This is a genomic window from Acinetobacter sp. HZNU-JH01 (assembly GCF_037996845.1).
Classification (GTDB): Bacteria; Pseudomonadota; Gammaproteobacteria; order Pseudomonadales; family Moraxellaceae; genus Acinetobacter; species Acinetobacter haemolyticus.
The window spans coordinates 2,710,557-2,768,227 of record NZ_JBBMZX010000001.1; the positions used below are offsets into that span (position 1 = coordinate 2,710,557).

Consider the following 57,671-nt stretch of genomic DNA (forward strand, 5'->3'; position numbering starts at 1 on the left):
GCTTGAGCACCAGACTCACGTTCTTCGAGAGATAAGCCTGTCCATTCATAATCGAAACCTTGTAAGCCCATAGATGGAAGTTTCGCAATAATTTCTTCCATGGCTTTCATCGAGTCACCAGAACTTGTTCCTGGTGCTGGTGTACCTTGAATGTTCACCGATGACACGCCGTTATAACGTTCAAGACGAGGAGAACCATAGGTCCATTTACCTGTTGCAAACGCAGAGAACGGAACCATTTCACCTACATTATTACGCACATACCATTTGTTTAAGTCTTCAGGCATCATACGGCTATCCGCTTCACCTTGAACATAAACTTTCTTCACACGACCACGATCGATGAAGTCATTAATATATGAACCACCCCACGCCATGCTCATGGTGCTGTTGATGTCAGCAATGCTAACACCCATTGCACCCGCTTGTGCTTGGTCGATCATAATTTGATATTGCGGTGTATCTTCTTGACCATTTGGACGCACGCCAACTAGTCGTTTGTCTTGAGATGCTAAACCTAAAATTGTATTACGTGCAGCAATCAGTTTTTCGTGACCTTGACCCGCTGAGTCTTTCAACTGTAGGTTGAAACCAGCAGTGACACCCAATTCAGGCATCGCTGGAAGCTGTAATGGCATGATGTATGATGCGTCTTTGACGATCATATTGAGTGCCATACCACGTTGAATCAGTGCACCAATTTGCGTTTCTGCAGTGGTACGATCCTTCCAGTCTTTTAGCTTAATAAAGCCGATACCTGCATTTTGACCAATCCCTGTAAATGAGAAGCCCGATACAGTAAAGATTGATTCAACTGTATCTTCTTCCTTCATAAAGAAGTTGGTCATGGTATCAATAACTTTATCGGTACGATCAAGCGTTGCATTTGGTGGTAGTTGTACTAATGTCATGACAACACCCTGATCTTCTTCTGGTAGGAATGAAGAAGGGAGTTTTTGGAACATGAACACCAATAAGCCAATCACAACGGCATAGAGCACACCTGAAAAGATTTTGGCTTTTAACATACGACTTACGCCGTTCTGATAGCCATGCGATACGCGGTCAAAGCTATGGTTAAACCATCTAAAGAAGCGAGCAAAAATACTGTTACTCGGTGCTTTATTTGGATCATGCTGTTTTAACAATGTTGCACAAAGAGCAGGGGTAAAGGTGAGTGCAACGATCAATGATAGAACCATTGCCGTAACGAGCGTGATCGAGAACTGACGATAAATTACCCCAGTCGTACCACTAAAAAATGCCATCGGTACGAATACCGCACTTAATACACTGGTGATACCAATTAGTGCACCAGAGATTTGTTTCATGGATTTTTCAGTTGATGTGACAGGATCAGTATGCTCTTCAGTCATTACACGTTCGACGTTCTCAACCACTACAATCGCGTCATCGACTAGTAGACCAATCGCCAGCACCATTGCAAACATGGTTAAAGTATTGATCGAGAATCCAAAAATGTTAATCACTGCAAATGTACCGAGTACAACCACAGGGATCGCCAAAGTTGGAATAATTGTCGCACGCCAGTTCTGTAAGAACAGGAACATCACGATGAATACCAAAATCACTGCTTCAATCAGTGTGTGTACAACACTTTCGATTGAGAGCTTGATAAATGGTGTGGTGTCATATGCCAGTTTGTCTTCAAGACCTGCTGGGTAATTCTTACGTAATTCAGTTAAACGCTCTTCAACAGCAGCAGCGGTATCAAGTGCATTGGAACCTGTTGCCATCTTGATCGCAAGACCACCAGCAGGTTTACCATTAAACATAGAGTTAAATGCATAAGTATCTGAACCCAGCTCTACTCGAGCAACGTCCTTTAAGCGAACTTCAGCACCAGAAGCTGTGTTTTTTAAGAAGATATTTTTAAACTGTTCAGGCGTTTGCAATAAGCTTTGCGCATTCACCGTAGCATTGATCACTTGATCTTTTACCGCAGGTGCACCACCGAGCTGACCAACAGCAACTTGAGAGTTTTGAGCTTGTAATGCACGAGCAACATCACTTGGTGTAAGTTGATAGTTGGTCAGTTTTGCTGGATCAAGCCAAATACGCATCGCATAAGAACCACCAAAGACTTGGACTTCACCAACACCAGCAACACGACTAATCGGTTCTTTGATTGATGAGTTTACATAGTCTTTAATGTCAGAGTCAGACATGCTGTTATCTGGTGAATAAAATGCAAGAACTTGTAAGAAACTTGCACCAGATTTAGTAACAGTTACACCTTGACGTTGTACATCTTCAGGCAAAAGCGCTGTTGCGGATTGCAATTTATTTTGTACTTGAACTTGTGCAATATCAGGATCGATACCTTGCTCAAAGTTAAGCTCGATCGATGCTTGACCATTACCAGAACTGTTTGATGAAATATAACGTAAACCATCTAGACCATTCATCTGTTGTTCAATGATCTGGGTTACGGTGTTTTCAACAGTTTCAGCTGATGCACCCGGATAAGTTGCAGAAATCGTAACGGTTGGCGGAGCAATCGTTGGATACTGGGCAATAGGCATCTTTGACAAGGTTAATATCCCTGCCAACATGATGACTAATGCGATCACCCACGCAAATATGGGGCGATGGATAAAAAATTGAGCCATTCAATGTGCCCCTTATGCTTTTACAGTTGCTTTTTGCTCTGCTTGAGCAGGTTGCGCAGCATTCTTTTCATTTGCTGGTTGGGCCTGATAAGGTTTTGCTGAAACTTCTTGGCCATCTTTGACTTTAGCAACGCCTTCAACAATCACCTTGTCACCAGCCTTAAGACCATTGGTAACAATCCAGTTTTGGCCTTGAACACCTGCTGTATCAATAGGGCGAGTTTCAACAGCGCCTTTGTCATTGACGATCATGACTGTCGCTTGTCCTGTTGGTAAGCGCGCTACAGCCGCTTGAGGAATTAGATAAGCGTTAGGTACAAGACCTTGCACAATTTGTGCTGTTGTATACATACCAGGAAGCAGCAAATGATTTGGATTTGAGAACACAGCACGTAAAGTAACTGTACCTGTATCTTGGTTTACAGACGCATCTGAGAAGGTTAATTGACCTTCAATCGGATAGGTTGAACCATCTTCAAGTTTTAACTTTACCTTGGTGTTATTGCTGTTGCTTAAACTGCCTTTGCTCAATTGTTGACGTAAGCGCAAAAGTTCCGCACTGGATTGATTAATATCAACGTAGATTGGATCAAGTTGTTGAATCGTGACCAATGGTGCAGTTTGATTGGCAGTCACCAACGCACCAGCCGTTACGGATGAACGACCAGATTGTCCAGAAATCGGTGAGCGGATGGTTGAATAACCAAAATCAACTTCTGCATTTTTCACTTGTGCTTGGGCAGCAGCAACTTGCGCTTCGGAAACACGTACTTGACCAAGTAAGTCATCGTATTCTTGTTTAGAGACTGCGTTGCTAGAAACAAGTTGTTGATAACGATTTAATTTGGTACGTAATGAGCTTAGGTTTGCTTGTTGTTGCAAAAGTGCAGCTTTGGCATTGTCTAAAGCTGCGCGATTTGCACGTGAATCAAGCTCATAAAGCGCTTGACCTTCAGAGACATAACTGCCTTCGGTAAACAAGCGTTTTAAGATCACACCACTGGTTTGTGGGCGAACTTCTGAAATTTGATAAGCAGATGTTCGACCTGAAAGTTCAACGTTTTGTTCAATACTTTGCGGTTGAGCTACAATAACACCAACCTCAGCAGGTGGCATTTTTTGTGCAGCAGCAGCTTGCTGTGCATCATTTGTATCTTTGCTACAACCAACAAGCGCGATACTTGTTGCTAATGCGCAAGCAGTTAGGGCAGGAGCCCAAAGCTTAGCCGACATCATTGTTCCACCTCAATTTAGATTTTGATCTAAAAAACAAATTGTTGTTGAAGTTGCTTTGGTACAGCCATAACCAAAGCAACGAAGTCCAAATTAATCCAATTCCCCAGCCTGAGAGCACATCTGTTGGGTAATGTACTCCTAAGTAGACTCTTGATATACCCATCACCATAATCCATAACGTTGCGATTAAAATGACAAATAGGCGATATCGATGTTGTTGACACAATAACAACGCTAAGCTCGCTAGGGTTGCCGCGTAAAGGCTATGACCGCTTGGGAATGAGGCGCCATAGCTTTGGACCAAATGATAAAACTCTAAAGGTCTAGGTCGATCAATCCCCCATTTTAGGAGCCAACCAATAGCAATACTTCCGATTACACTCAATGCGATAAAAACTAAACTTTTATAATTTTTCATCCAAGTTTGATATATGCACAAAAATGTAATTAAAACGATTAAAAAGGGCATTCCGCCCAATTGAGAAAGTAGGATCGCCACATGATCAAGCACGGAAAAACGGTGTTCAAATAGCATTTGAACACTCAAAAGATCTAAGTTTGATGTAGAGGGGTGAATCAGCCCAATCACACCTAAAACTAAAAAAATGCAACCAATACAAAGTAGTAGGTACGGCATGCGAACCTCAGTTTTTTTGCTTAACCATTTTAAGGGTTGTAGAGTGTTTTGAAGTGTACTCAAGAGTACACTTTTGGTCAAGCATTGAAATTTTATGATAATTTCATTTTCAAGTTTTTTTAAGGTTTAGTAAAAAAACATAACAAAATTTGATTGATATCTCATTTTTTCTCGGTGGTCGTTTTTTCCTGTACTTCAACGGGTTGTTTAGGTGGCCAAAAGAAGTCACTTGGTCTTGTAAGGAAATGAGTCATCACCAAATGTGCCAGTGGTTTCCATTGTGAAAAACGGACTCGACGTGCACGTAAAGCTACAATAATCGTTAAAGTAAAACTGACGAATAAGTTGGTTAAACCGATCAATAACACGCCTAGGAATGACACAATAATCAATGCAATGTCAGGAGAACCAATGGTCATCAAACCTTGAATAAAGTTTGCTGATGCGAAGGCAATATGACGAATATCTAAAGGTAATCCTAGGATAAAACCAATGGTTCCCATGCTCCCAAGCATAATACCGAAGAGAAAGTTACCACCTAAAGCACCTAAATTGGTTTCAATATAGTTGGCAAATTTGTCTAAACGTTCTTGTCCCATCCAGCGTTTCAAGCGACGATGTTGTTTGAGTCGAGGACCAACTTTTCGATAGACAGCTAAATTATCAAAGTAACCAGCAATTAAACCTGAAAGGAACAAACATACACCTGCGATTGCAGCATGCGGTACAGCAAGCGAGGTGAATGGATTGAGACTATGTAATAGCGCTGCTGATTTAGCATGATTTAATAGTGGCTCATCTAAATAAAACTGCCATGAAAATGTGATCAGCGCAGCGACAGGAATCGCAATCGAAATATTACCTAAAATGGCAATAAACTGTGTTCGAATGATATTAATAATTAGCGCAGCTAACTCTGCAATTTGAGCGGTTCGGCTACCTTTTTGCTGTTGTACAGTAGACGCTAGCGCAGCCGCAGTCATGGCGGGTTGTTTGGTTGCAACAGTAAAATGCAACACATGGATCAACATGAAACCGAGTGAATAGTTCATGCTATATAAAAAAGCATGGGTAAACGGTGCTAACACCAAACGTGCAGTCAGAATTTTTAAGGTTGCCATGGTGGCAATAATTGCACCTGCACCAGCTGCTGCTTTGTACATGCCAAAGAAGCCAGCTTTGTCGGTACTTACGTAATGTTCGCCGGTTTTACTCGCGTTTTCTGTTACCTGTAAGGCGATTAATTCACTGGTAGAGGATAGGAGATGACGAACGCTTCGACTATCGTAATGCGCTTTAGTTAGATCTGTTATTAATTCACCCAGAGCAAGATATTTTACTTCATCTTTACTTGCTAATAGGCTGAGTAATAATTCAATACGATCTAAGGCTTGTTCTAATAATGACAATAAATATGTCAAACTAATACTGACACCGATCCGCTTCGTTGCACGACGAATTTTCATCACCACATCACGACACTGATCAAGCATCACGAAAGCTTGCGATGCATCCAGCGGTGGGAGAACTGCAACAGCATCTTGCTGATCAACTTGTTTTTTATATTTTTCTATAAAATCAACTATTTCTCGGTTTTGTACCAAGAATGGTGATTCGTATTCGGTAATATCGGGTTGGGCATTAATAAACTCAGGATATAACCCAATACCACTAATTCGATAGGATAAAACCGTAATGGCTTTGATCAACTCATTGCTTGAAACTTGTTTTTCAGCACTACTATTTGAGCTTTCACAAATCAAATTAAACAATGTAGACCAATCTTGTTTGTCGATGAGATCTAGCCATTCACTGTCTGTTTCTTGGTGAAAGACTTTGCCTACAAGCGTTGTGAGTTGTTGCCCATCTTCAACTAATGGAAGAAAGTGCGCACCTAAACGTTGTCCAAGCTGATTCCAAAAACCATCAAGAGAGAGGATTCCACTATCTGCATATAAGCTAATCTGCTTATATTGGCTCATCAGCTTCAACAAAAAATGCTGAAGTAAATTGGCAGATGTAGGTGTCAGTAACAATGTTTTGATGAGATGATGAATTCTTTGTTTTACTTCATCTGCATCATTTGGGTTTTTTGGTCGTAAGCGATTAACCAATTCAATGAGGAGATTTTCATCAAGAACAGTTTGAGGGTGCTCAAGCTGTTCCTGCATTTTTAAAAATAAATCAGATAAATTTAAATGCATAAGCAGTCAGACATTATTGTAGTCGATGTAAAGCCATCAAGGTTAAATTCATCAGTGCTTGACGATATTCATTGTCAGGCAGTGCTTTCAGTGCCTCTAAAGCCGCGTCAGTTTCTTGTTGAGCACGCTTTTGGCAATAATCTAAACCACCTGAGTGATGAACGATTTCAATCACTTTATCCAAATGTTCGATACCACCAGTTGCGATACTGCGACGAATAATCGCATGATCTTCACCTGTTGAGTGCGCTAGTGCAGAAATTAAAGGTAAAGTTGGTTTACCTTCCATCAAATCATCACCAATATTTTTACCTAATGTTTCTGCATCCGAGGTGTAATCCAAAATATCATCAATGATTTGGAATGCATTGCCAAAATGCCCAGCGAAGCGACGTAATGGTTCACGATATTCTTCAGTACCTGCCAATATTGCTGCACCTTCGGTCGCAAGCTCAAACAAACGTGAAGTTTTACCATGGATAATATTTAAATAGATTTCTTCTGTGGTGTCTGGTTGATGTTGAGATTGGAGTTGTAAAACTTCACCTTCAGCAATCTCACATGTCCCCGTTGAGAAATCTTTTAATAGTGTCATGTTGTTTAAATCGACCAGTAGGTCAAATGCACGTGCAATCAAAAAATCACCGACCAAAACCGCAGTTTGATTATTCCACGTTGCATTGGCTGTCGGGCGGCCTCGTCGTAAATTGGATTCATCGACGACATCATCATGCACCAGTGTCGCGGTATGCAACATTTCAATGACAGCGGCTAAGTGTTGAGCTTGCTGCATATTGGTTAACCCACATGCACGTGCAGCAAGTAGACACATAATCGGGCGCATACGTTTGCCGCCAGCTTCAACTACATGCTTGCTCACGGACATTACTAAGCCGACTTTAGAACTGATTCCTTCATTGATGAGGTGATCCATCGCAGCAAAATCTGTCGCAACAGGGGAGAGAATGTCTTGCTTGAAATCGATGACCATATGAAGAAGAACCTCGTATAGATGAGTGAGTGCGTTAAGTGTATCAACTAATCTGTTGCTAAACATTGATACACATATGGTTATTTGCCGTTTAGAACAGGGTAAGGTGTTTTTTTGGTCTTATTTTAGGCAGAAAAATTGACTTCCTGACCGAGACAAAGACGGTTTCTAGATTTTGTTAAAACACAGTTTGTTATTGCCAAATGGGTTGGTTAAAAATGTATTGCAAATCACAAAAAGAATCAATCAAAACAATGTATGGTTAATCTATTTGATTTTATTGGGAAAATAAAATAATGCATACGGATCTATGCATTTATGCAAAATCACTTGTTGTTTGATCAATTTTCACTTAAAATTTGTCCCCTTGTATAACCCCAGTGGCGTTCGTTTTAAGTTCGGTATATCCCTTTATCGACACGACGACACGGGCATGTTGGAGTACATTATGTACGCAGTAATCCAAAGCGGTGGTAAACAGCACCGTGTTGTTGAGGGTGAAACCCTTAAAGTTGAATTGTTGAAAGCTGAAACTGGTGCAACTATTACGTTTGATGACGTATTAATGCTTGTAAACGGTGATAGCATTCAAATCGGTGCTCCAGTTGTAGCTGGCGCAAAAGTAACTGCAGAAGTAGTTGGCCATGGTCGTCACGACAAAATCCGCATCATCAAAATGCGTCGTCGTAAACATTACCGTAAACAACAAGGTCACCGTCAATGGTTTACCGAGTTGAAAATTACTGGTATCGCAGGCTAACACGAGGAGTAAATAGACATGGCAACTAAAAAAGCCGGTGGATCGACTAAAAACGGTCGTGATTCGAATCCTAAGATGTTAGGTGTTAAAGTTTACGGTGGTCAAACTGTAACTGCTGGTAACATCATCGTTCGTCAACGTGGTACTGAGTTCCACGCTGGTGCAAATGTTGGTATGGGCCGTGACCATACTTTATTTGCTACTGCTGACGGCGTAGTAAAATTTGAAGTGAAAGGTCAATTTGGCCGTCGCTACGTAACTGTTGAAGCTTAAGCTTTTATGGTTCAAAAAAAGCCCGCGTTAAGCGGGTTTTTTTATGGATATATTTTAAAAGATTTTTAGTTTGAATAGTGGCCGAATTTTCCAGTTTTAATATCATCATAGGCTTCAAGAATTTCATCATAAGTATTCATTACAAAGGGGCCATGTCCATTGATCGGTTCATTTAAAGGTTGGGCGGATAAAAATAACAAATCACAATCCTCAATCGCTGTTATTTCAACATCGCTACCTAAACTCGACATCACGGCTAGAGCTTGTTCTTCAAGATGATCTTCATCCGCTGCAAACATGGCTTTGCCTTTACGCAAGTAGATTAATGTTGTGGTTCCTTCTTCTGCGGGGAGGGTAATTTGCTGGTTCTTTTTTAAATGAATGTCAAAAATATTCATTGGGGTAAAGGTTTTGGCGATGCCTTGCGTAGTTCGATATTGACCAGCGACTACACGAATATAACCTGCTTGATGATCAAGTATGCATTTAGGAATTTCACTATTGGATAGGCTTTGATACCGTGGCGCTGACATTTTGTCTTTAGCGGGCAGATTCACCCACAGTTGTACCATTTCAAACTTTCCGCCTTGTTGACGAAACTCAGGACTAAATTGTTCGATATGTTGAATACCTGCAGCGGCGGTCATCCATTGCACATCGCCTGGTTGAATAATGCCACCTTGACCTGTAGAGTCCTTATGCGCTAATTCTCCTGCAAAAACAAAGGTGACGGTTTCAAAACCTCGATGTGGATGTTCATTGACACCTTTTTTATTGCTTTGTGGTTCTAATCGCCCAGGACCAAGGTGGTCGAGTAATAAAAAGGGAGAAGTGGTATTTCCAAGTTCATGATATGAAAATACTGATAAGGCAGGATAAAAATCACCAATAGCAAAACGAGTATCGTTACGATGAATAAACGCAAGACTTTTCATGGTTCGGACTTTTTGTGTCATTGGACTTAGATTATCAAACTGTAAGCTATGGTCTAGTACATTCTTTATCAATAATTTCTATCCAAAATGTCATAGCATCAAACTCATAAATTGTGGTCGAGGAATAGAATTTTTATTTATTACAATTTCTACATAAAGGCTGTAACTTCATACATAATGCTGAACTTTGCGACACGAACTACACAAAACCGCTGCTTTTCTTCATTTTTTTAATGATTAAAAACAGTAAGATGTCGTCATAACAGTAGAACTCTGATAGAAGGTTCATTTTATGAATTTTATGAAAAAAATAGCTTACGCGACAACTTTAAGTGCAATTACACTTGCGCCTGTTGTTAGTATTCAGGTGTCTGCTGCACCGGTGGCGGCATCAGCTCAACAGGCAACGACGAGTTTGGTTCAACAATTATCAAGCTTGCAACGCTTCACGGCAGACTTTGAACAAACAACGAAAGTAAGCAACAATAAGGCTGCACCAAAACGCGGGCTTACTGCTCAGCACATGAATCAAACTTTTAAAGGTGTAATGAAGGTTGAACGCCCAGGTAAATTCTATTGGGAAATTACTAGCCCAGCAAAACAAACGATTGTAACATCTGGGAAAACAGTGTGGATTTATGATCCTGATCTACAACAGGCAATTCGTCAAAACCTAGATGATCAGGTGGCAAATACCCCTGCATTATTGTTGTCGGGAAATACCAATCAAATCATGCAGTCTTATCGTGTGACACAACCCGATCGCACGAAATTGTATTATACCTTGTATCCAAAACAGGATGACAGCACGTTCCAAAGTTTAACAATCAGCTTTGGCGCGAATAGAGCACCGAATTTGATGATTTTACAAGACTCATTGGGTCAAACCACTTATGTGCGTTTCAGTAATGTGAAGGTCAATCAAGCAATTCCTGCTTCTGTATTTAATTTTGAGCCGCCAAAAGGCACTGATATTATTGATCAATAATATTTCTATAGATGTTATCTCAAAAAGCCGCAGATATTGCGGCTTTTTGTCAGATACATTTTTTAATTTCATCTGTGAGCAAGGCTTTGTATAGTGAAGAAAAACATTAGAGACTTGCATGACAATGAACAGCTCAAAATCATCAATATTAATTCCATTGATTCCTATACTGACCATTTTCGCATTAGCAGGTTGCCAACCAAAATCAGATACGACACCTAAAGTTGAGAAAACCAATATCCCATTGGTTCAGGCTCAAGTTGTGGCAGTTGAGTTACCTAAACAGAAAGTCTGTTTAGAGGATGGCTGTACCAACTATGATTTGCAAACGGTAAAAACCAATCTGCAATGGATTGATGATTATTTTGTAGCGCGTATGAAAAAAGCAGAACCAAATGCGTTTGCAAATTTGAATGATCAACAAGTAAAAGTTCCTGAGGGAGAGCCTGCACTCAGTGAAAGCAGTACTTATGTTCGCTTTGTTGGGCAAAATTACAATTTGGCGACTTTTGCGATTCAGAGCTATACCTATCCTGCGGGTGCTGCACATGGAATGTATCATCAAGAATTTGTTAATTTTGATTTAAGCAATAAAAAACATATTCGTGTAGAGGATTTAGTTAAAGATGGTATGGATCAAAAGCTGCGGGATGAGTTGTATGCTGCAAATCAAAATTGGTTAGATGAGCACAATATTAAGAAAGATCAACTACAAGTCAGCGATAATTATTATTATGGGGTCAATGGAATCGTATTCGTTTATCCACTTTATGAGCTTGCATCTTATGCTGAAGGTATGAGTGAGTTGACCTTGCCTTATTATGCAGCAAAAGAGTTTATCAAGGCAGAATACTTGCCAAGCCTACCGAAAGTCCCTAATTAATCCTAATCTAGATACAGCATCTGCAATTACGAGGTAGATGCTGTATTTTTTCAGGTTAAAGCCTTACACTATAGCCAGTTTTTTCTCTATTCATGATTGATTATGATCGACCCAAAATTACTTAGAAATAATATCGAAGTGGTAAATGCTGCTTTGGCAAAACGTGGTATTCAGCTCAATGTACAAGAATGGGCTGATTTAGAAGCTCGCCGTAAAGATTTGCAATCTAAAGCAGAAAATTTACAAGCTGAACGTAACGCAGGTGCAAAGCAAGTTGGTCAAATCAAAAAGTCGGGTGGAGATGCGTCAGAAATTATGGCGCGTATGGCTGCGATTGGTGATGAAATCAAAGCGGCTGAAGTCGCTTTGGCTGAATTGCAAACTGAACTTGAGCAGAAGTCTCTTGCGATTCCAAACCTACCAGATGAGTCTGTTCCATTTGGTAAAGATGAAAGCGATAATCTTGAAATCTTAAAATGGGGCACACCACGTCAGTTCGATTTTGAAATCAAAGATCATACTGATCTTGGCGAATGGATGGGTGGTCTTGAGTTTGAAACTGCGACTAAACTTACAGGTTCACGTTTCAGTGTATTGAAAGGTCCTTTAGCACGTTTACAACGAGCATTAACCCAATTCATGTTGGATACACATACGCTTAAAAATGGTTATACCGAAGCTTATGTTCCGTATTTGGTGAATGCGGATACCTTACGTGGTACAGGTCAATTACCAAAATTTGAAGAAGATCTATTCAAGCTGCAAGGCGAAAAAGAATACTATTTGATTCCAACAGCAGAAGTGCCAATCACGAACTTTGTACGTGATGAGATTATCGATGCGGATCGTTTGCCACTTAAATATTCAGCACATACTCCATGTTTCCGCAGTGAAGCAGGTTCTTATGGGCGTGATACGCGTGGCTTAATCCGTCAACACCAATTCGACAAGGTTGAAATGGTGCAAATCGTCAAGCCAGAGCACTCTATGCAGGCACTTGAAGAGTTAACTGCACATGCTGAGGGCATTTTGCAGGCGCTTGGTTTGCCGTATCGTAAGATTTTGCTCTGTGGTGGTGACATGGGCTTTGGTGCAGTTAAAACATATGACCTCGAAGTTTGGGTACCGAGTCAAAATACGTATCGTGAGATTTCAAGTTGCTCAAATATGGGTGATTTCCAAGCTCGCCGTATGAAAGCACGTTACCGAGTGGATCAGAAGAAGATCGAATTGGTGCACACTTTAAATGGTTCAGGACTCGCAGTGGGGCGTACCTTACTTGCAGTGATGGAAAACTACCAATGTGCAGATGGTTCAATCGAAATTCCTGAAGTTTTACGTCCATATATGGGCGGTATAACTTATATTGATTAAGCTGTGCATCGAATTTGTGCACAGTTTTTGCTTTATCTCAATCAGATTGAAAATATAGAGGCATGATGTGGAAATTTTCCCAATCTCTTTAAAGTTGCAGCAGCAACGATGTCTGATTGTCGGTGGTGGGCATATTGCTTATCGCAAAGCAAACTTGTTGGTCAAAGCGGGTGCAATTATTGATGTGATTGCGCCTGAGATCGAGCCAGAATTAACTGCTCTGGTTGAAAAGTCAGCAGGGCAGTGTATTTACAAACCTTTCTCAGAAGATATTCTTGCAACTCCTTATCGACTGGTTATTGCAGCGACCGACCAACCTGAGGTCAATAAAACGGTATTTGAGCAATGTGAACAGCGTAATTTGCTGGTCAACAGTGTTGATGATATTCCACATTGTCGTTTTATGGTCCCTGCCATTATTGATCGTTCGCCTCTGGTGATTTCAGTTGCATCTAATGGTGCATCACCTGTTTTATCTAGACAGCTTCGTACTCAAATTGAAACGATTGTGCCGCATGGCATGGGGAAACTTGCTGAGTTTTCAGGAAAATGGCGTAAGCAAGTCAAAGAAAAAATCACCAATCCAGATGAGCGTCGTATCTTTTGGGAAAATTTGTATGCCAGCCCGCTTAAAGAGCAGGTTTTCAATGACAATATTGATGTTGCCAACGATCTGATTCAGCAGGCACTTAGTGAATGGATTGCACCCAAAGGTGAGGTTTATTTAGTGGGTGCAGGGCCGGGTGATCCAGAACTTTTAACGTTAAAAGCGTTGCGTCTCATGCAGCAGGCAGATGTCGTGATCTATGATCGTTTGGTATCTGCACCCATTTTGGAATTATGCCGCCGTGATGCGGAAAAAATTTATGTGGGAAAAGCACGTTCCAATCATTCTGTGCCACAAGATGGTATCAATGCTTTATTGGTGGAGTATGCGCAAAAAGGTAAACGTGTTTGCCGTTTAAAAGGAGGAGATCCTTTTATCTTTGGGCGTGGTGGTGAAGAAATTCAAGAATTGGTAGAAGCCAATGTGACTTTTCAAGTGGTGCCGGGGATTACCGCTGCTTCGGGTTGTTCTGCATATGCGGGTATACCATTGACACATCGTGATTATGCACAAAGTGTACGTTTCTTGACAGGGCATTTAAAAGAAGGCTCACCAGAGTTACCTTGGAACGAACTGGTCTATGAAAACCAAACTTTGGTACTGTATATGGGCTTAGTCGGATTAGAGCGGATTTGTGAGCAACTGATTGCACATGGTCAGCGCCCAACTATGCCTGTAGCGCTCATTTCTAAAGGAACTACTCCTGAACAAAAAGTGGTGGTCGGTACTTTGGCGGATATTGCAACCAAAGTATCAGAGCATCAAATCGTAGCACCGACTTTAACCATTATTGGTGAAGTGGTGAGTCTACGCGAACAGTTAAAATGGCATGAGCGAGGATAAGCAGAACAACGTTCTGCCCGAAGCGCAAGACGAAGGCTATGCCTGAGTAAAGAGGATAAGCAGAACAACGTTCTGCCCTGAGGAGTGAAAACTCCGCAAGAAGGATATCTGCCTGAGGGACGCTCATGACTATATTCCCGACTAAATTAGGGTTCTGTGCCAAGCAAGCTAATATATGTATAAGTGAGTAATTAAGTGATTCATGTCGTCCTATACGAGCCTGAGATTCCAGCGAATACAGGTAATATCATTCGTCTATGTGCCAATACTGGTGCGCAACTACACTTGGTCAAACCTTTGGGTTTTGAGCTAGATGATAAAAAGTTGAAACGTGCAGGTTTGGACTATCACGAATGGGCGAGAATGCAAATTTGGGATAATATTGAATTATGCCTTGCTGATTTAAAAGTTAAAGGTGTGGAACATGTTTTTCCATTGACAACAAGAGGATCAGCAACACCGCATACAGTTGATCTGAATCGTCCAGTTGCGTTGTTAATGGGGCCAGAAACTCGAGGCCTACCTGAACAAGTCCGTTTGATGTTCCCTCAAGATCAGTGGATTCGCCTGCCCATGGCTGAAAACTCTAGAAGCCTAAATCTATCTAACGCAACTGCAGTTATTGTGTACGAGGCGTGGAGACAACAAGGGTTCAAACAGCTCTGATTGTATTGGACTTTTATATATCACCATATGGACTAGCAACAACGAGTGTATAACCATTTAGGTCTTTAAACCAAATTTCGCGATGGTGTGCATTCGGGTTGTATTTTGGACCTTCCAATATTTCAACATGGTGGGCTTGCAGGCTTTTGACAATTTCATCAAATTGCTTGCTTTCAAACCACAACAGAACACCATTGCCAATCACATATTTAGGCTCTCCAATATATGAGTGGTCATGCGCTTGCCATTGATGTAATTGCAACACCATGGTTTGCTCAAATAGCAACTGTTCATATTCTTTGCCGCCATGTCCGCTTTGCAGGCCAAGCACAGTTTGATACCACTGACTGGTTTTCTCGACATTTGTAACAGCGATTAAAGGTTGTGGGTGCATACGGACCTCATCGGATTATTCTATTTTTTCTTGTATAGCATCAAAACGTTGTTGAGCAGAAATGATTTGTTCGATATTACTCTCAGCCCAATCTTTCAACTGAAATGCCATTTCAGCAACCTCTAAACCTAAAGCCGTCAAAGAATATTCCACACGAATTGGTGAGGTATCTTGTACTTGCCTTTCAATAAAACCATCTCGCTCAAGCATTTTTAATTTCTGTGAGAGAACCTTTGGCGAAATCCCTTCGATGTTCTTTTTAAGTAAATTGAAGTGCTGACTCTCTTTAGCCAAAACATTGATGATTAATAAAACCCATTTATCTGCAATTTTTTCAAAAAATAATCGAGCAGGGCAATGCTGTTGATAAATATTATATTTCAAGCCTTTAATCATCTTTGGTACCCTCAACTTTTCATTCACAGTTCACTAGTTACCTATTGGTAACTAATTGACACCTAGTTTCTAAAATATATCATTAAATCGAACTTTTAAAAACACTAGGTGAACTCATGACAAAAATTGCAGTGGTTTATTACTCAGGCTATGGCCATACCAAAGTTGTGGCTGAAACTTTTGCACAAGCAATTGATGCAACATTAATCGAGATTGATCAAAATGGTGAAATTACTGAACAAGACTGGCAAACTTTAAGTGATGCGCAAGGAATCGTTTTTGGTACACCAACTTATATGGCTGCTGCACCTTGGCAATTTAAGAAATTTGCTGATGCATCATCAAAAATTTGGTTTACACGTGGTTGGCAAGACAAAGTTTTTGCAGGTTTTACCAATAGCGCAAGTTTAAATGGTGATAAGCAAGTGACACTCATTCAACTACAAACTTTGGCTTCACAGCATGGTGGAATATGGGTGAGCTTAGGCTTACTTCCTGCCAATACCAAAGCCGCCAAACGGGAAGATGTCAACAACCTAGGCGGATCGGTTGGCTTATTGGTGCAATCACCTTCGGATGCGAGTACTGATGAAATTCCATCTGGAGATTTGGAAACTGCTAAACATTATGCACAACGTGTCAAAAATGTTGTGGAGCGTTTGGCTTCTGCATAATACAAAAAAGGTGCAGTTGAAAACTGCACCTTTTTTAATAAGTTAATTGGGAAGCAAGTTAATGCTTGTCATCAAACTCATTGTATTGTGGAGCGGTATATTTAAAGCCCTTAGTTTTATAGCCTAGATATAGCACCCCAAACATTGCCCACCATAAACCGTATTTCAATGCAGTTTCCTCAATTTCTAGCCATAAGGCAAAGATACTGATAAAACCACACAACGGAATAACGACATAATTGATGATTTCTTTAAATGTCTTGGTACGGCCATCTCGAAGTGCATAACGAGAAATAACCGATAAATTTACAAAGGTAAATGCGGTTAAAGCACCAAAACTAATCATCGAAATCACAATATCTAGATCCATAAAGCCTGCTGATAAAGCAACAAGACCAACGATCAAGATGTTATAAGATGGTGTAAATGTTTTTGGACTAATATGACCGAAAATCTTTTTGTTAATAATGCCATCGCGACCCATCACATACATGAGACGTGAAACACCAGCATGGGCTGAAATACCTGAAGCCATTACCGTAATAATTGCAAATGCAAGTACGTATGATTGGAACAGTGAACCACCCACGAGCAATAGGATTTCTGGTTGTGTTTCAGCAATATCTTTAAAGTAACTGCTTGGGTTACCAGGGAAATAAAGCTGAATGAAATACGTGCTGATAATGAAGATTACGCCTGCAAATAAAGCAGTTAAGAAAATTGCTTTAGGTAGCGTTTTCTCGGTATCTTTAGTTTCTTCAGCAAGTGAACTCAACGAGTCAAAGCCCGTAAATGAGAAGCACAGTAAAGTTGCACCTGTAATCAGCGCACCAACAGATGTGAGCTCATTCCAAAATGGCTCAAGTGTCCATAATTGATAACGAGTTTCTGCGGTAATCGGACCATCCGCGTTTACACCCATCTGCAATTTACTGTAAACCAAGTAGGTAAATGTACCGATAACAATTAACTGTACCAATACAATCCAACTGTTAAAGTTCGCAACGAATCTTGCACCACGTAAATTAACACCCGTCATAAATGCGGTGAGAACTACAACCCAAACCCAGTGATTAATATCTGGAAATAATGCAGTCAAATAAATGACAGCAAGAATGATATTCACCATAGGAGAGAGTAGGTAATCTAGCCAAGATGACCAACCGACCATAAAACCGACATTCGGATGAATCGATTTTTGTGCGTAGGTATAGGCGGAGCCTGACGAAGGATAACGTCGGATCATATGCCCATAGCTAATTGAGGTTAGCAAAATGGCAACGAGGGCGAAGATATAAGAGGTTGGAACATGGTGATTACTTGCTTCGGATACGAGACCGAAAGTATCAAATAACGTCATTGGCTGAACATAAGCCAAACCAATAATTATGACGTGCCATAGACCTAATGTTTTTTGCAGTTTAGCTGCTGATTGAGTCCCAGAGATGTTTGTCAACGGCGTTATCCTCATTATCGTTGATCAAGGATCAGCTATGGTTTAAGGATCATTTGAGACAAAAATGATCCCCCCTACAGAAAAAAAAAGCGAAGTGCGCCAATCTATCCTAATTTGGCGTAAATTGTCAGCACTTTTCTGTATTTTTAGCAATTTTTTTGCCAATTTGGTTGAGAATTCGATGAATTATGGGTTCATTTGCCATAAAAAAGCCTCGAACCTTAAATTTACATGGATCATGATATAAATCTAAGTGAGTCGAGGCTTATTTACTAAATATTTATTTAGCTAAGTGAGGTCTTACCACGCTTTTTGTAAAATAGCGCGAAGATCTTTGAGATTTGCTTCTTTCGGATTGTAGATGATAGATCCATCATTCAATGCTTTTTCAGCAACCTCATCCAATTGGGCTTCAGTAATCTTACCTGTTTCCCGCAACGTACGCGGTAATTTGGTCAAGCTATGTAAACGATCACGCATCGTCAAAATCGTAGCAATTGCTTTGTCAGCACGTTGGTTTGCAGGAGTTTGAGAATAGATGTCTGCACCTGCTAAAGGAAGCAACAACTCGCCAATCTTTTGGCCATTCACTTCTTTGTTGTATTCAAGTACATACGGTAAGAATAAATTCATGCATAGTCCATGCGGGAGGTGGGCAACCGCACCTAAAGCATGACCAAGCGAGTGAACAAGACCGACCATTGAATTTGAAAATGCGATACCAGCCATTGTCGATGCTTGAGCAAGCTCTAAACGACCTTGTGCATCACTTGGATTGTCGAGGACTTTGAATAGATTTTCACTGATTTTCTTTATACCCGCACTTGCATATGCATCACTGAGTGGATTGGCTGCCAAACACGTATACGCTTCTACACAGTGAGTAAGTGCATCCATACCTGTCATTGCGGTTAAATGCGGCGGTAAAGTCATGGTCATACGCGGATCAAGGATCGCGGCATGAGGCATCAAATAATAGGAAGCAAAAGCCAATTTTACATTGCGTTGCGTATCAGAAACTACAGCAACCATCGTGACTTCAGAACCCGTACCTGATGTTGTTGGAATTACAAAGAAAGGTTTGAGTGGCTTTGGTAGGTTGTGTGCACCTGAGTACTGTAACAGGTCATCACCGCCTTCAGATACCAAGATATTGGTTGCTTTAGAGGTGTCAATCACTGAACCACCACCAATGGCGATAATGGCATCACAGTTTTGTTTGCGATAAGTTTCAGCTGCGGAGCGAACTACCTCTAGACTTGAGTCAGGTGGAACATCATCAAAAATTGCACCGATTACCGCATCTGTGGTGCTGAATGCTGCTTCAATTGGGCTGAGTAAGCCATTTGCTCGAACGCCTTTATCAGTAATGATCATAGGGCGTTTTGCACCTAAAGTTGCAAGTTCGAAAGGGATATGCTCTAACGCAGCGTTACCAGCAATGACTTTTACAGGACAGAAAAACTCGTAATAAGGCTTAGCCATGGTTATGCGCTCCGTTTGAGATATGATTTAGCGACTTTCAGATAGATATTTTTTGCACCCGTGAATTTTTCTTTTAATGTCAATTCGGCTGGGTAGCGTTTTACTGCGAGTGAAGCAATTAATTTTGGCAGGATTAATGCTTCCATCTTATTTAGGCAACGAACAAGACGGATTGCACTAGATACGTCACCGTCAGCAATCATGCGATCATTGGCAAAAGCTTGGGCAGTACTCTCTTGAAATGAGAATACTAAAAATGCATGGGTAAGATGCTTAAAGGTAATAGTTAAATCTGGTTTCCCTTTGTAGTTTGGTACAAGTTCCAGCGTTTTATCTTCGGTTACTTTTGCAATAAATGCAGGTCCATTGGGGAAAACATTCATCGAAAGTACAAAACCGACAGGAAATTTTGATACTTCCTCATGTACTTCATCATCCACTTGACTTGCCATGACTAAACCACGACCGACAACATCCATCATGAGTTTGACGTAGGCAAATTGCAAGGTGGGTTTCACTGCTTTGCTTGAAATCACTTGCGTATCCCTTGTTAAAATTATGCAAAAAGATAATTTAGAGTATTTACTCTAATTTATTTTGTTTGAATTGAAAAGTAAATTATTCAGATTTGACTACAAGGTCATGAAAGAAATTTGTATTTTGTAGATAGTGAGTGAAATCCTCACAAAGCTGTTCAAATTTCGGATAGTCTTGCAGTAGGTCTTGTAAGCGTACCATCTCTAAACCTGCGTATCCACAAGGATTAATGGTTTGAAAGCCTGTTAAACTACAGTCAATATTCAGTGCTAAACCATGATAGCTACGACCTCGGCGAATTTTGAAACCCAGAGAGCCGATCTTACGCTCATCTACATAGACGCCTGGTGCATCCGCTTTGGCGTAGGCCGTGATACCGTATTTTTTGAGTAGGTCAATCATTGCTTGCTCAGCAAAACTAACGAGGGTGCGAACATTCCATTTTAAACGATTTAAATCAAACAAAAAGTAAGCCACTAATTGTCCTTGACCATGCCATGTCACTTGGCCGCCACGATCTGTTTGCACAATTGGAAGATGGCTGGGTGTTAAAATATGTTCTGCTTTGCCTGCTTGTCCTTGCGTGAGTACGTCGTGATGTTGTAATAACCAAATTTCATCAGGGCTATCTGCATCTCGATTTTCAGTGAAATTTTTCATCGCTTCAAATCGATCGGTATAATCTTGTAGGTCTTTGAAACAGCGAATGATTAATGAGGGCTTCTCAAAGTTCATTACAGCATTTTTCCTTTGATTGGTGCAGTTTTATCTTGGTATCGATTATCTAATGATTTGGCTAAGATAAATAGAGATCTTTTATAAAATTAGCTGAAAAACATTCTATCGTTATGATTGTTCTGAGTGAAAAGAAAAAATCCAAAACACTTTCGTATTTTGGATTTTTCTATTAAAGCGCTGTCTTAATTAAAGGACATGCTGCAAGATCTGCATACAGTGCATGAACTTGCTCCAGCTCTTCAAAACGCAATTGTGCGGTTAAAGAATGGTATTTACCTGTGCGTGAAGGCTGAATTTTAATTGATTCACCATCAAAGTTAGGGAAGTGCTTCTGCAAAATATCAACAACAGCTACTCGAAGTTCATCCCCTGCATTACCAATCAATTTGATTGGATAGTCCATCGGGAAAACCCAAAGATGTTCTTGCAATTCACGAGAAGGAGTGCGGTCTAACATGAGCAACCTCTTAATTTGAAACGCCTGCATCAGTGCAGGCGCTTATGATCTAATACATAAATGGGGATAAAGTATTAAACTTCAAGCCCTGCGTAAGAGCAAAGCATTGCTTTGCTTTTACACAGGATTTTCCCAATATTAGTCGTTTTCCAAGAATGAACGTAAGTGTTCTGAACGAGACGGATGACGCAGCTTACGTAAAGCTTTCGCTTCAATCTGACGAATACGTTCACGGGTTACGTCAAACTGTTTACCTACTTCTTCTAGAGTATGGTCGGTTGGCATATCAATACCAAAACGCATTTTCAATACTTTCGCTTCACGTTCAGTTAAGTTCTCAAGGACTTCACGCGTCGCTTCTTTTAAGCCTTCTGAGGTTGCTGCATCTACTGGGGAAGTGATGTTTGAGTCCTCAATGAAGTCACCAAGATGCGAATCTTCATCATCACCGATCGGTGTTTCCATCGAAATCGGTTCTTTTGCGATTTTAAGGACTTTACGAACTTTAACTTCGTCCATTTCTAGACGCTCACCCAATTCTTCAGGTGTTGGTTCACGGCCCATTTCTTGAAGTAGTTGGCGAGACACACGGTTGATCTTGTTAATCGTTTCAATCATGTGAACAGGAATACGAATAGTACGTGCCTGATCCGCAATCGAACGGGTAATTGCCTGACGGATCCACCAAGTTGCGTAAGTCGAGAATTTATAACCACGACGATATTCAAACTTATCTACGGCTTTCATCAGACCGATGTTACCTTCTTGAATCAAGTCAAGGAACTGTAAGCCACGGTTGGTATATTTCTTCGCAATCGAAATTACTAAACGTAAGTTTGCTTCAACCATTTCTTTCTTGGCACGGCGTGCTTTTGCTTCACCTACAGCCATACGTTTAGAAATATCTTTGATATCTTTCACGTTTAAGCCAAGTTCTTTTTCGATATCAGCAATCTTTTGTTGGAATGCCAATACATCAGGACGAACTTTTTCTAAATGTGTTTTGATTTCCGCAGGAGCTTTTGCAATTTGCTCATCTAACCAAGCTGGATTTGATTCTTGCTCAGGGAAGGTCGTGCGGAAAGTTGTACGATCCATACGACCACGACGAACTGCATAGCGCATGATTTCACGCTCATTGGCACGAATTTGATCATGCGTACCACGAATCATTTCAGAAATGATATCAAATAAACGTGGTGTAAATTTGAACATCATAAATACAGCAGCTAATGCTTCAAGAGCAGCTTCTGCTTCTTTGCTATTACGACCATGCTTTTCGATAATGGCTTTAGTATCGTTCCAAGCTGTTTCTAATTCGGTGAAACGTATTTTTGCAACTTCAGGATCTGGACCTGAATCACCTTCAGAGTCATCATCACTTTCAGATTCTTCTTCATCGTCATCATCGAGTTTAACTTCTTTGGTTGTTGAAGTTGGGCTTTTTTCTTCCTCGATTTCAGCTTCATCTTCAAGAACTTCAGGAATCTCTTCGTCTGTTTCTGGGTCTAAATAACCAGAGAGAATATCGGCAAGACGACGCTCACCAGTTAGAAAGTCATTATATTCTTGTAAAACCACTTCGACGGCATTTGGCCAGTAAGCAATCGAATGTAAAACATCACGAATACCTTCTTCGATACGTTTCGCAATGCTGATCTCGCCTTCACGGGTTAGAAGTTCAACCGTACCCATTTCACGCATGTACATACGTACTGGATCTGTAGTACGACCTGGCTCACTTTCAACCGATGCTAATACGGCAGCAGCTTCTTCTTCAGCAACTTCATCCGCTGCTTCAGTCGATTCACCAAACATAGTGTCATCAGTTTCTGGTGCGCGTTCATGCACTGGAATACCGACGTCTTGGAGCATTTGAATAATATCTTCAATCTGCTCACTTTCTGTAATCGAGTCTGGTAGATGATCGTTAACCTCAGCGTAAGTTAAGTAACCTTGTTCTTTGCCTCGGCTAATCAGAGCCGCTACTTGCGAAGTAGGGGAATGCATATCGCTCATCTTTGCTTACTCTTTTGTTGAATCTGTGGCGGTGAAAAACCGTGCATGATAGCACAATTCACGAGGAATGTTTTGGATTTGATCCGTTTGCACTAAATAAAAAATAGGTTTCATTTTCCAATGATTTTTTGAATATGGGGGTGTGTTGTATTTTTTCAAGCCTAAAATTCCTAAACGTGTTTTTATACCTAAAGTTCTTAGATTATAAATACACAAAAAAACTGCTGAAAAAAAGTACAAAACCGCGATTTATAGTAAAAAAAGCAAATAAAACTTGACAAGAAAATCTAAGACAGATAAATAGCGGCTAGGCCCATTAACATTTTTTCATTTGAGGTACTTAGTGTCTTCTACAGATTTTGAACTAGATGATGACAACTACGGTGAAGACGACGCTGGTTTTGATGAGTCATCAAGCAAGCTCAGTGCTAAAGAATCATTAGAAAAGCGCCGTTTAATCGATGATTTGTTAGCGCAACGCCGTTTAGAGCGAGAATTAAAAGATTTTGATTATGATTTCGACGACGACGATTTTGATGACGAAGATTAAGCAAAATTGCTTAAGATTTTAGGTTCTAAAATGTTATGCTGTTGACGATGTATTTTTAGAGTTGGATAGAGAATGAGCACGTTAGATTTAGACTTATTGAGTAATTATCTTGACGGTGATCAAAACGAATACGGTCTAGATTTCGCTGCAACTCATGGCTTTTTATGCGCAATTGCTGTCGGTCCTACTTTTGATCGCTGGTTAGATGAGCTTTTTGATAATAATCAAAAGAAAGTTCCAAGTGATGTGATTGAGCAAATCAAACTTTGGTTGGAATCAATTCGTCAGGATTTGGCGAATGAGGATGGCATTGAGTTTCCATTTGAAATCGAAGAAGCTGATGTTGATTCAAGTTTAGGTGATTGGAGTGTCGGCTTTGTTGATGCAATGTTCTTAAATGAAGATGCTTGGTTTGCACCTGAATATGAAGAACAATTAGTAGATTTGACGCTACCGATTATGGTGTTTAGCGGTATTGATGAAGAAGACCCACAAATGGAGTCTTTCCGTCGCAACGGTCAACTCATGGATGAATTGGCAGAAGAGATTCCAGATAATTTAAACGAAATTTATCTCATGTACCATACGCCTAGCTAAAGCTGTAGATCTTGTGTTGCGCAAGGGTGAAGCTTGCGTATCACAAAAAAAGATTAATTAAAAACGTCCGTAATGGACGTTTTTTTTATGATTTTTGCTGTGTTGTTTTTATAGTTAACTTTTTTGATTTACAGGTTTGCGAATAACAAACTCAGACCTAATCCACTGAGTATCATGCCAATTAATCGGTTGAGTAGGAGCTGTTTAGCTAAAATTTTGTGCCGAATCGCTGGTGTTGAGCAGAAAATCGTAATTAAGCAAAACCAGATCAGATGGCTACTAGAAATAAAGATACCATAAGCGAGAAGCGTAAATAGTTGGTTCTCTATCGTCATGATCTGAGAATAAATGCTCATCACAAATAAGGTTGTTTTTGGATTTAAGCTATTGGTTAAAAATCCATGTTTGAATGCTTGCCAACTGGTGATGTTTGTCTGCTTGTTATTTAACTTAACGGAAGTTTGGGTGTACGTCTTATAGCCAATATATATGAGATATGCTGCACCAATATATTGGATAAGTTGAATAAAATCAGGAAGAAGGCTCTTCAAAAAGTTTAATCCGATTAAACTATAGCTAATATGAATCCAAACACCACATGCAATTCCATAGGCGGTACAAATTCCTAAATTTCGCCCATATAGGTAACTATTTCGAGTAACAAGTGCGAAGTCTGCACCAGGGCTGATCACAGCGAGTAGGGTAATCAAACCTACTGTTAATATTTCATTCACTCATCTATTCCTAATAAGACTTTTTACATAATTTTCATATTTTTCATAATCTTGTTATATTTAAAATCGAAAATAATTCGCATAAATATATGAGTTTTTGGAATGATTGAGCGTCTATCACTGAATTCATTAAAGTTTTTTTATTTTGCAGCACACTATGAAAGTGTGACGGTTGCGGCTGATCGTTTATTTGTGACGCAAGGTGCAGTGAGTAAACAAATTAGAAATTTAGAAGATGCTTTAGGTTTTACTTTATTTATTCGAGCATCTAGAAAGCTCAGTTTAACTGCTGAAGGAGAAGCTTTGTTTGATTGCTGCCAGCAAGCTTTTCAGCAAATTGACCAATGTTTAACACAATTAAATAAACAATCAGTAGTACAAAAAAATTTGGTTCTTTCATGTGAGCCTACTTTAGCGATGAAGTGGCTGATACCACGTCTAATTCATTTTAAGCAGCTCTATCCTGACTTCGAGGTTACTCTTTTAACAGGAGGAGGGAGTGTTGATTTTAAACAGCAAAATATTGATTTAGCTTTGAGACGAAATGATTTTGATTGGGGTGAATCAATCTATAGTGAGAAAATTGCGGATGAGCAAATGCTATGTGTTACAGCGAGTAAGATAACTCGGCAAACCAATCAGATATTTATTTCAACATCACGGAGTAAATTGTGGCAGCAATTTCAGTATAAACATTCAGAGCAATTCAAAGGTTATTCTAAAACAGAACTAGAGCACTTTTATTTGTGTATCGAGGCTTGTTTGGTTGGTTTAGGCGCGACTTTAGTTTCGACCTACATGGTCGAACGCGAGATCAAACATCAGTTATTACAACCAATCAGTTCCATATATCAGGATGAATCTGCCTACTTTCTATTGTCTGCGGAGCCTTTTGAGGAAGATGTACGTAAAGTATTATTTTGTGATTGGCTAAGAGAACAGATGCAAGCCAGTCAGTTAGAGTTTGGTTTGAGCTAAACAATAGACTTGTTCTGAATCAACCAAACATATTGATCCATTCCGCAACAGGCATATGTCTTATTTTTAAATTAAGGGTTGTTGACTGTTGAAAGTTTGCTTAAATGCCAAGCATGTTCATAGGCAATCAGTTTGCCTTTCAAATTTTCTGTATTGGAAGCGAGTAATTTAATCTCGTAATGATTTGCATAATGGGCTGTTAATTCATATTCGGGAACTGAAAAGGGTGGTCCTGCTAATAGGGATTGATCGTATTCTAAGCTAATCAGAAGTTGAGGTGCTTGGTTGCTAATTTGAAGTAAATGCTGTGCATATGCTGATCGCATTTGCTCTGGTAGTGCGATGAGTGCTGCTCGATCATAGATTGCATCTATTTTGCCAAGATGGTCGGCTGTTAATTCAAAAAAGTTACCCGTAAATAGTTCGATCTGCGCATGCTGATAGTAAGTCAATCCACCTATTTGAGTTCCTTTAAAATTGAGTTCTAAGTTGCTCATTAAATCTTGAATTGCAACAGGGCTCAAATCAATACCAATCACATGATAACCTTGATCAAGTAACCAAGCTAAATCCAAGCTTTTACCGCAAAGAGGAACAAAGATTCGAGCATTTTTAGCCAGATTGAGTGAGCTTAGATATTGTGTCAATAAGCTGTGAGGCTGATCGAGATGAAAACCGATATTGTTGGTTTGCCACTTGTTATGCCAAAAATCGTGTTGCATTCTTAGAACTCTCTTTTAATTAAATTTATCTTTTGATGCATTAAACTTCTTCACACCTCGCCACAAGAGATAGAGGATAGCTGCACTTAAAACAATATAACCGATGCGTTGTGTAACAGCAGTCATCAAAGCCTGATTTTCACTAAAGTAATAACCCGTATAGGCAAGAAAACTGGTCCAGATTACTGTTCCTGCAGCACTATAACTCATGAATTTGTGAAAGGGCATCCTGCTCATTCCTGCTGGAATGCTAATCAGTGAACGTACAGCTGGAATCATTCGACCAAAAAAAACCACACGATGTCCGTGCTTTTCAAACCAACTTAAAGACTTTTCTAGGTCAGTTGTACTTATTCTTAAATATTTTCCATAGCGCTCTACAAAGCGAAATAAATAATGTTGTGGAATTTTTCGACCAATCCAATATAGCAGCATGGCTGCGGATAGAGAGCCTGCACTCCCTGCAATGATCACACCGATTAAAGTTAAATCTCCCTTGGAAGCAGTGTAACCTGCTGAGGGCATAATTACTTCTGATGGAATCGGTGGGAAAATATTATCGAGAAACATTAAAAATGCGATACCAAGATAACCAAGTTTCTCCATGATGGATAAGACCCAATCTTCTAATCCCATAGCTCTTTAAATCTATCTATTGTGTGGTAATCAAGAATAGTTGCTATTTAATGAGTGCTCAATAAATGATTAGTTAATAATTTTAACCAAATAAAAAAAAGCCTTAGTATCAACTAAGGCTTTTGAAATGTCAGAAATTATAAACGTTTACGTTTTGCCGCAGCAATTTGCGACTGGCGCATACGGAATCCTTCTTTTTGCTTCTCTGTTGTTTTATCAATACAGAAAACACAAGAGACACCATGTTCATAACTTGGTAATGCTGCCTCTTCTTGGGTTAAAGGCCAACCGCACGCGTGACATTTGATATTCTCGCCTTCTTCAACACCGTGAGTCACTGCTGTTCGACCATCAAAGACGAAACATTCGCCTTCCCACATACTTTCTTCAGCAGGCGTTTCTTCGAGATATTTAAGAATACCGCCTTTAAGGTGATAAACCTCATTGAACCCTTCTTGTAAGAGGAGGGAGGTTGATTTCTCACAACGAATACCACCTGTACAGAACATTGCAATTTTTTTATCTTTATGTTGTTCAAGGTTTTGTTTTACGTATTCAGGAAACTCTCGGAAAGACTCAGTTTTAGGATCAATTGCGCCCTTAAATGTGCCTGCTTTATATTCATAATCATTACGTGTATCAATCAGGATGACATCATCGCGGCTGATCAGCTCATTCCATTCTTTGGGATCAAGATAATGTCCAACCAGATCGCGTGGCTTTACTTCAACGCCTAAGGTTACGATCTCTTTTTTTAGTTTAATCTTCATTTTACGGAATGGTTTATCAGAGCTGAATGACTCCTTATATTCCATTTCGGTAAAACCTTCGTTGAGTAAAAATTGGTGGACTGCATCGATCGCGGCGCGATCTCCTGCAACCGTACCGTTAATTCCTTCAGGGGCAACAATCAGAGTTCCACATAAATTGATGCTATTCACTAAGTCTAAAAGACGTTTTTGCAGATCGGCTGCATCCGAAACTTCTTTAAATTGATATAGTGCCGCAACAACCCAATTATTGGTCGCTTGCTGTTCTACAGGTGCAAGCTGTTCTACAGTAGCGTTCATGGATAACTCCAAATGTATTAAGATAGGAAAATAAAGGCGCATATTTTAGCGCGAAATTTTAAAATAAGCGAGAAAACCATAAAATAAATATGGTTTTATAGGAGTTGATTTTGAGTAATGATCGTCGAATTCCATCATTGACGCCATGTGCAGGGCGTTGCTCAACGGTATTTGGTGATCTGGTCTGTCGAGGATGTCGACGTTTTAACCACGAGGTCATTCAGTGGAATACATATACACCAGAGCAGCGTTTAGCGGTATGGAGTCGTTTGGATACGCAGTTGGATCAAATTTTAGTTCCGTTATTGCCAAACGCTAATCTTCAACATGTTGAAGGGTTTATTCAGCATAAAAGAGTTCGAGTTTTAGAATCGGCGAGTCGAGGACGAAAGCTTTATCACGCTTTGAAAATTTGTGAGAAGAATAAGCATTTGGCTCAAGAAAGTGGGTTGGGTATTGTAGATACACAAGTCAAACCGATTTGGGATGAATTTGAGCGTCGTGTATTGGCATTGGCAAAGGCAAGTTATGAGTTGGCGTGGTTGCGTGCTGATGGCATTAGTCACAATTTAATGCGTATGCTCGAAGATGATGAATGATTTAAAATGAAACCAAAACAGAAAAGCTGCCAGTAGGCAGCTTTTCTAACATTAATTTTGGAAAATTAACGTTTGATGTCGCGTTGAGTTTCGCCAGTATAAAGCTGACGAGGGCGACCGATTTTGTAAGGTGCGCTGTGCATTTCTAACCAGTGGCTGATCCAACCAACAGTACGTGCAAGCGCGAAGATTACTGTAAACATTTCTGTTGGGATACCGATCGCTTTTAAGATGATACCTGAGTAGAAGTCTACGTTTGGATAAAGCTTGCGTTCAACGAAGTATGGGTCGCTAAGTGCAATACGCTCAAGTTCCATTGCAAGTGCAAGTTGTGGATCGTTGATACCTAACGCTTCAAGTACTTCGTCACATGTTTGTTTCATAACTTTCGCACGTGGGTCGAAGTTTTTATACACACGGTGACCGAAGCCCATGAGTTTAACTTCTTTGCGTTTTACTTTTTCCATGAATTCAGCAACATTTTCTACGCTACCGATTTCATCTAACATACGAAGTACAGCTTCGTTTGCGCCGCCGTGAGCAGGTCCCCAAAGTGCAGAAATCCCTGAAGAGATACATGCGTAAGGGTTAGCACCGGTAGAGCCAGCTAGACGTACTGTCGATGTAGATGCATTTTGCTCATGGTCTGCATGAAGCGTGAAGATGCGATCCATTGCTTTAGCAAGAACAGGATTTACTTTGTAATCACGGTCAGCAGGTGTTGCAAACATCATGTGTAAGAAGTTTTCTGCATAACCTAAATCATTACGTGGGTAAATGAATGGTTGACCTACAGTATATTTGTAGCTCCACGCAGCAAGTGTTGGGATTTTAGCGATTAAACGAATCGCAGTAATTTCACGATGGTTAACATCTTCAATGTCAAGTGCATTGTGATAGAACGCAGATAAAGCACCAACAACACCAACCATGATCGCCATAGGATGAGCATCACGACGGAAACCATTGAAGAAACGGCTGACTTGATCGTGAACCATGGTGTGGTTACGTACTTTTGCGTCAAATTCTGCTTTTTGTTCAGCAGTCGGAAGCTCGCCATTTAAAAGTAAATAACAAGTTTCTAAGTAGTCCGCTTGAGTTGCTAATTGATCAATTGGATAGCCACGGTGTAATAAAACACCTTTGTCACCATCAATGAATGTGATCTTAGATTCGCAAGCAGCTGTCGCCATAAAACCAGGATCGAAAGTAAAGTGACCTGATGCTAATACATCTTTAACGTCAATTACATCTGGGCCCAATGTGCCGCTGTAAATTGGTAATTCAATTTCTTTGCCATCAAGCTTTAATACGGCTTTTTTGCCAGTTGCTGCAGACATTCAATAGATCTCCTGTCCTGGTGAATGATTATCTGACTCGAAATCCTAATCTTGTCATGTGCGAATCAGACGGTGTCAAAATTTGCTATAAGAGTAGTGGCTACTAAAATTTTGTCAATTATACTTAGGGATAAAAATGACGTTGCTACAGCCAATGAGTCATTCTTTATCGAAGAAAAAACTGAGTAAAATCACAGCACCGGTCGAGTATAATATGTCAAATCAAGTTTTAGGTGCATAAAAAAAATGAAGCATCAGTACAATTGTAAGTAAATTTTTATTTAGGCAATGTTTTGGTGCTTATAAAATAAATACTTATGTGAATCATAATGCTTATATAACTCAAGCATTAGCATTAAATAATGGTTCAAAAATTATCTTTAAAACATATTGGGGATTGCATAATCGATTCATTATGGTGCATTTGTTTGTATAAAAAATGACTTATTCTTTTTTTTAATCAATTTGAAAAAATAGATTATTGCTTATTTATATTTAATATCAAAATGAGGGGTATTATTTTTAACAATATTTGAAATTGATAGATTCAGTTCAATCTTAAGCTGAAAACTATGAATATTTGATGAAATAAAATAGAAAAACGTTAGCAAATAGGTGGTAATTGATAAAATTACACGTTTTTAAAAAATTATTTATAAAACAATTGGATGGTTTGTTTTTTGCTGGTATTTGTATGTTGGTGATATAATTATTTGCGTGAATGATTCTTATTTATAGCTTTTTTAGACTAAAGCGAAAGTTGATTGTTTGTATTTTGATATTTCACGTCTTATAATTCGGTGTCGTTATATAGGTTAGGCATGTGCTGTGCTTGCCTGACAATGCCAGCTTTCCTTTGAATTAATTCAAACAAACTCCAGTTGGAGTTTCTACCTACAGGATGCCCGCTGTGAAAAGCAACAGACCTGTCAATTTGTCCATGGGTCAGGTGTTAGCGGTAAATTTACGCTCACCCGTGGCTATTGCATCAATTCTACACCGTCTATCAGGTGTAATCGTTTTCTTATTAGTCGCTGTTCTTTTATGGATTTTGGATAAATCTTTATCTTCACCAGAAGGATTTGACTACGTTAAAAATGTCGTATTCGGAAATATCTTTGTACGTTTCATCGTATGGGTATTTGTAGCAGGTTTACTTTTCCACTTTATTGCAGGGATTAAACATCTTCTTGCAGACCTAGGTTTTGCCGAGGAGTTACAAAGTGGTCGTATTGCGGCTACAGTTTCGTTGATCTTATCTGTGATCAGTATTGTCGCAGCTTTTGTATGGATTATGTTCTAATGAAAAGTGCTACAGGTTTAACAGGTTCGGGTTCTCGCGATTGGTATATCCAACGTGTCAGTGCTGTGGTTTTAGCAGCATATACCGTTGTTATTCTGGGTTGGATCCTTTGTAACAGTGGCTTCGGTTATGAACAATGGGCTGGCTTTATGCTGACTTTGCCAATGAAGATTTTTTCTTTATTAGCTGTTCTATCACTTGTTGCTCACGCATGGATTGGGATGTGGCAAGTCTTTACTGACTATGTAACGACTCGTCAAATGGGGCCTTCGGCTTCAGGCTTACGCCTTGTGTTGACTTCTGCTGTCATTATTTCAGTGTTCGTGTACGCAATCTGGGGTATCCAGATTTTCTGGGCAAATTGATAGGAAGAGATCATGGCAACTACCCCTAATGAAAATTATTCAAACATCCAGACCTTATCATTCGATGCAGTCATCGTTGGTGGTGGTGGTTCTGGTATGCGTGCAGCTTACCAACTTGCTCAAGCGGGTTTGAAGGTTGCAGTATTAACCAAAGTATTCCCAACACGTTCGCATACAGTTGCTGCTCAAGGTGGTATCGGTGCGTCGTTAGGTAACATGCAAGAAGATAACTGGCACTATCACTTCTATGACACGGTAAAAGGTTCTGACTGGTTAGGTGATCAGGACGCTATCGAGTTCATGACGCGTGAAGCGCCAAAAGTTGTATATGAGCTTGAACACTTGGGTATGCCGTTTGACCGTAACGAAGATGGAACGATTTATCAACGTCCATTTGGTGGTCACTCTGCAAACTATGGTGAAAAAGCGGTCCCACGTGCTTGTGCTGCTGCTGACCGTACTGGGCATGCATTGCTTCATACGCTTTATCAAAGCAACGTGAAAATGGGTACTCAGTTCTTCGTTGAATGGATTGCATTAGATTTAATCCGTAATGAAGCAGGTGATGTACTTGGTGTAACTGCATACGATCAAGAAACAGGTAATATTGCAGTATTCCAAGCGAAAGCTACATTATTTGCTACAGGTGGTGCGGGTCGTGTGTATCGTGCATCAACCAATGCTTATATCAATACTGGTGACGGTCTTGGTATGGCTGCGCGTGCAGGTATTCCATTGCAAGATATGGAGTTCTGGCAGTTCCACCCAACAGGTGTTGCGGGCGCGGGTGTATTGTTGACAGAAGGTTGTCGTGGTGAAGGTGGTATCCTTCGTAACAAAGACGGCGAACCGTTCATGGAACGTTATGCACCAACTTTAAAAGACTTGGCTCCTCGTGATTTCGTATCACGTTCAATGGACCAAGAGATTAAAGAAGGTCGTGGTTGTGGTCCAAAAGCAGATTATATCTTATTAGATATGACGCATTTGGGTGCTGAAACGATTATGAAGCGTCTTCCATCTGTATTTGAGATCGGTAAGAAATTCGCAAACGTTGACTGCACCAAAGAACCAATCCCAGTTGTGCCAACAATCCATTATCAAATGGGTGGTATTCCAACCAATATTCATGGTCAAGTGGTTGTGCCACATGGTGTTGAAGAGGGTGAGTTCTCTGCGCATTATGATAAAGACACGAAAGAATATACCTATAAAGGTACACGTGATTATGTGAAACCAGTTAAAGGTTTCTATGCAATTGGTGAGTGTTCTTGTGTATCTGTACATGGTGCAAACCGTTTAGGTACGAACTCGTTGCTTGACCTTGTGGTATTTGGTAAAGCTGCTGGTGAACATATCATTGATTATGTAACTAAGCATCACGGTGATGACTATGCACCATTACCAAATGATGTGCTAGAAAATACCTTGGCGCGTGTGCGTAAATTAGATGAGTCTACATCTGGTGAAAATGCACAAGAAGTTGCTGATGCGATTCGTGATATCGTACAAGATCATGCTGGTGTATTCCGTACACAGGCATTACTTGACAAGGGTGTGAAAGAGATCCTTGCGATTGAACCACGTGTTCGCAATATTCACTTGAAAGACAAATCTAAGGTATTTAACACTGCGCGTGTAGAAGCATTAGAAGTGGAAAACTTGTATGAAGTTGCGAAAGCAACCTTGATTTCTGCTGCTGCTCGTAAAGAGTGTCGTGGTGCGCATACGGTTGTTGACTATGAGTTAGCACCTGATCACCCAACTTATTCTTACGGTCGTCGTGATGATGAGTGGATGAAGCATACATTATGGTACTCATCAGACAACCGTCTTGAATATAAGCCAGTACGTTTCAGCCCATTAACGGTTGAAGCAATTGAACCAAAACCACGTACATTCTAATCGGGAGAACAAAGATGAGTAGAGGCACTCGTACATTCGAAATCTACCGCTATGATCCTGATAAGGACAAAGCGCCGTACATGCAAACTTTTAAACTTGAGTTAACGGATAAGCATCGTATGTTGCTTGATGCGTTACTTGCGTTGAAAGTTCAAGATGAAACATTAACGTTCCGTCGTTCATGCCGTGAAGGTATTTGTGGTTCGGATGGTGTAAACATCAATGGTAAAAATGGTTTGGCTTGTTTATGGAATTTAAACGACCTACCTGAGAAAATTGTGATTCGTCCTTTGCCTGGTTTACCAGTGGTAAAAGACTTGGTTGTAGATATGAACCAGTTCTACGATCAATATAACAAAATTCAGCCATTCTTGATTAACAACCAGCCAGCTCCACCAAAAGAGCGTCTACAGTCTCAAGAAGAGCGTGAGCACTTAGATGGTTTGTATGAATGTATTCTTTGTGCATGTTGTTCAACGTCTTGTCCATCATTCTGGTGGAACCCTGATAAGTTCCTTGGACCATCAGCGTTGTTAAATGCATATCGCTTTATTATTGATTCTCGCGATACAGCAACGCAAGAACGTTTGGCTCGTTTAGATGATCCATTCTCTTTGTTCCGTTGTAAGGGAATCATGAACTGTGTATCTGTATGTCCTAAAGGTCTGAACCCGACAAAGGCAATTGGTCACATTCGTAATATGTTGTTGGATCAAGCGGGATAATTCGTTTTTCCAACAAAAAAAGGAGGCTTTGTATTGGCCTCCTTTTTCTATTTAAAGACACTTTTGGTAAGAGCTATTGTTGTTTGAGAGTGAAAATATCAATTATTGGTTTTGCTGTTAAATCAAATTGATTAAATGAATAAGTTTATTGCTGCTGTCTTTTTGATCGCTGTGCGTGAAGTTTGTGCAAGAATTGTAGCGATTGTTAAACTTTGGTCGATAAAAGCGCAACTTTCATAAAAAGGGCGGTATATTAGAGCATAATTTGTTGTATGTATTTCGCTGCTTTATAGATGGTATGTGTCAAAAAAATCAATCCGAGCTTGATAACATGTTAGCATTTCTGCCACAGCTAAAAACCCAAAATGAGCGTATCCTTGTTATAGGAGAAATTGCATCATTTAAATATTAAAATTTTGCAGCTGAAAAGTTATTTTAGAAAAGTTAAAAAATTATTTAATTTTTCTAAAATGATTTGCAAAAAATTGCTCGATTCTATCGAGTATAAGAATGAGTTATGTGCCTTGCGTTCAGAGGTGCATAGCTCATTTATTACATCAAAGGATTACTCCTGATGTGTAGTAATGATGACCTGAGGTCGAAAGACCTTGGGCGGTAGTGTCTTGTTACCAATTTGACATTATGAATCATGGGTATGCTTAAAAGGCAGCCCGAATTATTTTTTGCAATAGGAAATGGGTCCAAAAATGCAAGAAGTTGCTGACGCGCTGCGTCTTGACACTGAACTTTCTGCTGATAGTGCAGCTTATATTGAAGATCTTTACGAGCTGTACCTATCATCGCCAACCTTAGTTTCTGAGGATTGGCGTGAATACTTCGACAAATACCCTAAAGGTGATCAACCACACGGTAATGTACGCGAACAGTTCCTTTTGTTAGGACGCAATGCGAATCGGGTACAACCAATGGTACAAAGTACCGTGAGTACTGAGCATGAGCGTCGTCAAATTGGTGTTTTACAACTCATCGCTGCGTATCGTAACCGTGGTCATCAAAAAGCTAAACTCGATCCATTAGGTCTTGCGAAACGTGAAAATGTTCCTGACCTCGATTTATCAGCTCACGGTTTAACCAAATCAGACCTAGATACAGTATTCAATACTGGTAATCTCGCAATTGGCAAAGCAGAAGCAACATTGTCTGAAATGATTGAGGCAATGGAAGCGATTTACTGCAGTTCAATTGGTGCAGAATATATGCATATCGTTGACACGAAAGAAAAGCGTTGGATTCAACAACGTTTAGAAAGCGTGCGCGGTAAATTTAATTTTACCAATGATCAGAAAAAAGGCTTCTTAGAGCGTTTAACTGCTGCGGAAGGTCTAGAAAAGTATCTTGGTAACAAATTCGTTGGTGCGAAGCGTTTTGGCGTAGAGGGCGGTGAGTCTTTTATTCCAATGATGAACGAAATCATTCAACGCGCGGGTAGTGTTGGTTGTAAAGAAGTTGTGATTGGTATGCCACACCGTGGTCGTCTCAACCTTCTTGTCAACATCATGGGTAAAAACCCGGCTGACTTATTTGGTGAGTTTGAAGGGAAGAGCCTGCATAAAAAAGGTTCTGGTGATGTGAAGTATCACCAAGGTTTCTCTTCGAATGTTATGACACCGGGTGGTGAAGTTCACTTAGCACTTGCATTTAACCCATCACACTTGGAAATCGTTGGTCCAGTGGTTGAAGGTTCTGTACGTGCGCGTCAAGTACGTCGTAAAGACATTGGTGGTGATGATGTACTTCCTGTGATTGTTCACGGTGATGCGGCATTCGCAGGTCAAGGTGTTAACCAAGAAACCTTCCAAATGTCACAGACACGTGGCTATACAGTCGGTGGTACGGTTCATATCGTGATCAACAACCAAGTTGGTTTTACGACATCTGATCCACGTGATACACGTTCGACGGAGTATTGTACTGACGTTGCTAAAATGATTCAGGCTCCGATTTTCCACGTGAATGGTGATGATCCTGAAGCTGTCATTTTCGCGACTCAACTTGCACATGATTTCCGTCATGAGTTCCGCAAAGATGTGATTTTAGACTTGTTCTGTTATCGTCGTCGTGGTCACAATGAAGCTGATGAGCCATCTGCGACTCAGCCATTGATGTATCAAGTCATCAATAAAAAAGCGACTACACGTACTTTATACGCTGACCAATTGGTACAAGAAAAAATTCTTGATCGCGCAAGTGCGGATCAAATGATTGAAGATTATCGCTCTGATTTAGAAGCAGGTAATCATGTTGCAAATGCATTGGTTCGCCAACCAAACAAACATATGTTTGTTGATTGGACACCTTATTTGGGTCACGAATATACCGATGTTTGGGATACAACATTCAACATTGATCGTTTGAAAGAGCTTGGTAAAACGATGAATACATTGCCGGAAGGCTTTGTGTTACAGCGTCAAGTTCAGAAAGTGATTGATGATCGCGTTAAAATGCAAACTGGAGAAATGCCACTCAACTGGGGTGCGGCTGAAACTTTAGCTTATGCAACTTTACTTGATGATGGTTTCTTAGTTCGTATTACAGGTGAAGACGTTGGTCGTGGTACATTCTCTCACCGTCACGCTAAGTTACATAACCAAGTGGATGGATCTGTTTACATTCCACTGTGTCACATTAAAGAAAATCAACCACGTGTTGCGGTTTATGACTCTTTATTGTCAGAAGAAGCTGTACTTGCTTTTGAATATGGCTATGCCACAACTTTGCCAAAAAGTTTAATTGTTTGGGAAGCACAATTTGGTGACTTCGCAAACTGTGCACAAGTTGTAATTGACCAATTCATCGCTTCTGGTGAAACCAAGTGGGAGCGTGTATGTGGTTTAACGATGTTGTTACCACATGGTTATGAAGGTCAAGGTCCAGAGCATTCATCTGCACGTTTAGAGCGTTTCTTGCAGCTTTGTGCAGAAGACAATATGCAAGTGATTACACCAACAACGCCAGCACAAATTTTCCATGCGTTACGTCGTCAGGCTGTTCGTCCAATCCGTAAGCCGATGATCGTGATGTCACCGAAATCTTTATTACGTCACAAACTTGCTGTTTCATCTTTAGATGAATTGGCAAATGGTTCATTCCAAACTGTGATCGATGAAGTGGATCAAATCAACAAAGCTGGTGTCACTCGTTTAGTGCTTTGTGGCGGTAAGGTTTATTACGATTTACTCGAAAAGCGTCGTGAGCTTGGTTTAAACCATATTGCGCTTGTTCGTATCGAGCAATTGTATCCTTATCCAGAACAGCGCTTAGCTGAAGTGATGGCTCAGTATCCAAACATCGAAGAACTTGTTTGGGCACAAGAAGAACCGAAGAACCAAGGCGCTTGGTTATTCATCGTTCCTCGTTTGTATGAAGACGTTCTTAAATCTGGTAAACAAATTCGTATTAGCTATGCTGGTCGTGAAGCATCTGCCGCACCTGCTTGTGGCTCGCCTTACCTGCATGCAAAACAACAAGCTCAGCTTATCAACGACGCACTTGCGATTGAAGTTGAACAATCAGGAGATTCTAAATAATGGCAACCGAAATTAAAGCACCGGTATTTCCAGAGTCAGTTGCTGACGGTACGATCGCAACTTGGCACAAGAAAGTAGGTGAACCTGTATCACGTGATGAAGTGATCTGTGACATTGAAACCGATAAAGTTGTTTTAGAAGTGGTTGCTCCAGCTGATGGTAGCTTAGTTGCAATCGTTAAAGATGAAGGTGATACCGTTCTTTCTGACGAAGTTATCGCTCAATTCGAAGCTGGTGCTGTTTCTGCAGCTGCTCCTGAAGCTGCTGCACCAGTAGAAGCGGCACCTGCTGCATCTGCACCTGCTGCTGCGTCAACTCAAGCAGTTGATCAAAACCAAGCGCCTGCAGTTCGTAAAGCGTTATCTGAAACAGGTATCAATGCTGCTGATGTACAAGGTACTGGCCGTGGTGGTCGCATCACCAAAGAAGATGTTGCAAACCATAAGCCAGCTGCATCAGTTCAACCATTAAGCGTTGCTGTAGGCGAGCGCATCGAGAAACGTGTTCCAATGACTCGTTTACGTAAGCGTGTTGCTGAACGTTTATTGGCTGCTACGCAACAAACTGCAATGTTAACCACGTTCAACGAAGTTAACATGAAGCCAATCATGGAAATGCGTAAGCAATATAAAGATGCTTTCGAAAAACGTCATGGTGCTCGTTTAGGCTTTATGTCTTTCTTTGTTAAAGCAGCAACTGAAGCGTTAAAGCGTTACCCAGCTGTAAATGCATCTATTGATGGTGATGATATCGTTTATCACGGTTTCTATGACATCGGTGTTGCAGTATCAAGTGACCGTGGTCTAGTTGTGCCTATCCTTCGTGATACTGATCGTATGAACTATGCTGAAGTTGAAAGCGGTATCGCTGCTTATGCTGGTAAAGCACGTGAAGGTAAATTATCGATTGAAGAAATGACGGGTGGTACGTTCACAATTACTAATGGTGGTACGTTTGGTTCATTGCTTTCAACGCCGATCTTAAACCAACCACAAACTGCGATTTTGGGTATGCATAAAATCCAAGAACGTCCAATGGCTGTGAATGGTCAAGTTGAAATCTTGCCAATGATGTACTTAGCACTTTCTTATGACCACCGTTTAATCGATGGTAAAGAAGCTGTAGGTTTCTTGGTAACAATCAAAGAATTGTTAGAAGAGCCAGCTAAACTCATTCTTGATCTTTAATACTACAAATATTGCCTCCCATATAAAGTGATCCTTTATATGGGATTTTGGAGATAAAAATGTCTCAACAGTTTGATCTTGTTGTTATTGGCGGTGGACCTGGTGGTTATGAAGCAGCGATTCGTGCTGCACAACTAGGTTTTAAAGTTGCATGTATTGAAAAACGTATCCACAACGGCAAACCGTCTTTGGGTGGTACCTGCTTAAACGTGGGTTGTATCCCTTCTAAAGCATTACTTGACTCTTCTCACCGTTACGAAGCAACTGTTCACGAACTTGCTGAACACGGCATTACGACTGGTGAAGTTAAATTTGATTTAAACACTTTGTTAGCACGTAAAGACAAAGTCGTTGAACAATTAACTGGTGGTGTTGCTCAGTTACTTAAAGGTAATGGTATCGAGTGGTTACAAGGTACAGGTAAATTACTTGCAGGTAAAAAAGTAGAATTCACACCATTTGAAGGTGATGTACAAGTTTTAGAACCGAAATACGTCATTCTTGCGACGGGTTCTGTACCTGTAAACATTCCTGTTGCTCCTGTAGATGAAGATTTAATTGTTGATTCTACTGGCGCATTGAAATTCCCAGAAGTTCCTAAGCGTCTTGGTGTCATCGGTGCAGGTGTTATCGGTCTTGAGCTTGGTTCTGTATGGCGTCGTCTTGGTTCTGAAGTTGTTGTGTTTGAAGCATTAGATGCATTCTTACCAATGGCTGATAAAGCATTGGCGAAGGAATATCAAAAAATCTTGAAAAAACAAGGTTTAGATATTCGTATCGGTGCAAAAGTTTCTGGTGCTGAAACCAATGGTCGCGAAGTAACGGTTAAATATAACCAAGCTGGTGAAGACAAAGAACAAGTTTTTGACAAGTTAATCGTATGTGTAGGCCGTAAAGCATATGCAGAAGGTTTATTGGCAGAAGATTCTGGCATTAAACTCACTGAACGCGGTTTAGTTGATGTGAATGATCAGTGCCAAACATCTGTTGAAGGTGTTTATGCAATTGGTGATTTAGTTCGTGGTCCAATGCTTGCACATAAAGCAATGGAAGAGGGTGTAATGGCTGTTGAGCGTATTCACGGTCATGCTGCTCAAGTGAACTATGACACAATCATCAGCGTTATTTATACGCATCCAGAAGCAGCTTGGGTTGGTTTAACCGAAGAACAAGCAAAAGAAAAAGGCCACGAAGTTAAAGCAGGTCAATTCCCATTTGCGGTGAACGGACGTGCATTGGCTGCAGGTGATACTGCCGGTTTTGTTAAGTTTGTTGCTGATGCAAAAACTGATCGTCTATTAGGTATGCACGTTGTTGGTCCAAATGCGTCTGACATCGTACACCAAGGTATGATCGCACTCGAATTTGTATCTTCAGTTGAAGATTTGCAATTGATGACTTTTGGTCACCCAACATTCTCTGAAGTTGTACATGAAGCGGCGCTTTCTGTTGATGGTCGTGCAATCCACGCAATTCAACGCAAGCGTAAATAAACAAAAAGTGTGGCTTGCCACACTTTTTTAAATGATGATGATGGTCTTATTTAGACTTTCATTTACTCAATATGTAGCAGCCCAGCTCTAAAAACAACTGGGCTGAATCACACCAAACAACATAGTAGGTAACTAAATGAACTTACATGAGTATCAAGCTAAAGCGTTATTGAAAGAATACGGAATGCCAGTACAAGAAGGTATCTTGGCAACCAATGCAGACGAAGCAGTTGCTGCATTTGAACAGCTTGGTGGTAAATTCGCTGTAATGAAAGCACAAGTTCATGCGGGCGGTCGTGGTAAGGCTGGCGGTGTTAAAGTTGCAAAATCTAAAGAAGATGTTATCGAATTCGCGAACAACATCATTGGTACTCGTCTTGTAACGTATCAAACAGATGCAAATGGTCAACCTGTTAACAGCATTATCGTTGCTGAAGACGTTTACCCAGTTGAGCGTGAACTTTACTTAGGCGCGGTTGTAGACCGTTCTAGCCGTCGTATTACTTTCATGGCTTCTACCGAAGGTGGTGTAGAAATCGAGAAAGTTGCAGAAGAAACTCCTGAAAAAATTATTAAAGTTGAAGTTGATCCATTAGTTGGCTTACAACCATTCCAAGCGCGTGAAGTTGCGTTTGCTTTGGGTTTGAAAGACAAGCAAGTGAGCCAATTTGTAAAAATTATGGGCGCAGCTTACCAAGCATTTGTAGAAAATGACTTTGCATTATTTGAAATTAACCCACTTTCAGTTCGTGAAAATGGCGATATTTTATGTGTAGACGCGAAAGTAGGTATCGACTCTAACGCGCTTTACCGTTTACCTAAAGTTGCTGCTTTACGTGATAAGTCTCAAGAGAATGAGCGTGAATTAAAAGCATCTGAATTTGATCTTAACTATGTTGCTTTAGAAGGTAACATCGGTTGTATGGTGAACGGTGCTGGTCTTGCAATGGCAACTATGGACATCATTAAACTTTATGGTGGTCAGCCTGCAAACTTCCTTGACGTTGGTGGCGGCGCAACTAAAGAGCGCGTAATCGAAGCGTTCAAAATCATCCTTGCTGATACTTCTGTGCAAGGTGTTTTAATCAACATCTTCGGTGGTATCGTACGTTGTGACATGATTGCTGAAGCAATTATTGCAGCGGTTCAAGAAGTAAACGTAACTGTACCAGTTGTTGTTCGTTTAGAAGGTAACAACGCTGAGTTAGGTGCGAAATTACTTGATGAATCTGGTTTGAAATTAATTTCTGCGAACGGTTTATCTGATGCCGCAGAAAAAGTTGTAGCTGCAGTTAAAGCGTAAGGAGTATCAATCATGAGCGTATTAATTAATAAAGACACTAAAGTATTGGTACAAGGTTTTACTGGTAAAAACGGTACTTTCCACTCTGCACAAGCTTTAGACTACGGTACAAAAGTTGTTGGTGGTGTTACTCCAGGTAAAGGTGGAACGACTCACCTTGACCTACCTGTATTCAACACAATGAAAGAAGCAGTTCGTGAAACTCAAGCTGATGCTTCTGTTATCTATGTACCAGCTCCATTCGTTTTAGACTCAATCGTTGAAGCAGTTGATTCAGGTGTTGGCCTAATCGTTGTGATCACTGAAGGTGTTCCAACAATCGACATGCTTAAAGCTAAACGCTACTTGGAAACTAACGGTAACGGTACTCGTTTAGTTGGTCCTAACTGCCCAGGCGTGATCACTCCAGGTGAATGTAAGATCGGTATTATGCCTGGTCACATCCACCAACCAGGTCGTATTGGTATCATCTCACGTTCAGGTACATTGACTTATGAAGCTGTTGCTCAAACAACTAAGCTTGGTTTAGGTCAGTCTACTTGTATCGGTATCGGTGGTGACCCAATCCCAGGTATGAACCAGATTGAAGCGCTTCAATTGTTCCAAGACGATCCAGATACTGATGCAATCATCATGATCGGTGAGATCGGTGGTACAGCAGAAGAAGAAGCTGCTGAATTCATCAAGTCTAACGTGACTAAGCCTGTAGTGGGTTACATCGCAGGTGTAACTGCGCCTAAAGGTAAGCGTATGGGTCACGCTGGTGCGATCATTTCTGGTGGTCAAGGTACTGCAGAAGAGAAATTTGCTGCATTTGAACGTGCGGGAATGGCTTACACTCGTAGCCCAGCTGAGCTTGGTTCAACAATGATGCAAGTATTGAAAGAGAAAGGTTTAGCGTAATTCGTTAGACTTTAATCTGAGAAAACCTCAATGGAGACATTGGGGTTTTTTTATTGGTCAAATTTTTGATAGTGTACTTTGATTCTCATAAAAAAAGAGCCTTATGAATAAGGCTCTTTATGCACTAAAATTTTTTATTCAGCCTTTGGTTTCAACCCTTGAGTTAAACCATTGATATCGCCACCTTGTAAGCCTAATTCATTCATTAAGCTATCAATGAGGGGTGCTTGTGAGCGATAGCGTAGGGCACTATTCACCACCTGATCGGATAATGAAGCAGTTGTGCCGTGTTCCGCATTATCACCTGACACAGCAGAACCACCAGCAAAACCATTTAAACCATTAACCTGTAAAATCTTGATATCGTCAATATTTTCCATTGGTTTAACACTTTCACGAATAATATCTGGTAGATGTTTGAGCAATGCTAAGCGCACTTGCATTTCTACTTGCTCAGCAGAAAGAGTATTGGCCGCTTCATTGACTGCACGAGCACCTTCCGCATCAACTTGATACTGTTTCTCTAAAGCTTGAGCAAGCAATATTTTAGCATCGGCTTCACCTTTAGCTTTTAAGCGAATCTTTTCAGCATCAGCTTCAGCAGCAATACGTACAGCTTCAGCTTCATCTGCCGCTGCCTTTTTACCCGCATCGGCTGCTACCGTAATTGCAATCGCATCTTTTTCTGCTGTTTGTTTTGCTGCAACCAACTCGACGGCTTTTTGACGTTCCGCGCGTTGGGTTTCACGTACAGTTACAACTTCTTCTTCAGCTTTGACTGCTTCAGCACGTGCTTTATCTGCTTGCGCTTTTGCTTCAGATTCAGCACGTGACTTTTCTGCAATCGCGATTGCTCGATCTTGTTCCGCAAGCTCAATGGTTTTCTTTTGTTCAACCTGTGCCTTTTCAATCAATTGTGATTTTTGAATATTTTCATTCTCAACATCACGGGCAGCAGCAATTCTTTTCAACTCAACTTCACGTTCTGCAGCAATACGAGCTTCTTCAGCTTCACGTTTTTTACCAGCTTCTTGTGACGCGATCTCAGCAAGTTGTTCAGCTCTACGAATCGAAATCTCACGTTCTTGTTGCAGTTTTGCGTATTCTTCTTCGCGAGAAATTTCTAATCTTCTACGTTCAGCTTCTAAGTCTTTCGCACGAATGGCAAGATCAGTATCTTGTTCGATGTCATTACGCTTCTTACGACGATCTTCGATGGTTTCTGTAAGTTTGGTTAAACCCTCAGCATCGAAGGCATTTTGTGGGTTGAAAAATTTAAAGCTAGTTTGATCTAGACCTGTTAATGATACGGTTTCAAGCTCTAAACCATTTTTCGATAGGTCCTCAGAAACCACTTGTTGGACTTTTTGCACAAAATCGACACGTTTCTCGTGTAACTCTTCCATCGCCATTTCAGCCGCAACAGCACGAAGTGAGTCGACAAATTTCCCCTCAACCAAATCTTTCAGCTCAGGAGGAGACATAGTTTTTCGACCTAATGTTTGCGCTGCTGTCGCAATCGATTCAGCAGTTGGCTTAACACGAACATAGAACTCAGCCATCACATCAACACGCATACGATCACGGGTGATAAGTGCTTGATCTGCAGCACGTTTCACTTCTAGGCGTAAGGTATTCATATTTACTGGAATAATTTCGTGTAAAACAGGAAGTACAATTGCACCGCCATTTAAAATCACTTTTTCTCCACCCCAACCTGTACGAACAAAAGAGACTTCTTTGCTAGAGCGTGTATATAATCGAGCAATCACCACCCCAATAAAGATCAGTACAGCGAAAATAATACCGGTAATAATTAAAATTTCAGTCAATGCTGAAGTAAGCATTTAAAAACCCTCTATGTAAACACTTTAATAAAGATTATGTAGCAATGGCTTGAAAGCCGATTTTGGTTTTTTGCGTTAAAATAACGTCTTGGCCTTGATAAAAGATAGTATCAAGTTCTGGTTCGACTAAAACATAATGTGTCTGACCAAATTGATCTTTGACTTTGGCTTGAGCAGGGGAATTAGGCTTTGCATCACCTAAAACAATATGTGCAGTGAGGCCAATTAAATCATCACTATGAATGGCTGTAGTTTCATCTTTAGGAATAATTCTTGCGATGAATTTTGCACTAAATCGAACGATTGGCATACACAAAAATAAGCTGGCTGGTGCAATTAACCATGCTGAAAAATAATGTTCAGTCAGGTGGTAGAAAATATCTTGAATGATTAAGCCTGTTAATCCATAAGCCGCTAAGAAAATAATCAGCCAAATGAGTAATGGAACTTTGCCTAAATAGAGCCATTCAAGAAATTGAATAAACACATTGTTTGAGTGTTCAAGCGAAACATCTGCTTGATTTACATCTGATAAACTGTCTGGTAAAAATTGCTCGAAAAAACTAGAGCTACCGCCGAGCAAGAGTAGGAAAATTTCAAGAACACCAATAAATAAACATAGTAGTAGCGCAATAGTAAAAATAAAATTTGAAGGGTGTGTTAGGAGATCTAAAATCATCGAAATTACTCTTATTTCTTTTTGAAATATTTAATAGATTTTTATATAAATAAAACAGTTATAAGATAAATCTAAGTCAGCCTAATTTCAACTGATATTAATCACAATATTATAAGCAAAAAAAACGCAATGATTGGGGTGATCATTGCGTTGAACAACGAATCTGCATAAAACAGTTTCGGTTGAAAAGGAGAAATGTCATGAGATTAGTGTTTGCTAATCTACATCGCTATAATATTTAAAACTTTGATCTAGTTCATGCATATTCGTGTTAATAGATGTTAATAGATGTTAATAAGTGACAAAAATTGTTAGTTTTGAATTTTTTATTGAAGTTCTTAAATTAGACTTAAATCAATTATTTGCAACAAAAAAGCCCAAAAAATGGGCTTTCTCGATATATTTTAGACTAAATCAAAACTTGAATAATCCTAGTCCAGATTTAACTTCATCTAAAGTTTGCTGAGTGATATCACGACATTTTTCCGTACCTTGCTTAAGAATATCCATGATGTAATCTGGATCTTTTTCAAGTTCAGCACGACGTTCACGAATTGGCGCGATCAATTCTTGTAAAATACCTTCTAAGCGTTTTTTCACTGCTCCATCGCCTAAGCCACCACGACGATAGTGTGCTTTTAATTCTTCAACTTCTTCTTTATTTGGATCAAAAGCATCAAGGTAGGTAAATACAATATTACCTTCTACTTGACCTGGATCTTCAATACGTAAATGATTCGGATCCGTATACATTGCATTTACAGCTTTCTTAATGTCTTTATCAGAAGCATTTAATACAATGGTATTACCCAATGATTTTGACATTTTCGCTTTGCCATCAAAACCTGGTAAACGAGCCATGTTTGACAGGAGCGCTTTACACTCAGGTAATAAGTCATGACCAATTTGACGATTAATACGGCGTACGACCTCATTGGTTTGTTCAATCATTGGCAGTTGATCTTCACCAACTGGAACAACAGTTGCCTTAAATGCAGTAATGTCTGCAGCCTGTGCGATTGGGTAACACAAGAAACCTGCTGGGATATCTCGTTCGAAATTACGTAATTGGATTTCAGCTTTTACAGTTGGATTGCGTTCTAAACGTGCTACTGTGACATAGTTAAGATAGATCATGGTCAGCTCATTGAGCGCTGGCAAGCATGATTGTACACAAATAGTGGTTTTGGTTGGGTCGATCCCAACTGCTAAATAGTCGAGGGCGACTTGCAAAATATTATTGCGAACCTTGTCTGGATTGTCGGCATTATCTGTAAGCGCTTGAGCATCAGCCAATAGAAGGTGTTGGTGATGACTGTCTTGTAAACCTACACGAGAGCGTAATGAACCGACAAAATGTCCGAGGTGAAGTTGGCCAGTAGGGCGGTCGCCTGTCAAAATAATTGGGCGATGATCAGCATTACTCATGTTATGTTCCAAGATTTAGTGATTTCATCAATATAAGATTGGCATTATTGTACGGGAAATAAAAAATTTTCGTCAGCGATTGCTTTAACTTTTTTCTCAAAAAATATTCTTGTGAATCATTAAAGCAATTCTACAATATGATAGATAAATACAAATTAGGACAAGAATATGGCAAGTGGTTTGTTAATGTTGCTCGATGACATTGCTACTGTATTAGATGATGTGGCAGTAATGAGTAAAATGGCAGCGAAAAAAACGGCAGGTGTGTTAGGCGATGATTTAGCTTTGAATGCGCAGCAAGTCAGTGGTGTACGTTCAGAGCGCGAGTTGCCCGTAGTTTGGAGTGTTGCCAAAGGGTCATTTGTTAATAAATTAATTCTCGTTCCTTTAGCACTTTTGATCAGTGTTATTGCACCTTGGTTAATTAACCCTTTACTCATGGTGGGTGGTTTATTCCTCTGTTATGAGGGTGTCGAGAAAGTTGTGCATCTGCTGCATCATAAAAAAGCTCAAACACCTGAAGCTGCATCTGAAAATCTGAAAGAAATAGAGGTGGATTTAGTTAAGTTTGAAAAAGAAAAAATAAAAGGGGCAATACGTACAGACTTTATTTTATCCGCTGAAATTGTGGTGATTTCGTTAGGTACTGTTGCAACAGCGGCATTTATGACTAAAGTTACAGTATTAAGCCTGATTGCTCTTGTTATGACGGTTGGCGTGTATGGCTTAGTTGCAATGATCGTTAAAATTGATGATCTTGGTTTATATTTGACTCAACAAACTTCCGAATTAAAAAATAAAATTGGTCGTGGTTTGCTTGGTTTTGCTCCCATTCTGATGAAAACACTTTCAATAGTTGGGACGGTTGCGATGTTTTTGGTTGGTGGCGGTATTATCACGCATACAATACCACTATTACATCATTTTACTGAAGAAACAGTTGATCATTTGGAGCTTATACCGAGTTTTGGTTCGATTATAGGGGCTTTAACACCAACTTTAATTAATCTAGGTGTGGGTTTGCTTGCCGGAGCTATTGTATTGATCATTATAAACCTTATTCAAAAATTACGTTCAAAAGCATAAGCCTGAAGTCTAAGCCGTCATCATTATAAATTGTGAGGTCGTTATGCGTTGGAAAGGTCGTCGTGTTAGTACCAATCTTGAGGATCGTCGTGGTGGCGGAGCAAAGGCAGGTGGCATTAGTATATTAGGATTAATTGTGGCTTTTGTTGCATGGAAGTTTTTTGGGGTCGATCCTCAACAAGCTTATCAAGCAACTCAAGCTGTAACGAATTCACAATCATCTCAACAGACTTCAGCACCACAAAATTTAACTGCGGATCAGAAAGAGGCGAGTGATTTTGTTGGAACTATACTCGCAGATACAGAAGATACGTGGGCACCTATTTTTCAGCAACTAGGAATGACATATCAGCCACCACGACTGGTACTATTTAGTGGTGTGGTGAGGTCTGGCTGTGGAACTGCTCAAGCTGCGATGGGACCATTTTATTGCCCAGCAGATCAAAAAGTATATATCGATACTTCTTTCTTTAGAGATATGCGCCAGCAGATGGGTATTTCTGGTGAACAAAATCAAACTGAGCTTTCTCGCAAAGATCAAGCTGGCGACTTTGCTCAAGCTTATGTGATTGCACATGAGGTGGGGCATCATATACAGAATTTACTGGGTATTTCTGGACAAGTGCAGCAAGCACGTGCGCAAGCTGGCCAAACACAGGGCAATCAACTTTCTGTTCGTTTAGAGTTGCAAGCTGACTGCTTTGCGGGAATATGGGCGAATAAAAATCATCAACGGACCCAATTTTTAGAACAAGGTGATATTGAAGAGGCCATGGATGCTGCTAAAAAAATCGGTGATGATTATTTACAGCGTCGAGCAACAGGGCAAGTTGTACCAGACAGTTTTACTCATGGTACCAGCGAACAGCGTATGCATTGGTTTCAAGTGGGATTAAAATCAGGTGATATTAATCAATGTAATACCTTCGCATAGGTTAAAATAGTTGGTTGATTATTCCATTAAATAGAGTTGGGATTTTAACGAAAACACAATATTTTTTTATATTTCATTTTTTAGCTGAAGCACTATGTTTTTTATACTCAAAAAATAAAGAGGTTGTATGGGTAACTACTTTCTTTTACAAGCATTAACGGTCATTTTTGCATTATCCATTGCAACCACGATTTTCAATAAGCGAATATTGGGTTTCCCACAAGCGATTGGTGTGCCAATAGTATCTGCAGTTTTAGTCTTTATCTTGCAGTGGGGAGCAAGCTTACTGCATGGTAATCAGTTCATTACGATTAATATTCAAAATATTGAATCGGCAGTGCGTGATATTGATTTTTATGATTTTCTAATTAATGGCGTAATTTGCTTTATCCTGACTTCATCTGCATTAAAATTTAAAATCTCAGACTTAAAGAACTATTGGAAACCCATTGGCATTTTAGCAACCATTGCTTTAGTCCTTTGTGCCGGTTTTTATGCTGGATTGCTATATATATTTCAATGGGTCGTTGGATATCCTGTTCCAATCACAGTATTATTATTACTAGGTGCTGCACTTGGCGCTACAGATCCAATTGGAATTAAAGCAGTATTGAGTTCTATTCGTGCACCACATCATTTAATGATTAAACTAGAAGGTGAATCATTATTTAATGATGCAATGTGTATTGCATTATTTATGACATTACTTAGCGTAATTCAAGGTGAGCATTTTTCATTAATATCAACATTAGAAACATTATTATATGAAATCTTTGTTGCTGTAATTATTGGCTTTGCGTTTGGTTTTGGAATATTACGTTTATTACGTGGCAAGCATGAGATGGAATCCTTAATTTTGACGACTGCTTTGCTGGCGAGTGGTTCCTATCTGGTTGCTTTGTTTGCACACGCTTCCGCACCAATTGCATGCGTTATCGGTGGATTAATCGTTGGTAATAAATGGCAAGAGATTCGTGAGCAGCGTGAAATACGTGAAGTAAATCATTTTTGGCATACTGTCGAGGGAATTATCAACTCGTTTTTATTTACGTTAATTGGTTTAGAGTTATTTATTTTAGATTTAAGTGCTAATCTTATTATTGGTGGCATTATTGCTTTCATTATTCTTCATTTATCTCGCTTTGCTGCGAACTTTCTTGCTTTCTCACTTTTCCCTTCTTTTAGAAACAAAAGCTATAACGGTAGTTTAACAATCTTATCTTGGGGCGGTGTGAGAGGTGGGATTTCGCTTGCACTGATTTTAGCAGTTGCCAATATACCTGCATTGAGTGCCTATAGCAGTATATTGATTGGATATACTTTTATCAGCGTCTTATTATCTGGTGTGATTTGTGGTTTAGGATTACCAGCGGTCATGAATGCTTTTTATTATAATCCGAATGAAGCAACAAATGGACTAAAAGGTTTGTATCAGCGTATATGCAACAAAATGAATCGAAGAGGTTTTAAATATATTGTTGGTGAAGATAGCTTAGGGCGTGAAACAATAACGATTTATAATCCAGAGGTTTTATTAGATCAGAAAATGGATGATGGTGTAGCAACAATGCATCATCCAAACAAGAGAGAAGAGGTAAGGCGTTTAGAAAACCCAGATAATTTTTAATAGATTTTGTTTTTATTTAACAAGTGGTCAAAAATATTATTGACCACTTGTTAAAAATAAGAATGAAAAAATCACTTGAATGTTAAATTATTAAATAAAATTTAAAACACTTTTAATATGGATTGATGCATAAATGTAACTAAAAATAAACCCTAAAATAAAAAAATATTAAAAAATAAATGCTTGGAAATTTATATTTATTTTGTTCTATCATGCATTAATAGAATTTTTTGTGGGCTATTTAACATTTATCTCAATTGGTTTAGAGTAGAGCTGATAACTGTACCTAATCAAAACAGAAATAATACGCGAAAGCTTACTACTTTAATCAATAAACAGTTGAAAACTAACGAATTATAATTGAGGAACAAGGTCATGTCTGAAATACAAATAATTTCCAAGGAAAGCCATAAAACGCTTTTAAATACCACGGATAGCACTACAGCATTATCCTCTTCTCAACCAGCCGTTGTGCTCATAAAAGTGCCTATTGAGGATGTCGCACAAGTTAAAAGAGATGGAACTAATGCGGTTGTTTTTCTAAAAAATGGAGAGCAAATTGTCATTCAGAACTTCTTTGCGAATGATAATAACCAAAACCTCGACAATAGTTTAGTTTTCCAAGGACAGGACGGAAAGCTGATCTGGGCAAGATTTAAAGATTCTGAAAGTGATTCAGATGCGGACGCTGATTCAGATGCTGATGCCGATGCTGACATTGAACCCGATATGGAAGCAGCTGTTTATTTAGAAGAAACTCCTGTTGCAATCCCTCCTGTAGTTCAGGCACCTGTTTCGGATGCCATTTTCCAACCTATTGATTCTATAACACCATTATTATATCACGATGGTGGCATAAGCCCTTGGTTATGGGGTGTTCCACTCGTAGCGGGTGGAATTATTGCTGCTGCGAGTGGCGGTGGTAGTAAAAACCGTAATGATGAGAGTGACTCGGATGCTGACGCTGACGCTGACGCTGACGCTGACGCTGACGCTGACGCTGATGCGGATGCCGACGCTGATGCGGATGCCGACGCTGATGCGGATGCCGACGCGGATGCAGATGCGGATGCTGATGCGGATGCCGACGCCGACGCGGATGCTGATGCTGATGCCGACGCTGATGCGGATGCTGATGCGGATGCCGACGCGGATGCAGATGCGGATGCCGATGCCGACGCGGATGCCGACGCCGACGCCGATGCCGATGCCGATGCTGATGCTGATGCAGATGCTGATGCCGATGCTGATGCCGACGCTGATGCGGATGCCGATGCGGATGCGGATGCCGACGCGGATGCCGACGCTGATGCGGATGCCGACGCTGATGCGGATGCCGATGCGGATGCTGATGCAGATGCTGATGCCGATGCTGATGCTGATGCTGATGCTGATGCTGATGCTGATGCTGATGCTGATGCTGACGCCGATGCCGACGCCGATGCGGATGCTGATGCCGACGCGGATGCCGATGCGGATGCCGATGCGGATGCCGATGCGGATGCGGATGCCGATGCTGATGCGGATGCCGACGCTGATGCGGATGCCGATGCCGATGCCGATGCCGATGCCGATGCGGATGCGGATGCCGACGCGGATGCTGATGCGGATGCCGATGCCGACGCGGATGCCGATGCTGATGCTGATGCTGATGCTGATGCCGATGCGGATGCCGACGCTGATGCGGATGCCGATGCGGATGCCGATGCTGATGCCGATGCGGATGCTGATGCTGATGCTGATGCTGACGCGGACGCCGATGCCGACGCCGATGCGGATGCTGATGCCGATGCTGATGCTGATGCTGATGCCGATGCGGATGCCGACGCTGATGCGGATGCCGATGCGGATGCCGATGCGGATGCCGATGCGGATGCTGATGCTGACGCGGACGCCGATGCCGACGCCGATGCGGATGCTGATGCCGACGCGGATGCCGATGCGGATGCCGATGCGGATGCCGACGCTGATGCGGATGCCGATGCCGATGCGGATGCCGATGCGGATGCAGATGCAGATGCCGACGCGGATGCCGATGCGGATGCTGATGCGGATGCCGACGCTGATGCGGATGCCGATGCTGATGCTGATGCTGATGCTGATGCTGATGCTGACGCCGATGCTGACGCCGATGCTGATGCGGATGCCGACGCAGATGCGGATGCCGATGCGGATGCTGATGCGGATGCCGACGCGGATGCGGATGCCGACGCCGATGCTGATGCCGACGCTGATGCTGATGCTGATGCTGACGCCGATGCCGATGCCGATGCCGATGCCGACGCCGATGCTGATGCCGACGCCGATGCTGATGCTGATGCGGATGCCGACGCAGATGCTGATGCGGATGCCGACGCTGATGCCGATGCTGATGCTGATGCGGATGCTGATGCCGATGCCGATGCCGATGCCGACGCTGATGCGGATGCCGACGCTGATGCAGATGCCGATGCTGATGCCGATGCCGACGCTGATGCCGACGCTGATGCCGATGCTGATGCTGATGCTGATGCTGATGCCGATGCTGATGCGGATTTGTTAGCTGAGATCACGATTGTTGCAGACGTTGATGGTGACAACATCATTACGGGTAGTGAGTTAAATGGTGGTGCTGACCTTGAAGTTCATATTGGACTTGGTGCTGATGCTTATGAGGGAATGGAAGTTGAGCTTAATGTAGATGGCGAACTTTCTACTCATATTGTCACTGCTGATGATATTGCAAATGGCTATATTGCTACTACGATTACTACAACTGGTAGTGGTGTAATTAATATTGAAGCAACAGCGACTAATAACGATGGTGTTACGGATACGAGCTCTCTTGTTATTACGATTGCCCCTCAAGACTTGATTACTGAGATTGAAGTTGTAGGTGATGTTGATGGTAATGGTTTCATTACTGCTGATGAGTTAGATATAGATGGTAACTTTACTGTTCATGTAGGCTTAGGTGACGGTGCTTATGAAGGGTTGGTGGTTAGCGTAAATGGTAGTGACTATGTTGTTACACAAGCTGACCTCGATAATGGTTATATCGTTGCCACAATTGCAGGTGTTGATAGTTTAGTAAATATTACAGCAGAAGCATCAGATGTTTGGGGTGATACTGATTCGGCTAATATTAGTATAACTGTTGACACGGTAGCGCCAGATGCACCAGTGATTGACCCAGTGAATGGCACTGATCCGATCACCGGTACAGCAGAACCAGGCACGACAGTGACAGTGACCTTCCCAGACGGCAGCACAGCAGAAGCGGTTGTTGACGAAGATGGCAACTGGAGCGTTCCAAACCCAGGCCTAGAAGATGGCGATGAAGTCACTGCGGTTGCAACAGACGAAGCAGGCAACAGCTCTGATCCAACCACAGCGATTGTGGATGGCACAGCACCAGTGGTGACACTGGATGAAGTGGTGACCAATGACAATACACCGGCCTTGACAGGTACAGTGGATGATCCAGAAGCGACAGTGGTTGTGACCATTGATGGTGAGGATTACGAAGCAGTCAACAATGGCGATGGCACTTGGACACTTGCGGATGATGTTGTGGCAGAACTTGCAGATGGCGATCACGAAGTGACGGTCACTGCAACAGACCCAGCAGGCAACGTTGGCAGTACGACAGGAACGATTACCATTGACACGGTAGCGCCAGATGCACCAGTGATTGACCCAGTGAATGGCACTGATCCGATCACCGGTACAGCAGAACCAGGAACGACAGTGACAGTGACCTTCCCAGACGGCAGCACAGCAGAAGCGGTTGTTGACGAAGATGGCAACTGGAGCGTTCCAAACCCAGGCCTAGAAGATGGCGATGAAGTCACTGCGGTTGCAACAGACGAAGCAGGCAACAGCTCTGATCCGACTACAGCGATTGTGGATGGCACAGCACCAGTGGTGACACTGGATGAAGTGGTGACCAATGACAATACACCGGCATTGACAGGTACAGTGGATGATCCAGAAGCGACAGTGGTTGTGACCATTGATGGTGAGGATTACGAAGCAGTCAACAATGGCGATGGCACTTGGACACTTGCGGATGATGTTGTGGCAGAACTTGCAGATGGCGATCACGAAGTGACGGTCACTGCAACAGACCCAGCAGGCAACGTTGGCAGTACGACAGGAACGATTACCATTGACACGGTAGCGCCAGATGCACCAGTGATTGACCCAGTGAATGGCACTGATCCGATCACCGGTACAGCAGAACCAGGAACGACAGTGACAGTGACCTTCCCAGACGGCAGCACAGCAGAAGCGGTTGTTGACGAAGATGGCAACTGGAGCGTTCCAAACCCAGGCCTAGAAGATGGCGATGAAGTAACTGCGGTTGCAACAGACGAAGCAGGCAACAGCTCTGATCCGACTACAGCGATTGTGGATGGCACAGCACCAGTGGTGACACTGGATGAAGTGGTGACCAATGACAATACACCGGCCTTGACAGGTACAGTGGATGATCCAGAAGCGACAGTGGTTGTGACCATTGATGGTGAGGATTACGAAGCAGTCAACAATGGCGATGGCACTTGGACACTTGCGGATGATGTTGTGGCAGAACTTGCAGATGGCGATCACGAAGTGACGGTCACTGCAACAGACCCAGCAGGCAACGTTGGCAGTACGACAGGAACGATTACCATTGACACGGTAGCGCCAGATGCACCAGTGATTGACCCAGTGAATGGCACTGATCCGATCACCGGTACAGCAGAACCAGGCACAACAGTGACAGTGACCTTCCCAGACGGCAGCACAGCAGAAGCGGTTGTTGACGAAGATGGCAACTGGAGCGTTCCAAACCCAGGTCTAGAAGATGGCGATGAAGTAACTGCGGTTGCAACAGACGAAGCAGGCAACAGCTCTGATCCAACCACAGCGATTGTGGATACAACCCCACCTTTAATTGCATTCGATAATGTTGATGATGCGTTTGTTAATGCTCTACCGTTGCAAGTTGGTGATGATGTTTCAGTGGGTAGTCATACTTACTTGTTACTCGCTTCTCTAGCAGGGCTTGATCTACAGCTCGGCTCGGCAGGCATTGGCTTCAACATTGATGAAGGTCATACAGGAGATATGACGTTCAACTATAGTGCACTGATTAGTGCGGATGCGTTGGCTGACTATGTACTTGTTCTTCAAAAATTTGATGAAGAAACAGGACAATGGACTGCAGTGACTGGTCCAGGTCAAGCTGATCTATTGAGCTTGTCATTGTTCGGTGGTACTACAGTAACGGTTGATGGACTTGAGGCTGGTCAATACCGTGCCTTCATGGCCTTTGATGGATTACTTGGCGTAGGATTACTAGGTACTTTATCAGGAACCGCAGATCTTTACGATCAATCGCAAATTGGTGGTTATGAAGTTATAGCCGCTGAAGGTAACGTCATTACTGATGCTGGTATTGATGGTGAGGTTGATGTTATTACAGATACCACCGTTGTCAGTATGGTAAATGGTGTAGCGGTTGTAGAAGGTGGAACAACCATAGATGGTACTTACGGTACCTTGGTGATTAATCCAGATGGCAGTTATACCTACACACCATTTAGTGGTGATGCTGGTTTAGGTCAAGTGGATCCATTTGTTTATACCTTATTTGATCCTGTAACTGGTCAAAGTGCAAATGCAACGCTATATCTGCATATTGATAGTGATGATGTCGATATGACATGGAACCCAGCGGACCCATCACAACCTGCAACAGTAGATATTGTTGCAAGTGATGATCTAAATGTTGCTGAGATCAACCCACAAGCATTGCTTGTTGGAGATGATGTTCCAGCGGGTAGCCATACTTACTTGCTACTTGCATCTTTAGGAGGATTAGATCTACAGCTTGGCTCTGCAGGCATTAACTTCACTGTTGATGAAGGTCATACAGGTGATATGACGTTTAACTACAGTGCATTAATTAGTGCAGATGCATTAGCTGACTATGTACTTGTCCTTCAAAAATTCGATGAAGCAACAGGACAATGGGTTGCAGCGAGTGGCCCAGGTCAAGCTGATCTGTTAAGCTTGGCATTGTTCGGTGGATCAACTATTACGGTTGATGGACTTGAAGAAGGTCAATATCGCGCCTTCATGGCCTTTGATGGATTACTTGGTGTTGGTTTGTTAGGCACCTTGTCAGCAACTATGGATCTTTATGATCAATCGCAAATTGGCGGTTATGAAGTCGTTGCAGCGTCTGGTAATGTGATTACTGATGCTGGTATTGATGGTAATGCCGATGTTACGACACCATTTACCACTGTAAGCAGTGTCAATGGCGTAGCAGTAGCTGCTGGTGGAACAACCATAGATGGTACTTACGGTACCTTGGTGATTAATCCAGATGGTAGTTATACCTACACACCATTTAGTGGTGATGCAGGTTTAGGCCAAGTGGATCAGTTCACGTATACCCTGTCAGATCCTATTGGTGGAGCTAATGCAGCAAGTGCAACTCTGTACTTCCATATTGATAGTAATGCAGTAGATATGACATGGAACCCAGCGGACCCATCACAACCTGCAACAGTAGATATTGTTGCAAGTGATGATCTAAATGTTGCTGAGATCAACCCACAAGCATTGCTTGTTGGAGATGATGTTCCAGCGGGTAGCCATACTTACTTGCTACTTGCATCTTTAGGAGGATTAGATCTACAGCTTGGCTCTGCAGGCATTAACTTCACTGTTGATGAAGGTCATACAGGTGATATGACGTTTAACTACAGTGCATTAATTAGTGCAGATGCATTAGCTGACTATGTACTTGTCCTTCAAAAATTCGATGAAGCAACAGGACAATGGGTTGCAGCGAGTGGCCCAGGTCAAGCTGATCTGTTAAGCTTGGCATTGTTCGGTGGATCAACTATTACGGTTGATGGACTTGAAGAAGGTCAATATCGCGCCTT

The 57,671-nt window shown here is 41.1% G+C and carries 47 protein-coding genes (2 of these 47 cut by a window edge); 25 read left to right on the forward strand and 22 right to left on the reverse strand.

Features of this window, described 5'->3' with window-relative positions:
- The 5 genes from adeJ to sdsA form a co-directional block, all read right to left on the reverse strand.
- Window positions 1-2,633: the 5' portion of a multidrug efflux RND transporter permease subunit AdeJ gene (gene adeJ, locus AAC851_RS12890; protein WP_075314993.1), read on the reverse strand. It extends 544 nt beyond the left edge of the window; the window shows 2,633 of its 3,177 coding nt (coding positions 1-2,633); its start codon is at window positions 2,631-2,633; its stop codon lies off the left edge, out of view.
- A gap of 12 nt (window positions 2,634-2,645) precedes the next feature.
- On the reverse strand, window positions 2,646-3,869 hold the full coding sequence (locus tag AAC851_RS12895) for an AdeA/AdeI family multidrug efflux RND transporter periplasmic adaptor subunit (protein ID WP_262443705.1): 1,224 nt from the start codon (window positions 3,867-3,869) through the stop codon (window positions 2,646-2,648).
- Window positions 3,856-4,506 (reverse strand): phosphatase PAP2 family protein, encoded by a 651-nt coding sequence (locus tag AAC851_RS12900; RefSeq protein WP_005083047.1) that lies wholly within the window; start codon window positions 4,504-4,506, stop codon window positions 3,856-3,858. Before AAC851_RS12900 ends, AAC851_RS12895 begins: the two co-directional genes overlap by 14 nt.
- 161 nt (window positions 4,507-4,667) lie before the next feature.
- Entirely contained in the window at window positions 4,668-6,710 is a 2,043-nt protein-coding gene (locus AAC851_RS12905) for a site-specific recombinase (protein ID WP_004640429.1), read from the reverse strand.
- A 13-nt stretch (window positions 6,711-6,723) separates the two neighbouring features.
- On the reverse strand, window positions 6,724-7,701 hold the full coding sequence (gene sdsA, locus AAC851_RS12910; RefSeq protein WP_005083044.1) for an All-trans-nonaprenyl-diphosphate synthase: 978 nt from the start codon (window positions 7,699-7,701) through the stop codon (window positions 6,724-6,726).
- Between the two features lie 448 nt (window positions 7,702-8,149).
- On the opposite strand from sdsA, the gene rplU reads away from it, so the two are divergent.
- Together rplU and rpmA are read left to right on the forward strand one after the other, a co-directional pair.
- On the forward strand, window positions 8,150-8,461 hold the full coding sequence (gene rplU / locus AAC851_RS12915) for a 50S ribosomal protein L21 (protein WP_005083041.1): 312 nt from the start codon (window positions 8,150-8,152) through the stop codon (window positions 8,459-8,461).
- Between the two features lie 18 nt (window positions 8,462-8,479).
- A complete protein-coding gene (rpmA, locus tag AAC851_RS12920; RefSeq protein WP_004640422.1) occupies window positions 8,480-8,734 on the forward strand; it encodes a 50S ribosomal protein L27 in 255 nt (84 codons plus the stop codon).
- 65 nt (window positions 8,735-8,799) lie between these two features.
- Here rpmA and AAC851_RS12925 read toward each other — a convergent pair whose 3' ends face one another.
- Window positions 8,800-9,669: a pirin family protein gene (locus tag AAC851_RS12925; RefSeq protein WP_134253080.1), complete on the reverse strand. Its 870-nt coding sequence runs from the start codon at window positions 9,667-9,669 to the stop codon at window positions 8,800-8,802.
- Between the two features lie 292 nt (window positions 9,670-9,961).
- Between AAC851_RS12925 and lolA the strand changes: the two genes are divergently transcribed.
- From lolA to AAC851_RS12950, 5 genes are all read left to right on the forward strand, one after another.
- Window positions 9,962-10,657, forward strand: a complete 696-nt coding sequence (gene lolA, locus AAC851_RS12930) for an outer membrane lipoprotein chaperone LolA (RefSeq protein WP_004640412.1) — start codon at window positions 9,962-9,964, stop codon at window positions 10,655-10,657.
- 118 nt (window positions 10,658-10,775) lie between these two features.
- Entirely contained in the window at window positions 10,776-11,540 is a 765-nt protein-coding gene (locus AAC851_RS12935; protein ID WP_075314997.1) for a DUF3298 domain-containing protein, read from the forward strand.
- A 102-nt stretch (window positions 11,541-11,642) separates the two neighbouring features.
- On the forward strand, window positions 11,643-12,914 hold the full coding sequence (gene serS, locus AAC851_RS12940) for a serine--tRNA ligase (RefSeq protein ID WP_075314999.1): 1,272 nt from the start codon (window positions 11,643-11,645) through the stop codon (window positions 12,912-12,914).
- 67 nt (window positions 12,915-12,981) lie between these two features.
- Window positions 12,982-14,364, forward strand: coding sequence for a siroheme synthase CysG (gene cysG, locus AAC851_RS12945; RefSeq protein WP_075315001.1), 1,383 nt, complete (start codon window positions 12,982-12,984; stop codon window positions 14,362-14,364).
- 195 nt (window positions 14,365-14,559) lie between these two features.
- The gene (locus AAC851_RS12950) at window positions 14,560-15,030 is read left to right on the forward strand and encodes a tRNA (cytidine(34)-2'-O)-methyltransferase (RefSeq protein ID WP_075315003.1); all 471 of its coding nucleotides are present in this window, start codon (window positions 14,560-14,562) and stop codon (window positions 15,028-15,030) included.
- Between the two features lie 13 nt (window positions 15,031-15,043).
- On the opposite strand, the gene AAC851_RS12955 is transcribed toward AAC851_RS12950, so the two are convergent.
- Window positions 15,044-15,424: a VOC family protein gene (locus AAC851_RS12955; protein WP_005089423.1), complete on the reverse strand. Its 381-nt coding sequence runs from the start codon at window positions 15,422-15,424 to the stop codon at window positions 15,044-15,046.
- Window positions 15,425-15,439: 15 nt separating this feature from the next.
- A complete protein-coding gene (locus tag AAC851_RS12960; protein WP_004640401.1) occupies window positions 15,440-15,820 on the reverse strand; it encodes a winged helix-turn-helix transcriptional regulator in 381 nt (126 codons plus the stop codon).
- Window positions 15,821-15,936: 116 nt separating this feature from the next.
- Here AAC851_RS12960 and AAC851_RS12965 point away from each other — a divergent pair, with 116 nt between their 5' ends.
- The gene (locus AAC851_RS12965) at window positions 15,937-16,494 is read left to right on the forward strand and encodes a flavodoxin family protein (protein ID WP_004640399.1); all 558 of its coding nucleotides are present in this window, start codon (window positions 15,937-15,939) and stop codon (window positions 16,492-16,494) included.
- A 58-nt stretch (window positions 16,495-16,552) separates the two neighbouring features.
- Here AAC851_RS12965 and AAC851_RS12970 read toward each other — a convergent pair whose 3' ends face one another.
- The 6 genes from AAC851_RS12970 to rpoD all read right to left on the reverse strand — a co-directional run bounded on the left by AAC851_RS12970 (window position 16,553) and on the right by rpoD (window position 23,186).
- Complete coding sequence (locus AAC851_RS12970; protein WP_017394983.1) at window positions 16,553-17,950, reverse strand: APC family permease; 1,398 nt, start codon at window positions 17,948-17,950, stop codon at window positions 16,553-16,555.
- A gap of 300 nt (window positions 17,951-18,250) precedes the next feature.
- Entirely contained in the window at window positions 18,251-19,435 is a 1,185-nt protein-coding gene (locus AAC851_RS12975; RefSeq protein WP_004640396.1) for an iron-containing alcohol dehydrogenase, read from the reverse strand.
- 2 nt (window positions 19,436-19,437) lie between these two features.
- The gene (locus AAC851_RS12980; RefSeq protein WP_005083027.1) at window positions 19,438-19,971 is read right to left on the reverse strand and encodes a hypothetical protein; all 534 of its coding nucleotides are present in this window, start codon (window positions 19,969-19,971) and stop codon (window positions 19,438-19,440) included.
- A gap of 82 nt (window positions 19,972-20,053) precedes the next feature.
- Window positions 20,054-20,707, reverse strand: coding sequence for a lipoyl(octanoyl) transferase LipB (gene lipB / locus AAC851_RS12985; protein WP_005083023.1), 654 nt, complete (start codon window positions 20,705-20,707; stop codon window positions 20,054-20,056).
- Between the two features lie 172 nt (window positions 20,708-20,879).
- Window positions 20,880-21,167, reverse strand: coding sequence for a YbeD family protein (locus AAC851_RS12990; RefSeq protein ID WP_075315009.1), 288 nt, complete (start codon window positions 21,165-21,167; stop codon window positions 20,880-20,882).
- Window positions 21,168-21,305: 138 nt separating this feature from the next.
- Window positions 21,306-23,186, reverse strand: coding sequence for an RNA polymerase sigma factor RpoD (gene rpoD / locus AAC851_RS12995; RefSeq protein WP_004681517.1), 1,881 nt, complete (start codon window positions 23,184-23,186; stop codon window positions 21,306-21,308).
- Window positions 23,187-23,529: 343 nt separating this feature from the next.
- Between rpoD and AAC851_RS13000 the strand changes: the two genes are divergently transcribed.
- Both AAC851_RS13000 and AAC851_RS13005 read left to right on the forward strand, forming a co-directional pair.
- Window positions 23,530-23,736, forward strand: a complete 207-nt coding sequence (locus AAC851_RS13000) for a PA3496 family putative envelope integrity protein (protein ID WP_004640386.1) — start codon at window positions 23,530-23,532, stop codon at window positions 23,734-23,736.
- 72 nt (window positions 23,737-23,808) lie between these two features.
- Window positions 23,809-24,333: a YecA/YgfB family protein gene (locus AAC851_RS13005; RefSeq protein WP_004640385.1), complete on the forward strand. Its 525-nt coding sequence runs from the start codon at window positions 23,809-23,811 to the stop codon at window positions 24,331-24,333.
- A gap of 128 nt (window positions 24,334-24,461) precedes the next feature.
- On the opposite strand, the gene AAC851_RS13010 is transcribed toward AAC851_RS13005, so the two are convergent.
- Window positions 24,462-25,067: a LysE family translocator gene (locus tag AAC851_RS13010; protein ID WP_008941587.1), complete on the reverse strand. Its 606-nt coding sequence runs from the start codon at window positions 25,065-25,067 to the stop codon at window positions 24,462-24,464.
- A gap of 102 nt (window positions 25,068-25,169) precedes the next feature.
- Between AAC851_RS13010 and AAC851_RS13015 the strand changes: the two genes are divergently transcribed.
- A complete protein-coding gene (locus tag AAC851_RS13015) occupies window positions 25,170-26,045 on the forward strand; it encodes a LysR family transcriptional regulator (protein WP_160126946.1) in 876 nt (291 codons plus the stop codon).
- 71 nt (window positions 26,046-26,116) lie between these two features.
- Here AAC851_RS13015 and tmpT read toward each other — a convergent pair whose 3' ends face one another.
- The 3 genes from tmpT to trhO form a co-directional block, all read right to left on the reverse strand.
- Window positions 26,117-26,767: a thiopurine S-methyltransferase gene (gene tmpT / locus AAC851_RS13020; protein WP_008941586.1), complete on the reverse strand. Its 651-nt coding sequence runs from the start codon at window positions 26,765-26,767 to the stop codon at window positions 26,117-26,119.
- Window positions 26,768-26,782: 15 nt separating this feature from the next.
- The gene (locus tag AAC851_RS13025) at window positions 26,783-27,403 is read right to left on the reverse strand and encodes a DedA family protein (protein ID WP_100833920.1); all 621 of its coding nucleotides are present in this window, start codon (window positions 27,401-27,403) and stop codon (window positions 26,783-26,785) included.
- 137 nt (window positions 27,404-27,540) lie between these two features.
- The gene (trhO, locus tag AAC851_RS13030) at window positions 27,541-28,473 is read right to left on the reverse strand and encodes an oxygen-dependent tRNA uridine(34) hydroxylase TrhO (protein WP_075315025.1); all 933 of its coding nucleotides are present in this window, start codon (window positions 28,471-28,473) and stop codon (window positions 27,541-27,543) included.
- Between the two features lie 110 nt (window positions 28,474-28,583).
- Here trhO and AAC851_RS13035 point away from each other — a divergent pair, with 110 nt between their 5' ends.
- Entirely contained in the window at window positions 28,584-29,072 is a 489-nt protein-coding gene (locus tag AAC851_RS13035; RefSeq protein ID WP_005089435.1) for a DUF1289 domain-containing protein, read from the forward strand.
- Window positions 29,073-29,137: 65 nt separating this feature from the next.
- Here AAC851_RS13035 and gltA read toward each other — a convergent pair whose 3' ends face one another.
- Window positions 29,138-30,412: a citrate synthase gene (gltA, locus tag AAC851_RS13040; RefSeq protein WP_004640370.1), complete on the reverse strand. Its 1,275-nt coding sequence runs from the start codon at window positions 30,410-30,412 to the stop codon at window positions 29,138-29,140.
- Window positions 30,413-31,313: 901 nt separating this feature from the next.
- On the opposite strand from gltA, the gene sdhC reads away from it, so the two are divergent.
- From sdhC to sucD, 9 genes are all read left to right on the forward strand, one after another.
- A complete protein-coding gene (sdhC, locus tag AAC851_RS13045) occupies window positions 31,314-31,715 on the forward strand; it encodes a succinate dehydrogenase, cytochrome b556 subunit (RefSeq protein ID WP_004640364.1) in 402 nt (133 codons plus the stop codon).
- Window positions 31,715-32,080: a succinate dehydrogenase, hydrophobic membrane anchor protein gene (gene sdhD / locus AAC851_RS13050; protein ID WP_005083003.1), complete on the forward strand. Its 366-nt coding sequence runs from the start codon at window positions 31,715-31,717 to the stop codon at window positions 32,078-32,080. Before sdhC ends, sdhD begins: the two co-directional genes overlap by 1 nt.
- A 9-nt stretch (window positions 32,081-32,089) precedes the next feature.
- Window positions 32,090-33,985, forward strand: coding sequence for a succinate dehydrogenase flavoprotein subunit (sdhA, locus tag AAC851_RS13055; protein ID WP_171503512.1), 1,896 nt, complete (start codon window positions 32,090-32,092; stop codon window positions 33,983-33,985).
- Between the two features lie 14 nt (window positions 33,986-33,999).
- Window positions 34,000-34,710 carry a succinate dehydrogenase iron-sulfur subunit gene (locus AAC851_RS13060; RefSeq protein WP_005083000.1) on the forward strand — a complete coding sequence of 237 codons (711 nt, stop codon included), beginning with the start codon at window positions 34,000-34,002 and terminating at the stop codon, window positions 34,708-34,710.
- A 707-nt stretch (window positions 34,711-35,417) separates the two neighbouring features.
- A complete protein-coding gene (locus AAC851_RS13065) occupies window positions 35,418-38,258 on the forward strand; it encodes a 2-oxoglutarate dehydrogenase E1 component (RefSeq protein WP_340600934.1) in 2,841 nt (946 codons plus the stop codon).
- Window positions 38,258-39,445 (forward strand): 2-oxoglutarate dehydrogenase complex dihydrolipoyllysine-residue succinyltransferase, encoded by a 1,188-nt coding sequence (gene odhB, locus AAC851_RS13070; RefSeq protein WP_340600935.1) that lies wholly within the window; start codon window positions 38,258-38,260, stop codon window positions 39,443-39,445. The genes AAC851_RS13065 and odhB overlap by 1 nt, the downstream gene beginning before the upstream one ends.
- A gap of 59 nt (window positions 39,446-39,504) precedes the next feature.
- Complete coding sequence (lpdA, locus tag AAC851_RS13075) at window positions 39,505-40,938, forward strand: dihydrolipoyl dehydrogenase (RefSeq protein ID WP_151211679.1); 1,434 nt, start codon at window positions 39,505-39,507, stop codon at window positions 40,936-40,938.
- Between the two features lie 136 nt (window positions 40,939-41,074).
- The gene (gene sucC, locus AAC851_RS13080) at window positions 41,075-42,241 is read left to right on the forward strand and encodes an ADP-forming succinate--CoA ligase subunit beta (RefSeq protein ID WP_004640348.1); all 1,167 of its coding nucleotides are present in this window, start codon (window positions 41,075-41,077) and stop codon (window positions 42,239-42,241) included.
- A 12-nt stretch (window positions 42,242-42,253) separates the two neighbouring features.
- Entirely contained in the window at window positions 42,254-43,144 is an 891-nt protein-coding gene (gene sucD, locus AAC851_RS13085) for a succinate--CoA ligase subunit alpha (RefSeq protein WP_004640347.1), read from the forward strand.
- Window positions 43,145-43,278: 134 nt separating this feature from the next.
- Here sucD and AAC851_RS13090 read toward each other — a convergent pair whose 3' ends face one another.
- From AAC851_RS13090 to trpS, 3 genes are all read right to left on the reverse strand, one after another.
- On the reverse strand, window positions 43,279-44,991 hold the full coding sequence (locus AAC851_RS13090) for a flotillin family protein (protein ID WP_340600936.1): 1,713 nt from the start codon (window positions 44,989-44,991) through the stop codon (window positions 43,279-43,281).
- 34 nt (window positions 44,992-45,025) lie between these two features.
- Complete coding sequence (locus tag AAC851_RS13095; RefSeq protein WP_004640325.1) at window positions 45,026-45,670, reverse strand: YqiJ family protein; 645 nt, start codon at window positions 45,668-45,670, stop codon at window positions 45,026-45,028.
- A gap of 414 nt (window positions 45,671-46,084) precedes the next feature.
- On the reverse strand, window positions 46,085-47,098 hold the full coding sequence (gene trpS, locus AAC851_RS13100; RefSeq protein WP_004640323.1) for a tryptophan--tRNA ligase: 1,014 nt from the start codon (window positions 47,096-47,098) through the stop codon (window positions 46,085-46,087).
- Window positions 47,099-47,266: 168 nt separating this feature from the next.
- Here trpS and AAC851_RS13105 point away from each other — a divergent pair, with 168 nt between their 5' ends.
- The 4 genes from AAC851_RS13105 to AAC851_RS13120 all read left to right on the forward strand — a co-directional run.
- The gene (locus AAC851_RS13105; RefSeq protein ID WP_151211683.1) at window positions 47,267-48,184 is read left to right on the forward strand and encodes a DUF808 domain-containing protein; all 918 of its coding nucleotides are present in this window, start codon (window positions 47,267-47,269) and stop codon (window positions 48,182-48,184) included.
- Between the two features lie 43 nt (window positions 48,185-48,227).
- Window positions 48,228-49,118 (forward strand): KPN_02809 family neutral zinc metallopeptidase, encoded by an 891-nt coding sequence (gene ypfJ, locus AAC851_RS13110; protein WP_004640318.1) that lies wholly within the window; start codon window positions 48,228-48,230, stop codon window positions 49,116-49,118.
- 127 nt (window positions 49,119-49,245) lie between these two features.
- Window positions 49,246-50,745, forward strand: coding sequence for a cation:proton antiporter (locus tag AAC851_RS13115; RefSeq protein WP_151211684.1), 1,500 nt, complete (start codon window positions 49,246-49,248; stop codon window positions 50,743-50,745).
- A 375-nt stretch (window positions 50,746-51,120) separates the two neighbouring features.
- Window positions 51,121-57,671: the 5' portion of a BapA/Bap/LapF family large adhesin gene (locus AAC851_RS13120; protein ID WP_340600937.1), read on the forward strand. Its footprint extends 1,606 nt past the window's final position; the window shows 6,551 of its 8,157 coding nt (coding positions 1-6,551); it begins with the start codon at window positions 51,121-51,123; its stop codon lies beyond the right edge, outside the window.

What these genes read in the sequence shown, in the direction of transcription:
- AAC851_RS12900 (WP_005083047.1), bottom strand. Translation starts at nt 4,506, where the DNA reads ATGCCGTACCTACTACTTTGTATTGGTTGCATTTTTTTAGTTTTAGGT.
- AAC851_RS13025 (WP_100833920.1), bottom strand. Translation starts at nt 27,403, where the DNA reads ATGGGATTAGAAGATTGGGTCTTATCCATCATGGAGAAACTTGGTTAT.
- AAC851_RS12990 (WP_075315009.1), bottom strand. Translation starts at nt 21,167, where the DNA reads ATGTTAGACCGCACTCCTTCTCGTGAATTGCAAGAACATCTTTGGGTT.
- trhO (WP_075315025.1), bottom strand. Translation starts at nt 28,473, where the DNA reads ATGAACGCTACTGTAGAACAGCTTGCACCTGTAGAACAGCAAGCGACC.
- AAC851_RS13105 (WP_151211683.1), top strand. Translation starts at nt 47,267, where the DNA reads ATGGCAAGTGGTTTGTTAATGTTGCTCGATGACATTGCTACTGTATTA.
- AAC851_RS13065 (WP_340600934.1), top strand. Translation starts at nt 35,418, where the DNA reads ATGCAAGAAGTTGCTGACGCGCTGCGTCTTGACACTGAACTTTCTGCT.
- lolA (WP_004640412.1), top strand. Translation starts at nt 9,962, where the DNA reads ATGAATTTTATGAAAAAAATAGCTTACGCGACAACTTTAAGTGCAATT.
- AAC851_RS12975 (WP_004640396.1), bottom strand. Translation starts at nt 19,435, where the DNA reads ATGGCTAAGCCTTATTACGAGTTTTTCTGTCCTGTAAAAGTCATTGCT.
- sdsA (WP_005083044.1), bottom strand. Translation starts at nt 7,701, where the DNA reads ATGGTCATCGATTTCAAGCAAGACATTCTCTCCCCTGTTGCGACAGAT.
- AAC851_RS13095 (WP_004640325.1), bottom strand. Translation starts at nt 45,670, where the DNA reads ATGATTTTAGATCTCCTAACACACCCTTCAAATTTTATTTTTACTATT.
- AAC851_RS12905 (WP_004640429.1), bottom strand. Translation starts at nt 6,710, where the DNA reads ATGCATTTAAATTTATCTGATTTATTTTTAAAAATGCAGGAACAGCTT.
- serS (WP_075314999.1), top strand. Translation starts at nt 11,643, where the DNA reads ATGATCGACCCAAAATTACTTAGAAATAATATCGAAGTGGTAAATGCT.
- rplU (WP_005083041.1), top strand. Translation starts at nt 8,150, where the DNA reads ATGTACGCAGTAATCCAAAGCGGTGGTAAACAGCACCGTGTTGTTGAG.
- ypfJ (WP_004640318.1), top strand. Translation starts at nt 48,228, where the DNA reads ATGCGTTGGAAAGGTCGTCGTGTTAGTACCAATCTTGAGGATCGTCGT.
- AAC851_RS12925 (WP_134253080.1), bottom strand. Translation starts at nt 9,669, where the DNA reads ATGAAAAGTCTTGCGTTTATTCATCGTAACGATACTCGTTTTGCTATT.
- AAC851_RS12960 (WP_004640401.1), bottom strand. Translation starts at nt 15,820, where the DNA reads ATGATTAAAGGCTTGAAATATAATATTTATCAACAGCATTGCCCTGCT.
- sucD (WP_004640347.1), top strand. Translation starts at nt 42,254, where the DNA reads ATGAGCGTATTAATTAATAAAGACACTAAAGTATTGGTACAAGGTTTT.
- AAC851_RS13060 (WP_005083000.1), top strand. Translation starts at nt 34,000, where the DNA reads ATGAGTAGAGGCACTCGTACATTCGAAATCTACCGCTATGATCCTGAT.
- sdhC (WP_004640364.1), top strand. Translation starts at nt 31,314, where the DNA reads ATGCCCGCTGTGAAAAGCAACAGACCTGTCAATTTGTCCATGGGTCAG.
- lipB (WP_005083023.1), bottom strand. Translation starts at nt 20,707, where the DNA reads ATGAACTTTGAGAAGCCCTCATTAATCATTCGCTGTTTCAAAGACCTA.
- AAC851_RS13005 (WP_004640385.1), top strand. Translation starts at nt 23,809, where the DNA reads ATGAGCACGTTAGATTTAGACTTATTGAGTAATTATCTTGACGGTGAT.
- odhB (WP_340600935.1), top strand. Translation starts at nt 38,258, where the DNA reads ATGGCAACCGAAATTAAAGCACCGGTATTTCCAGAGTCAGTTGCTGAC.
- tmpT (WP_008941586.1), bottom strand. Translation starts at nt 26,767, where the DNA reads ATGCAACACGATTTTTGGCATAACAAGTGGCAAACCAACAATATCGGT.
- sdhD (WP_005083003.1), top strand. Translation starts at nt 31,715, where the DNA reads ATGAAAAGTGCTACAGGTTTAACAGGTTCGGGTTCTCGCGATTGGTAT.
- rpmA (WP_004640422.1), top strand. Translation starts at nt 8,480, where the DNA reads ATGGCAACTAAAAAAGCCGGTGGATCGACTAAAAACGGTCGTGATTCG.
- AAC851_RS12955 (WP_005089423.1), bottom strand. Translation starts at nt 15,424, where the DNA reads ATGCACCCACAACCTTTAATCGCTGTTACAAATGTCGAGAAAACCAGT.
- AAC851_RS13090 (WP_340600936.1), bottom strand. Translation starts at nt 44,991, where the DNA reads ATGCTTACTTCAGCATTGACTGAAATTTTAATTATTACCGGTATTATT.
- AAC851_RS13015 (WP_160126946.1), top strand. Translation starts at nt 25,170, where the DNA reads ATGATTGAGCGTCTATCACTGAATTCATTAAAGTTTTTTTATTTTGCA.
- trpS (WP_004640323.1), bottom strand. Translation starts at nt 47,098, where the DNA reads ATGAGTAATGCTGATCATCGCCCAATTATTTTGACAGGCGACCGCCCT.
- AAC851_RS12965 (WP_004640399.1), top strand. Translation starts at nt 15,937, where the DNA reads ATGACAAAAATTGCAGTGGTTTATTACTCAGGCTATGGCCATACCAAA.
- sucC (WP_004640348.1), top strand. Translation starts at nt 41,075, where the DNA reads ATGAACTTACATGAGTATCAAGCTAAAGCGTTATTGAAAGAATACGGA.
- AAC851_RS12895 (WP_262443705.1), bottom strand. Translation starts at nt 3,869, where the DNA reads ATGATGTCGGCTAAGCTTTGGGCTCCTGCCCTAACTGCTTGCGCATTA.
- AAC851_RS12935 (WP_075314997.1), top strand. Translation starts at nt 10,776, where the DNA reads ATGACAATGAACAGCTCAAAATCATCAATATTAATTCCATTGATTCCT.
- lpdA (WP_151211679.1), top strand. Translation starts at nt 39,505, where the DNA reads ATGTCTCAACAGTTTGATCTTGTTGTTATTGGCGGTGGACCTGGTGGT.
- AAC851_RS13115 (WP_151211684.1), top strand. Translation starts at nt 49,246, where the DNA reads ATGGGTAACTACTTTCTTTTACAAGCATTAACGGTCATTTTTGCATTA.
- gltA (WP_004640370.1), bottom strand. Translation starts at nt 30,412, where the DNA reads ATGTCTGCAGCAACTGGCAAAAAAGCCGTATTAAAGCTTGATGGCAAA.
- rpoD (WP_004681517.1), bottom strand. Translation starts at nt 23,186, where the DNA reads ATGAGCGATATGCATTCCCCTACTTCGCAAGTAGCGGCTCTGATTAGC.